Here is a 56,695-nt window from a genome sequence, read left to right as displayed (position 1 = left end):
CGGCGGGCACGGCGGCTCCGAGCGCCGCAACCGCCGCCCGCGCCGCGACTTCGACGGCGAGCGCCGCCCGCGCCGCCACGAGGACGGCGAGCGTCCCTTCGGCGGCGGCGAGCGTCCCTCCTACGGGGGCGGCGAGCGTTCGTTCGGCGGCGGCGAGGACCGGCGTCCGCGCCGGCACGGCGACGAGGCGCGCACCGTCGGCGAGAGCCGCGACCGCGGCTACCGGCCGAGGCGTCCCTTCCGTGAGGGCGAGCGTCCCGTGCGTGAGGGCGGCCGTGACGGTTACCGCGGCGGCGCCCGCGACGACCGTGGCTTCTCGGGCGACCGCGGCTACAACGGCGACCGCGGCCCCTCGGGCGAGCGCGGTTTCTCCGGTGACCGTGGCTACTCGAACGACCGCGGTGGCTCCCGCGACGACCGCGGCTTCTCGGGTGACCGCGCTCCCTCCGGTGACCGCGCTCCCTCCGGGGACCGTGGTTCGTCCGGCGACCGCGGGTTCTCGGGCGAGCGTGGCTTCTCCGGTGACAACCGGCGTGGTGGCTTCCGCGCCGAGCGCGGCTACCGCGGCGACGACCGTGGCGGGCGCGGCGACGACCGTGGGGGGCGCGGCGACTGGCGCGGCTCCGACGACCGCGGCAAGCGCCCCCGCCCGTTCTCCGCGGACCGCCGCCACGCGCGCTGACCGGCCCCGCTGAACGTTCCACCGCCCGCCACACCCCCGAGGTGTGGCGGGCGGCGGCGTCTCCGGGGGCGGGTCAGCCCTTCAGCCCGCTCAGCGCGATGCCGCGGGTGAAGTACTTCTGGAAGACGAGGAAGAACACGATGGTCGGGACCGACGCGATGAGCCCGCGGCGAGCGCCGGCCGCAGCAGCGGCAGCACGATCTGCCACCAGATCCGCCACTCCCCGGCGCCGTCCACGCGGGCCGCCTGGATGAGCTCGTTCGGCACCGACTGCAGGAACTGTACGAGGAAGAACAGCACGAACGCCTTGGCCAGCCCCGGCACGATGTACGCCGTGTAGGTGTCCAGCCAGCCCAGGTTGCGCATGATGACGTAGTTCGGGATGAGCGTCGTCTGCCAGGACACCATCATCGAGGCGATGATCATCAGGAAGATGACCCGGCGGCCCCTGATCCGGTGCTTGGCGATGGTGAAGACGGCCGGGTTGACCCCGTCGAACGAGGTGAAGCTGAGGTAGAGCGAGTTGGCCAGCGGCCAGAGCAGGAACGCCGCGAACAGCGCGAGGAACGGCAGCAGCATCGCGTACGAGGTGCCGTAGCGGCGCAGCCGGCCGCCGATGGGGACGGGACCCGCCATGTGTCGGCCTCCTAACCGGCGTGCGCGCCATGACCTTGGCCGCCTCCGCGAGCGCGGTCCGCGCGTCCGTCTTGCCGAGGATCGCCGACTGGAGCTGCTTGGCGACGTCGGAGGCGCTCTCGTCCCAGCCGGGGCAGCCGGGGGCGGCCTTGCCCGTGCCGATCGCCTGCGCGAAGACCTGCGCCTGCTCGGGCGTGAACGTCGAGCCGCCGACGATCTTGTCGGGGCGCGGCGGGATGTAGGAGAGGTTGCGTTTCCTGGCCTCGTCGGCGACGGCGGCGATGGCCTCGTCGGTGTACATGAACGTCACGAAGTCCGCGCCGGTCTCGGCGTACTTGCTGGAGGAGGTGACGCCGATCGCCCGGCCGCCGATGAACGTGGTCGGCCCGGCCGGCCCTGCGGGCAGCGGCGCCATCGCCCACTTGCCCTTCAGCTTGGGCTTGTTGGCGTCGAGCCCCTTGGCGATCCAGTTGCCGGCCACCACCATCGCGGTGCCGGCGGCGAGGGCGTCGGAGCCCTCGACCGTGGAGGTGGGCGCGCCGTGCTCGCGGTAGAGCTCCACCCAGTACGTCAGCGCCCGCTCGGCCTGCGGGGTGTCGAGCGAGGGCTTGCAGTCGGGGGTGTAGAACGTGCCGCCGGCCTGGTAGAGGTAGTTGAATTGACGCGCTCCCCAGCCTGAAGGACCCCGTTGGGGATCTCTCATTACGACCATTGTGTTCATTGAGCTATCAAATCGACACTGATGGTGAAAGGCGGCGCGTGGGCGAGGGAGATGAGATCGATGCTGGAGAAGCGACGTGGGCGACAGGTGCCCGAGCTGACGGCCCGGGTGGTCGCGGCGGCCTTCCCCAAGGGCACCCTGGCGGTGTGGCTGCGTGATGCGCTGGGCGAGGTGTTCTCCGACGAGTTGTTCGCCGAGGCGTTTCCAGCCGATGGGCGCCCGGCCATCTCGCCGGGCGCGCTGGCGGCGGTGTCGGTGTTGCAGTACGCCGACAACCTCTCCGACAGGCAGGCGGCCGAGGCGGTGCGAGCCCGGATGGACTGGAAATACCTTTTGGGGCTGGAGCTGACAGACCCGGGGTTCGACCACAGCGTGCTCAGCGACTTCCGCGCACGGCTGGCCGAGCACGGCCTGGAGGAGAAGATCTTCGAGGCGGTGCTGGAGGCAGCCGCCGCTCGCGGGCTGCTGCGCCCGCGCGGGCGGCAGCGGACGGATTCCACCAAGGTCTTGGCCGATGTGCGGCTGCTCAACCGGATGGAGTTCGTCGGCGAGGTGCTGCGCACGGCGCTGGAGGCCCTGGCCGCTGCGCACCCGTCCTGGCTTGAGGAGGTGCTGGCAGGGCAGGAGGAGCGGTGGCTGCGCCGCTATGGGGAGCGGATCGACTCCTGGCACGGGGACCTGCCTGGTGCCGATCGCGAGCAATGGCTGCGGCAGGTGGGCGAAGACGGCTTCTTCCTGCTGGAGAAGATCGAGGATGCGAAGGCGCCGGCATGGCTGCCTCTGATCCCCGCCCTGGCGGCGCTGCGCCGCTGCTGGGATGAGCAGTACCTGCGCGACGAGCACGGCGTGCAGGCCCGCGAAGGCGCACAGTTGCCGCCCGGGGCCCAGCGCATGGCCAGCCCGCACGACCCGCAGGCCCGCTACGGGGTCAAGCGCGGGCAGGGCTGGGTCGGCTACACCCTGCACGTGACCGAGACCTGCGAGGCGGACGCGCCCCGCCTGATCACGGACGTGGCCACCGGCACCGCCGCCGACGGTGATGACAGCGCCGCGCTGCCGGGCATCCACCAGCGTCTTGAGCGACGCGGTCTGCTGCCCGCCGAGCACCTGCTCGACAGCGGCTACGTCACCGCGGCGAACCTGGTCGAGGCCGCCGGCACCCGCGGCGTCGTCCTCATCGGCCCGGCCCGCCCCATCACCGCGGCCGCGGCTGACGGCCGCTTCACCCACGAGGACTTCCGCATCGACGACCAGGCGCGCACCGCCGTCTGCCCCGGCGGGCAAACCAGCATCTCCTGGGTCCCGGCCCACTCGGCCAGGGGCGTCCCCGTTATCCAGGTACGTTTCGCCGCCGCCGGCTGCCGCGCCTGCCCGCTGCGGCAGCGTTGCACCACGGCCGACAACCCGCAGTGGGGACGGACGCTGACCCTGCGCCACCCCCGCCAGCGGGCCGCCCTCCAGCAACGCCGCCACGAGCAGGACACCCCCGCCTGGCGGCACCGCTATCGGCCGCGCGCCGGCATCGAGGCCACGATCCACCAGCTGACCTCCCGCACCGGCCTGCGCCGCAGCCGCTACCACGGCCTGCAACGCACCCACCTGGGCCACTGCCTGGCCGCAGCAGCCGTCAACCTGATCCGCATCCACGCCTGGGAACACGGCATTCCACCTGATCCAACACGAAGAACCCATTTATCCCGATTGCTCGGCAAATGCGCGTAATGAGAGATCCCCAACGGGGTCCTGAAGGCCGGAGCACTGGCCCGCATTCTGGTAGCCGATCCAGTCGAGGTTGCCCCAGTCCTGGCTGTAGGGCTTCTTCATCCCGGCCGCCCTGAGCGTGCCGATGTCCTCGACCAGCTCCTCCCACGTCTTGGGCGGGGCGTCGATGCCGGCCTGCTTCAGCAGGTCGGTGCGGTAGTAGAGGGCCAGGGTGGACATGTCGAGCGGCACCCCGTACACCGAGCCGTCGGGGGAGACGGCCGACTCCCACTGGGCGGGCTGGGCCTGCCCCTTGAGCGCGTCGATGCCGTACCCCCGCAGGTCCACCATGGCGCCGCGGGCGCCGAACTGGATGGTCCAGGTCATGCCTCCGGAGAGGATGCCGGGGCCGGTGCGGCTGGTCGCGGCGGCGAGGAGCTTGGCGTAGGCGTCGTCCCAGGACAGGGTCTGCACCTTGATCGTCACGTTGGGGTGCTTCTGGTGGTAGAGGTCGGCGGCCTTCTGGAAGGTCGCCGTCTCGTCGTCGCCGCCGGTAGACCAGAAGGACAGGGCCATGGGGGCGTTCTGGTCGGCCTGCTCGGTCCGGGTCTGGCCGCTCGTGGCGCAGGCCGTGCTCAGGGCGGCCACGAGGATCGTGCTGCACGCTGCCAGGGTTCGTCGCATGGGGCCATCCGATCTCTCCGTCGGATGGGCGCCGGACTTGCGCCGGCGGACGTGCGGATGTGCCTGCGGGTCCCTTGGCCGGCGCCCACTTACGTGTGCGGAGCGGATTTCACCACTTAAGCGGGTAAGCCACAATAGGCGAGCGCCGCCAGGTAGCCGATCACCTCGCCCATCACCGTGGCATCGTCCGACCACACGGCGGGCAGCGGGCCCGCGCCCGGCGGATGCCCGGCCACCACCGCGGGCATGCCCAGCCGCTCCACCTCCGCCACCCGGGGGTCGGCGGCGCGCAGGTCCACCAGGATCGCGCCGTCCACCCGGCCCTCGCCCCACCAGCGCCGGTACACCGCGATCTCCGCCTGATGGTCCGGCGCCACCTGCAGCATCAGCGCGCACGAGCCGGCCGGCACAGCACCAGGCCGATCGCGCCGGCGCGGGCGCCGCTCAGCGAGCGCGCCGCCAGGCTGGGGCGCCAGCCGACCTCCTGGGCGATGGCCAGGATGCGCGCCCGCGTCCCCGCCGAGACGCCGGGGCGGCCGTTCAGCGCGTACGACACCGCCCCTTGGACACGCCGGCCCGCCGCGCGATGTCGGCGATCGTCGGCCTCTTCACCGCCTGCTCCCTCCCGCGCCCCGGAGCGCCCGGACAAACCGCTGAACCGTATCAGCGACATTGACAATCTCCGGTCCCGTACGGGCACAATGCTTTTCCGGTTCATAAACCGGAAACGGGTCCATGTGCGGCCCCGGGAGTCTTTGACGTCCGGGCGCAGTCGAACGGACCTGCCGTCCCCCCGCCCGTCCGCCGCGTGCCCGCTCAGGAGCGCCGATGTTCGTCGACATGCCTCTCTCCCAGCTCCGCGCGTACCTCCCCGAGCGTGCCGAGCCGGCCGACTTCGACGCCTTCTGGGAGCGCACGCTCGCCGAGGCCCGCGCCCACGACCTCGCGCCCGTGTTCACGCCCGTCGCGTCGGAGCTGACCGTCGCCGACGTCCACGACGTGACCTTCGCCGGCTTCGGCGGCGACCCGATCAAGGGCTGGCTGCTGCTGCCCAGGCACGCCGCCGGGCCGGTGCCGTGCGTCGTGGAGTACCAGGGCTACGGGGGCGGGCGCGGGCTGCCGATCGACTGGCTGCTGTGGCCGGGCGTCGGCTACGCGGTCCTCGCCATGGACAGCCGCGGCCAGGGCGCGGGCGGCTGGCGGCGCGGCGACACGCCCGACCCGTACCCCGGCACCGGGCCGCAGACGCCGGGCGTGATGACCAGCGGCGTCCACGACCCCGCCGCCTACTACTACCGGCGGCTCTACACCGACGCGGTGCGCGCCGTGGAGGCCGCGCGGGCCCATCCCGGAGTGAGCGCCGTCGCGGTCGGCGGCGCCAGCCAGGGCGGGGCCATCGCGCTCGCCGTCGCCGCGCTCGCCCGCGACCTGGCGTGCGCGTTCGTCGACGTGCCGTTCCTGTGCCACGTCAGGCACGCCACCGAGATCACCGGCGAGCACCCGTACGCCGAGCTCGCCGCGTACTGCCGGGCCTTCCACGAACGGGTGGAGGACGTCTTCGCCACCCTCGCCTACTTCGACGGGGTCAACTTCGCCGCCCGCGCCGCCACGCCCGCGCTGTTCTCGGTCGGGCTGCGGGACGGCGTCACCCCGCCGTCCACGGTGTTCGCCGCCTACAACCACTACGCGGGGGAGAAGGACATCAAGGTCTATCCGTACAGCGGGCACGAGGGCGGCGAGTCGGCGCAGGCCATGGCGCGGATCGCGCGGGCCAGGAAGGCGTTCGGCTGATCCGGGGCGTCTCGCGTGGCGGACGGCGGGCGGCGTCACCTCGTCCCGCAGACTAGGCTTGTCAGGCACGCCATCGAACGACGAGAGAGACCATGAAGACCTTCGAAGAGCTGTTCGCCGAGCTGTCCGAGAAGGCCCGCACCCGGCCCGCGGGGTCGGGCACCGTGGCCGCGCTCGACGCCGGCGTCCATGCCATCGGCAAGAAGGTCGTCGAGGAGGCCGCCGAGAGCTGGATGGCGGCCGAGCACGAGTCGGACGACAGGGCGGCCGAGGAGATCTCCCAGCTCCTCTACCACGTGCAGGTGCTCATGATCGCCAAGGGCATCGGGCTCGACCAGGTCTACAAGCATCTCTAGGGCGCGCCCGCGCCCGCCTCCGCACCCGACCTGGAGAACCCGAGACACCGAACGAGGACCTGACATGCTGCGTCTGGCAGTACCCAACAAGGGCGTGCTCAGCGAGGCCGCCCAGGCCATGCTCAAGGAAGCCGGCTACCGCTCCCGCAGGGACAGCAAGGAACTGGTCGTGGTCGACGAGGACAACGGCTGCGAGCTGTTCTTCCTGCGTCCCCGCGACATCGCCGTCTACGTCGGGGAGGGCACCCTAGACGTCGGCATCACCGGCCGCGACATGCTCGTCGACTCCGGCGCGCCCGTCGAGGAGATCATGCCGCTCGGCTTCGGCGGCTCCACCTTCCGCCTGGCGGGCGTGGCCGGCGCGATGACCTCCGTGCAGGACCTGGAGGGCCGGCGCATCGCCACCTCCTACGCGGGGCTGCTCGAGAAATACCTCTCAGACCAGGGCGTCGACGCCCGGGTGATCAAGCTGGACGGCGCCGTCGAGACCGCGATCAGGCTCGGCGTCGCCGACGCCATCGCCGACGTCGTCGAGACCGGCACCACGCTGCGCAACGTCGGCCTGGACGTCTTCGGCGAGCCGATCATGCGCTCCGAGGCGGTGCTGATCAAGCGGCAGGGCGCGCCGGAGACGGCCGGCACGGGCCAGTTCGTCCGCCGCTTCCAGGGCGTCGTGCACGCTCGCGACTTCGTGATGATGGACTACGACATCCGCGCCGAGCGCATCGAGGAGGCCATCGCCCTCACGCCCGGCATGGAGGGCCCCACCGTCTCGCCGCTGCACCGCGAGGGCTGGGTGGCGGTGCGCGCGATGGTCCGCCGCAAGGGCCACCAGCAGGTGATGGACCAGCTCTGGGACATCGGCGCGCGGGCGATCCTGGTCACCGACATCTACGCCTGCCGCCTCTGACGCCCGGGGACCGCCCCTGACGCCCGGGGGCGGGGGCCGCGTCTGACAAATGTCACGGCCGAACCCGGAAGGATCACACTGCCCGGGGCCCCGGCCGTGACCCTAACGTTCGGCGCATGAGCGCCATCACGTTCGACCACGTCACCAAGCGCTACGGTGACGTGCTCGCCGTCGACGACCTGTCCCTCGCCGTCGAGCCGGGCTCGACCGTCGCCCTCCTCGGCCCCAACGGCGCCGGCAAGTCCACCTCCATCAACCTGCTGCTCGGGTTGCTGCGCCCGAGCTCCGGCCAGGTCGCCGTGCACGGCCGCCCGCCGGACGCGGCCGTACGCGACGGCGAGATGGGCGCCATGCTCCAGCACGGCACGCTCATCCCCGAGCTGACCGTGAAGGAGCTCGTGGACCTCGTCCGCAGGCTCTACCCGCGCCCGCTGCCCCTCGACGACATCCTGCGCCTGGCCGACCTGACCGAGCTGGCCGGCCGCCGGGCGAACAAGCTGTCCGGCGGCCAGTCCCAGCGCGTGCGCTTCGCCCTGGCCGTCGCCGGCGCCCCCAGGATCCTGCTGCTGGACGAGCCGACCGCGGCGATGGACGTGGAGTCCCGGCTGCGCTTCTGGGCCGCCATGCACGACTACGCCGCAGGCGGGCGCACGGTGCTGTTCGCCACCCACTACCTGGAGGAGGCCGACGCCCACGCCGACCGGGTGGTCGTCATCGCCCGCGGCCGGCTGGCCGCCGACGGCACCGCCGCCGAGATCAAGGCCGGGGCGGGCGGCCAGGTCGTCCGCTTCGCCCTCGGCACGCAGCCCGCCGCCGGGCTCGACCGGCTGCCCGGCGTCACCGCCGTCGAGGTCGCCGACGGCGAGGTCACCCTGCACACCGGCGACCCCGACGCCACCCTGGACGGGCTGTACCGCGGCACCACGCTCGACGTGCGGCACGTACGGCTGTCCGGCGCCGACCTCGAAGCCGCCTTCCTCGCCCTCACCCGGGAGCCCTCCTGATGCTCTACTACGCCAGGACAGAGACCCTGCGCATGCTGCGCAACCGGCGCTACCTCATCTTCGTGGTGATCTTCCCTGTCGTCCTCTACCTGATCAACGCCAACATCTACGGCGAGCAGACCGGCCCGGGCGGCGTCAGCTACGCGGTGGTCCTCATGGTGTCGATGGCGGCCTACGGGGGCCTGGCATCGGCCATGATGAGCTCGGCCGTGCCCTGGGCCACCGAGCGGCAGTCGGGCTGGCTGCGCCAGCTCCAGATCACCCCGCTGCCCGGCTGGGCGATCATCGTCACCAAGCTGGTGACCGCGCTGCTGCTCGTGCTGCCGTCGCTGCTGCTGGTCAGCGTCGTCGCCGTCGTGCAGCAGGACGTGTCGATGCCGCCCGCGCGGTGGGCGGGGCTGCTGCTGGCGCTGTGGCTGGGCACGATCCCGTTCATCGCGCTCGGGCTGGCCATAGGCTCGGCCCTGTCGCCCGACGCCGCCCAGCCGGCCTCCATGATCTGCATGTTCACCCTGGCCATCGCGGGCGGCCTGTGGTTCCCGCCGGAGATCTTCGGGACCACGATGAGGGCCGTCGCCGAGATCACGCCGTCCTACCACTACGCGGCCCTCGGCTGGAGCGTGGCCGGCGGCGACGGGCTCGGGCTCGCCGACGTGCTGGCCGTCGCCGGCTGGGGAGTGGTGCTCGGCCTCGCCGCCGCCTTCCTCTACCGCCGGGCTACAGTGCGGGCATGAGGTTCGCCGAGCGGATCAGCTTCGGCGGGGAGGACGACCGGCCCTCGCTCCGGCGGCGGCTGCTCGGCCTGTCCGTCGGGCTGGTCTACCTGGTCTTCCCCGTGGGGGAGATCGTGACCGGCGCGATCACCGGCGTCCTGGCGGTCTGGGCGGGGGCGGTGCTGGCGGCGTTCGTCGGGCTGTTCCTGGCGACGGTCGTGAGCGCGCGGAGCTTCCTGGAACGGGGGCGGTGGACGTACCCGCTGCTCGCGCTCACGACGACGGTGGGGGTGGCGGGCGCGCTGGTCTTCGGCGGCTCCTTCCTCAGCATGCCGGTCTACAGCGTGGTGCTGTGCGGGTTCACGCTGCCGGCCGCGGCGGCGCTGCTCGCCATGCTCGCCAACCTGGGCCTGCTGGTCGGCGGTGGCCTGCTCCACCACGACTCGCCCGAGACCATCATCATCCTGGGGCTGCAGGTGGTGACGCTCGGCGTGCTGTTCATCAGCGTGCGCAACACCCGGGCGCTGACCGTCAAGCTGCACCGGGCGCAGGGCGAGGTGGCCCGGCTGGCCGCCACCGAGGAACGCCTGCGCATCGCCCGCGACCTGCACGACCTGCTCGGCCACAGCCTGTCGCTGATCGCGCTCAAGAGCGAGCTGGCCGGGCGGCTGGCCGAGGACGCGCCCGAGGTGCGGCGGGAGATCAGGGACATCGAGTCCGTGGCCAGGAAGGCGCTGTCGGAGGTGCGCGAGGCCGTCACCGGCTACCGGCGGCGCGGCCTGGCAGAGGAGCTCGACAACGCCAGGTCCGTGCTGGCGGCGGCCGGCGTGCGGAGCCGCGTGCAGGTGTCGGGCACGCCCTTGCCGGAGCCGGTGGAGGGCCTGCTGGCCTGGGCGGTGCGCGAGGGCACCACGAACGTCGTGCGCCACGCGCGGGCCGGCCGCTGCGAGATCAGGGTGGCCTGCGAGGACGGGCGGGCCGTGCTGGAGGTCGCCGACGACGGGCGCGGCGGTGAGCCCGCCCTGATGGGCAGCGGGCTGCCGGGGCTGAGCGAACGGGTCGCCGCCGCGGGCGGCGTGATGGAGGCGGGGCCGGGCCCGCGCGGGTTCCTGCTGCGGGTGGAGGTGCCGGCGTGATCCGCGTGGTCCTGGCCGAGGACCAGGGCATGGTACGCGGCGCGCTGGCGTCCCTGCTCAACCTGGAGCCCGACATCGAGGTGGTCGGCGAGGCCGCCGACGGCGAGGAGGCGGCCGAGGTCGTCGCCCGCGCCCGGCCCGACATCGTGCTGCTCGACATCGAGATGCCCGGCGCCGGCGGCCTGGCCGCCGCCGCGGCGATCACGCGGCGCACGCCCGGCTGCCGGGTGATGATCCTGACCACGTTCGGGCGTCCCGGCTACCTGCGTACCGCCATGGAGGCGGGCGCGGTCGCCTTCCTCGTCAAGGACAGCCCGGCCAGGGAGCTGGCGGCGGCCATCAGGCGGGTGCACGCGGGGGAGCGGGTCATCGATCCCGCCCTGGCCGCGGCGGCGCTCAGCGCGGGGCCCAACCCGCTGTCGGCGCGCGAGCGCGACGTGCTGTCCGCCGCGGCGGACGGCTCCACCATCGGCGACATCGCCGGGCGGCTGCACCTGTCGGAGGGCACCGTGCGCAACTACCTGTCCTCGGCCATCCAGAAGACCCACGCCCGCAACCGCATCGAGGCCGTACGGCGCGCCCGCACCCAGGGCTGGCTCTAGCGGCCCCGGCCTCAGTGGGCCAGGCTTCAGCGGGCCTGCGCGGTGACCTCCCTGATGAGGTCCGAGACGCGGACGATGCCGAGGCAGCGGTTCATCTCGTCGGTCACCACCAGGTCGTCGTAGACGCGGCCGGCGTCCCTGCTCGCCGCCTGCACCGCGGCGACCGCCGGCGTGGTGCGCGGCACCGTGCGTGGCGGGTCGGCGAGGCGCAGCGCGGGTTTCTGGCTGTGCAGGGCGTGGCCGAAGCGGGCGGCGAACGACAGCAGGAAGCGGCCGCGGTCCAGGCTGCCCTTGGGCCGCTGGTACTCGTCCACCAGGATCACGCTGGTGATCGTCGGCTCGTGGCCGAAGGCCTCGACGGCCTCCTCGGCCCTGGCTCCGGCGGGCAGCGTCACCGCGGGGATCAGCAGCTCCTGCACGCGGGGGCCGAGCAGGGCGGCGTCGGGGTCGAGGCCGGCGACCGGGAGCGGGACGCGCACCTTGCCGTCGGGGCCGGGGGCCAGCAGGGGGCCGTGCGCGAGGCGTACGCCGAGGCCGCGGACCGTCGCCGCCTGGCTCTCGCGTTCCACGCCCGGCGCCATCACGTGCGCGCCGATCCCGCGGGCGAGCGTCACCACCGACCGGGCGACGGCGGCCGCGCGGTGGTCGCCGGGCAGGCGCGCGACCAGCTCCGGGTCCAGGGCCACCAGGTACGGCGAGACCTCCGCGGCCAGCTCCGGCGAGGGCCCGCCGGAGCCCACGCCGGCGAGGCCGAGCAGGTAGCCGATCGTGCGCAGCCCGTTGAGCGCGACCTTGAGCAGCGGCCGGTCCTGCTCGTGGCAGGTCCCGGTGACCAGCAGGATCGCCTCGCGCGGATGCCGTCCCGCCCTGCGCAGGGCCTCGTGCAGCGGGGTGAGCGCGCCCGCGCCCGACAGCACGACGTGGACGGGCAGGTCCAGCATCATCGGCAGCGGGGTCGCCCTGAGCTCGCCCGAGGGGCCCACGCTCGCGCCGTGGGCGATGACCGCCCCGGTGTCGAGGTCCACGAGGGGGCGGGTGAGCAGGGAGGTCGCCACGAGGAAAGGATCCGGCGGAACCCGTACGGCGCATAAGACCCGCGAAACAGATTTAACCGGCATTTCCCCTTGAGTTGTCCGGGGCCGCTTCCCCGGAGCCGCCCAGGGGGAGCGGTCGGCTAGCCTTCGTGGCATGAGCGGGCGTCCGGCCAAAGGTGGGGGCCGGTGGGTGGTGGTGCCGCCGGGGCGGGTGCATCCGTGGATCGACGGGTTCGCCGAGCGGCACGGGCCCTTCACCGCGAGCGGCGACGGGCGCGTGGTGCGGCTGCGGGCCGGTGACGGCGCCCAGGCCGAGCTGCACGTGCCGTTCCCGCCGATGCCCGCCGGGCCGCCGCACGTCGGCAGGCTGGTCGCGCACGTACGGGCCGAGCGCCGGGTGGGGGTGTTCCTCGTCCGGCTCGGCGGGTACGCGGCCGGCGTCTTCCACGGCGACGTGCTGCTGGCCTCGAAGGTCGGCTCGCGGCTGGTGCAGGGGCGTACGGCGGCGGGCGGCTGGTCGCAGCAGCGCTTCGCCCGGCGGCGGCGCAACCAGGCGAGCCAGGCGTACGACGACGCCGTGGAGACGGCGGTGCGGGTGCTGTCGCCGCACCTGGGGGAGCTGGAGGCCGTCGTGCTCGGCGGCGACCGGCGGGCGGTGGACGCGCTGCGCCGGGACCGGCGGCTGGCGCCCCTGCTGGCGCTGGAGGCCGAGCCGTTCCTCGTGGTGCCCGACCCGCGCCTGGCCGTGCTCCGCGACACCCCGTCCACCTTCCGCGCGGTCCGCGTCCGCGTCCTCGACCCCCCGCCCTTCGACCCCCCGCCCGAGCCCGCCCCCTGACCCGCCGGCCCGAGCCCGCCGCCTGAGCCCGCCTGGCTCGTCCTGACCATGCTCCTCTGAGCCGGTTGCCCGCCTGGGCTCGTCCACCCGTGTGCGGCAGGCCGTCTGGGGGGTCAGGGGGTGGCGAAGGTCGTCCGGTGGTCGGTGAGGAAGTCCTCCAGGGTGCGCGGGGGCCGGCCGGTGATGTCCTCGACCTCGGTCGTGGCCGACGCCCAGCGGCCGTCGCCCGTCTCGGCCATCAGCGCGGCCAGGTCGGCGGCGAACGGCGCCGGCATGCCCTGCCGCTCCAGGTGGGCGGCCATCTCGGGCACCGGGAGGTCCACGTACCGGACGGGACGGCCGAGGGCGGCGCCGACGCGCTCGGCGATCCGCTCGTGCGGCAGCGACTCGGGCCCGGTGAGCACGTGGTCGCTCCCGGGCCCCGCCGGGCGGGTGAGCAACGCGGCGGCGACGTCGGCGATGTCCCTGGCGTCGATGTAGTTGACCGGCCCAGGCCCGTACGAGCCGTGCATGAGCCCGCCGCGGATCTCGCCCGGCAGGTTCTGCATGAACCCGGTCGGCTGCAGGATCGCGTACGGCACCCCGGACGCCCTGAGGTGCGCGTCCACCTCTCCGTGCAGGCCGCCGCCGAGCCGCTGCCCGGGACGGGCGCCCCGGACCGACACGGTGACGATCTGGGCGACGCCCGCCCGCGCCGCGAGGTCGATGACGGCCCGGTGCGCCGCGGTGAAGCCGGGGAAGAGCGAGCTGTTGAGGAACAGCCGGTCGCCGGGCGACAGCAGCGCGCCGATCGTCTCGGGCCGTTCGAGGTCGGCGAGCGCGTACGCGCACGGCAGGTCGGCGGGCCGGCGGACGGCGGCGAGCACGTCGTGCCCGCTCAGCCGCCCCGCCAGCGCCCGCCCGATGGTGCCCGTGGCCCCGGTGACGACGATCATGCACGCTCCTGACCGGACGATCGGATTCCGTTTGGCGGCACGGTACACTAAGCGGAATCCGATCGTCCACTTGACTGACGAAGGGAGGCGCCGGTGCGCGCGGACGCGAGGCGGAACCTGCGCAGGATCGTCGAGGCGGCGGCCGCGGTGATGGCCGAGCGCGGCGTCAACGCGCCCATGGAGGTCATCGCCCGGCGCGCGGGGGTCGGCGTCGGCACCCTCTACCGCCGCTTCCCCGACCGCCAGGCGCTGCTCGCCGCCGTCGGCGACCACTACGTGCACTCCATGGCGGAGGCCCTCGACCGGGCCGCCGGGGAGGAGGCCGACGCCTTCGGCGCGATCCGCGCCTTCGTCTCCTGGGCGGCCGAGCCCGGCAGGGCCGCGCTGGCGACCGCGCTCGCCGCGCTGCCCGACGAGGCGTACACCGGCCGGGCCGGATTCGCGCGGGCGCGGGACGGCTGGCTGGAGCGGCTGGGCGGGCTCGTCGCCCGCGCGCAGGAGGACGGCGCGATGCGCGGGGACGTCGGCGTCGAGGACCTCGTCCACCTGCTGAACGTCTTCACCTGTCACCCCGACCGGCTCCCCGCTCCCGTCGCCGCCGACACCGGCCGTTACCTGCGGCTCATGCTCGACGGCATGAGGACGGACGGGGCGACCGTGCCCCTGTGACCGTTTCGAGCTATTGATACGATTCAAAAGAATCTTGTCCCCGGCTATGATGAGCCGACTTCATCGTGGGGCTCCGTATCGTGAGGATCGATGGCGACCAGGAACATCAAGGAGGTCGCGCAGCTCGCGCGCGTCTCCGTGGGGACGGTGAGCAACGTGCTCAACCGCCCGGAGATTGTGTCACCGGCCACCCGCGAACGCGTCTTCGACGCGATCAAGAAGCTCGGCTTCGTCCGCAACGAGGTGGCCCGCCACCTGCGGGTGGGCCGCAGCAGGACGGTCGGCCTCGTCGTGCTCGACGTGGCCAACCCCTTCTTCGTGGACGTGGCCCAGGGCGCCGAGTCGGTCGCCGACGACCACGACACCATGGTGGTGCTGTGCAACAGCGCCGGCGACCCCGGCCGCGAGCGCCGCCACCTCGACCAGCTCGAACAGCAGCGGGTGATGGGCATCCTCATCACCCCGGTCGAGGCGGAGAACCCCTGGCTGGAGGAGCTGGCCGCGCGTGGCACGCCCGTGGTGCTGGTCGACAGCCCGGCCACCGGGCTGCAGTGCTCGGTGGCGGTCGACGACCGGCTCGGCGGGCAGCTCGCCGGCGCCCACCTCGTCGAGCGCGGGCACCGGCGGGTCATGTTCGCGGGCGGGCCGATGTCGGTCAAACAGGTGGCCGACCGGCACGCCGGCGTCGAGGCGGCGGTCGCCGCGACGGACGGCGCCGTCGAGCTGCTGACCCGTACCGCGCCCGCGCTGACCGTCGCCGGCGGGCGGGCCATCGGCGAGCAGGTCGCGGGGCTGCCGCCCGGTGAGCGGCCCACCGCCGTCTTCTGCGCCAACGACATGATGGCGCTCGGCTTCCTCCAGGCGATGGCCGCGCACGGGCTGCGCGTGCCCGAGGACCTCGCCATCATCGGCTACGACGACATCGACTTCGCCGCGGCGGCGGCCGTCCCGCTGTCGTCCGTCAGGCAGCCGCGCGAACTGCTCGGCCGCACCGCCATCGACCTGCTGCTCGAAGAGGTCTCCGAGCCCGAGCAGCACCGGCACAGGCAGGTCATCTTCCAGCCCGACCTGGTGGTCAGGGAGTCGAGCGCCCTGCGCCGCGCCCCCTGACGCCCGCTCCCGGTCACGGCCTCCCGCGCGGGCGGCGGGCCGTGATCCGCCATGCCCGGATTGCCGCCCGCCGCCCGGCGCGTACGGAAATCTCCGGGAATCTCGTCATTGACTTTGAGTCGATTCAACACTAATTTCGCACCAACCGCCGTTCACTCCCGTGTAACCGGGCAGGAACGGCGGCGCAACAGCCCACCCCCGTGTCCGGGCGCATGCCACGAGAAGGTGGTGCCGGGTGACTCGTCCCGCCCTGTCGATCAGGATTCAAGCTGCCTGCTCAGAGGCCATCTGGGCGGTCCGGCTCAACCTGATGTGGCTCGTGTTCACCCTCGCGGGAGGAGTGGTGCTCGGGCTCGGTCCCGCCACCGTGGCCGCCTACACCCTGGCCCGGAGGCACGCTCGTTATGAAACGTTTCAGGCTTGGCGCGAATTCTGGGCCGTCTACCGACGGGAGTTCGTCCGGGCCTCGCTGCTGGTCCTGCCCCTGGCACTGGCCGGCGTCCTGCTCGTCGGAAACTACCTGTACCTGTCCGCGCTCGGCCCCGGCATGGGGGCGATGCGGATCGCGACCCTCGTGGCGCTCGTCGCACTCGCCGGTGCGGGAGCCTACGTGGGCCCGCTCTACGCGCATCACGACCTGCCGCTGTGGGCGTACGTGCCCAAGGCGGTCCACCTGGCGCTCGCGCGCCCGGCCTCGTCCGTGCTGCTGCTGCTCGTGCTCTCCGCCATCGCCTTCGCGACCTCGGCGTTGCCCGTCCTCGCCGTGGTGATCAGCTTCGGCGCGTGGATTCATCTCAACACGTGGCTCTGCCTGCGCTTCTTCGAGGAGAACGAGGCGCGCCTGCATTCGAAAGGGAACTCATGAGCGCATCCCGTCGCCGGCGGCTCCTTGCCGGCGTGTTAACACTAACGGCTGCTCTCACCGCTTCGGCCTGCTCCGGCGGCGGGGAGGCGCCTCAGTCCGACCCGAACACGATCACGTTCATGTCGAAGCTGTTCGGCACCGCGCCCGACCCGAAGGGCGAGCTGCAGCAGGCCGTGGAGAAGTTCCTCGGCAAGAAGCTGCAGATCACCTGGGTGCCCAACGCGGAGTACACCGACAAGCTCAACGTCACCCTGGCCTCGGACAACCTGCCGCAGGTCATGGTGGTCGACCCGCACCTGCCGGCGTTCGTCAAGTCTGCCCAGGCCGGGGCGTTCTGGGACCTGACCGACAAGCTCGACAAGTATCCGAACCTCAAGCCCTCCGACGAGCGGAGCGCGCTCAACTCCTCGATCAACGGCCGGATCTTCGGCCTCTACCGGATGCGGCCCCTGCTGCGCTCGGCCATCGTCATCCGCAAGGACTGGCTGGACAAGCTGGGACTGAAGCTGCCCGAGTCGGTCGACGACCTCTACGACGTCGCCAAGGCGTTCACCGAGAAGGACCCCGACGGCAACGGCAAGAACGACACCTACGGTCTCATCATCCCGAAGTGGCCGGGCAACTACGCCAGCGCCAGCCCGTACGACGTGATCGAGACCTGGTTCGGCGCCCCCAACGGCTGGGGCGAGCGCGACGGCAAGATCGTGCCCGGCTTCGACACCCCCGAGTTCCTCGAGGCCAACCGCTGGCTGAAGAAGATGGTGGACGGGGGCATGATCAACCCCGACTTCGCCACGCTCGACACGGCCAAGTGGAACGAGCCGTTCCACCAGGGCAAGGGCGGCATGATCATCGACGTCAACATCCGCTCCCGCCAAGTCCTCGACCTGTTCTACGAGGACGACAAGGAGAACTACGGCGACAAGGTCGCCATGGTCGGCAACCTCAAGCGCTCCGACGGCCAGAAGTTCTCCTACCCGTTCACCGGCTACGCCGACGTGCTCGCGATCTCCAAGCAGAGCGTGCGCACCGAGCAGGACCTCGACAACGTGCTGAAGACCCTGGACAAGCTGGCCACCAAGGAGGGCCAGAACCTGGTCACCAACGGCATCGAGGGCCGCAACTACAAGGTCGAGAACGGCGACACCGCCGCGCTGATCAACGAGGACGACCCGGCCGTCAAGGTCATCCAGGACAACGCCGACGACGCCTTCATCCAGCTCAGCACCAAGGGCACGGTCGACATCGGCGGCATCGCCTACCAGCGGGTGCCGTCGGGCAAGCCGTACCAGGACATGCTCACGCTGCAGAAGCGGCTCATGGAGGAGGACCTCAAGACGGCGGTGCACAACGCGGCGCTGCCCGTGGTCTCCGACACCGCCGTCGCGCGCGGCCCGCAGATCGACACGATCATCCCCGACGCGCGGATCAAGTTCCTGTCGGGCGCGATCACCGAGGACCAGCTCAAGGGCGAGATCAAGCGCTGGTACGACAGCGGCGGCACCCAGGTGACGACCGAGATCAACGACCTCGTCAAGAAGCTCGGCCAGTAGCGGCCGCCCGACCCCGCCCGAGAGCCCGGGGGACCTGCCTCCCCCGGGCTCTCCCACGAAAGGAGGCCGCTCGTGGCCACCCACCTGGCGGCGCCTCCCGGGAAGGCGGCGCCCGAGGAGAGCGGGAGAGGCGCCGCCAAGGTGCCGCTCCGCACGGCGGTAGGCCGCTACCGCTGGCTCTACCTGATGCTCGTCCCCGGCGTCGCGTACTTCGTGATCTTCAAGTACCTGCCGATGTACGGGCTGACGATCGCCTTCCAGGACTTCCTGCCCTTCCTCGGCTACTCCGGCAGCCCGTGGGTCGGGCTCAAGCACTTCGAGGAGCTGTTCGCCGGACCCGACTTCGGCCGGCTGATGTTCAACACGCTCCTGCTGGCGCTGCTGCACATCGTGTTCGTCTTCCCCGCGCCGATCGTCGTCGCCCTGCTGCTCAACGAGGTGCGGGTCAGCTTCCTCAAGCGCTCGGTGCAGTCGCTCATCTACATCCCGCACTTCCTGTCCTGGACGATCGTCGCGTCGCTGACGTACGTGCTGTTCGCGGCGGACTTCGGCGTGCTCGCCGGCTGGATGCGCGACCTCCTGGGCGACACCTCCAAGATCGACTACATGGCGCAGGAGGAGTGGTTCCGGCCGCTGATCATCCTGCAGCAGCTCTGGAAGCAGACCGGCTGGGGCACGATCATCTACCTGGCCGCGCTGGCCGGTGTGGACCCCAACCTGTACGAGGCCGCCCGCATGGACGGCGCGGGCCGTTTCCGCCAGCTCTGGCACGTCACGCTGCCCGCCATCCGCCCCACGGTCGTGGTCATGGCGATCCTCGCCTCCGGCAACCTGCTCGACTCGGGCTTCGAGCAGATCTGGCTGATGACCACCTCGCTGAACCGCTCGGTGGCCGACGTGTTCGACACCTACGTCTACTACGCCGGCATCACCCAGGGCGCGATCAGCTACTCCACCGCCGTCGGCCTGTTCAAGGGCGTGGCCGGCGTCATCCTGATCTTCGGCTCGAACTGGCTGGCCAAGCGCCTCGGCCAGCGTGGACTGTTCTGAGGAGCCCGGCATGGCCACCATCACCAAGACCAAGAAAGCCGGCCTCCCGGTGGGGAACGAGGCCGGGCTCGGCAGCCGGGTGTTCGACACGCTCAACGTGATCGTGCTCGTCGGCCTGGCGGCGATCACGGTGCTGCCGCTGCTGTACGTGCTGGCCGGCTCGTTCGCCGGCGAGGCGGAGATCTCCTCCCGGCCGTTCTTCCTGTGGCCGGAGAAGTTCGTCACCGAGTCCTACGAGTACATCTTCGCCACCCCCACCTTCCTGCGCGCGCTGCTGACCACCGTCGTCGTGACGGCGGTCGGCGTGGTGGTGCAGGTGCTGCTGACCTTCACCATGGCCTACCCGCTGGCCAAGCGTTATCTGCCGGGCCGGACGCTGGTGCTCAACCTGGTCATCTTCACGATGGTCTTCTCCGGCGGCATGATCCCCACCTACCTGGTGGTGCGCGACCTCGGGCTGCTCGACAGCTACTGGGCGCTGATCCTGCCGCTGGCGATCAACCCGTTCTACCTGATCATCGTCAAGAGCTTCTTCCAGGAGCTGCCGCAGGCGCTGGAGGAGGCGGCGCGCATCGACGGCTGCAACGAGATGGGCGTCTTCTTCAAGATCGTCCTGCCGCTGTCCAAGCCGATCATCGCCACGTTCTCGCTGTTCTACGCGGTGGGGATCTGGAACGACTACATGTCGCCGCTGCTCTACATCAACGATCCGGGCAAGTGGACGCTGCAGATCCTGGTGCGCCAGCTCACCAGCACCGACGCCGCCAACGCGCTCGCCCAGATGGACCGCACGTGGGTGCCGCCGGAGCAGGGGCTGAAGTTCGCCGTCGTGGTGATCGCGACGCTGCCGATCCTGCTGTTCTACCCGTTCCTGCAGAAGCACTTCGCCAAGGGCGTGCTGCTGGGAGGCGTGAAGGAATGACCGTCACCGTGCTGCTGGCGGGGGACTCGACGGTCGCCTCCTGCCCGGCCGCCGAGGCTCCCATGTCGGGCTGGGGCGCCCAGCTCGGCGCCCGTCTCGGCCTGCCGGTGCGCAACTTCGCCAAGGGCGGCGCCACCACGGCGAGCCACCGGGCCGAGGGGCTGTGGGCGGCGCTGCTGCGCGAAGCCGTCCCCGGTGACCTGGTCGTCCTGCAGTTCGGGCACAACGACCAGAAGGAGCCTGAGCTGCCGTACCGGGAGAACCTGCGCGCCTTCGTCGCCGAGGCGCGCGCCGCCGGGGCGCGGCCCGTCCTGTGCACGCCCGTGCAGCGCCGCCGCTGGGCGGGCGGCCGGCTCGTCCCCACGCACGGCGGCCACCCCGGCCAGGTCCGCGAGCTGGCCGCCGCCGAGGGCGTGCCGCTGGTCGACCTGACCGCGGCCACCACCGCCCTGTACGAGCGGCTCGGCCCCGAGGGCTCCAAGGCCCTGTTCACGCACTTCCCGCCCGGCGTCCACCCGCTCTACCCGGACGGCGTCGCCGACGACACCCACTTCTGCTTCCGCGGCGCCGACGAGGTGGCCGCGATCGTCGCCGAGCGACTGAAGGAGATCGTATGACCGCGCTGCGCTGGCTGGACCGACCGGGCGACCAGGGGGTGACCTGGGGCGTGCCCTGGCCGAGGGGAACCGTCGCGGCGGGGACGCCGTTCGCGCTGAGCGACGACGCCGGCCGTGAGGTGCCCGTGCAGAGCTGGGTGAGCGCCACCTGGCCCGACGGCTCGGTCAAGTGGTCCGCGCACGCCGCCGCCGCCGCCGGCCCCGCCGCCCGGGAGTACCGCCTGGAGCCCGGCCGCGAGCCCGCCGCGCCTCCCACCCCCGTCACCGTCACCCGCGGGGCGGGCGTCCTGACCGTCGCGACCGGTGTCGTCACCTGGACGGTCGAGGAGGGCGGGGCCACCCTCGCCCGCTCGATCGCCCGCGGCGGGCGCGAGATCGCGCGTGACGTCCGCCTGGTCAGCCTCCGCCAGGCCGGCCCCACCCCCGACGAGGGCGCCGCCCCGCCCCGCGAGCGGCGCGCCGGCCTGGTCGAACGGGTGACCGTCGAGCAGGACGGCCCGGTGCGGGCGGTGCTCCGCCTGGACGGGCGGCACGGGGACTGGCTGCCGTTCACGGTCCGGCTGTACTTCCACGCCGGGGCCGAGGACGTGCGGATCACGCACACGTTCGTCTGGGACGGCGACCCGGGGCGGGACTTCCTGGCCGGGCTCGGCCTGCGCGCCGACGTGGTCATGCGCGACGAGCCGCACGACCGCCACGTACGCCTGGCCGGCCCCGAGGGCTTCCTCACCGAGGCCGTGCGCGGCCTGACCGGGCTGCGTCTCGACCCCGGCGAGCGGGTGCGCCGCGCCCAGGTCGCCGGGCTGCCCTGCGGCGAGATCGCCCCCGAGGTCGCGAGCCGCCTGCACCTGGTCCCCGCCTGGAACGACTACACCCTCGACCAGTCCTCCGCCGACGGCTTCACGCTGTGCAAGCGCACCGCCGAGGGCCATGCCTGGGTGACGATCCCGGCGGGCACCCGCTCGGCCGGCTACGGCTACCTCGGCGGCGTGAGCGGCGGCCTCGGCTTCGGGCTGCGCGACTTCTGGAGGCTGCACCCCACCCGGCTCGACGTCAGGAACGCGGCCACCGGGCTCGCCACGGCGACCGTCTGGCTGTGGTCGCCCTCCGCCCCCGCCATGGACCTGCGCTTCTACCACGACGGCATGGGCCAGGACACCTTCGAGGAGCAGCTCGAAGGACTGGAGATCACCTACGAGGACTACGAGCCCGGCTTCGGCGACCCGCGCGGGATCGCCCGTACGCACGAGCTGACCCTGCGCGCCCTGGCCGCCACGCCGCCCGCCGCCGACCTGGCCGCCTTCGCCGCCGCCATGAACGAGCCCGCCCTGCTGACCGCCACGCCCGCCCGGCTGCGCGAGGCGGGCGTCTTCGGCGTCTGGGAGCTGCCCGACCGCTCCACGCCGGCCCGCGCCGCGATCGAGGACCGCCTCGACTTCCTCTTCGACCTGTACGTCCGCGAACGCGAGCAGCGCCGCTGGTACGGCTTCTGGGACTACGGCGACGTCATGCACACCTACGACCCCGACCGCCACACCTGGCGCTACGACGTGGGCGGCTACGCCTGGGACAACTCCGAGCTGTCGCCGGACCTGTGGCTGTGGTTGCAGTACCTGCGCACCGGCCGCGCCGACGTCTTCCGCTTCGCCGAGGCCATGACCCGCCACACCGGCGAGGTCGACGTCTACCACCTCGGCCGCTGGAAGGGCCTCGGCAGCCGGCACAACGTGCAGCACTGGGGGTGCAGCTGCAAGCAGGTGCGCATCTCCAACGCCACCTACCGCCGCTTCCACCACTACCTGACGGCCGACGAGCGCTCCGGCGACCTCATGGACGAGCTGAGCGCGCCGGAGGAGACGTTCACGGCCGTCGACCCGCAGCGCAAGGTCCGCGAGGACGTCTACACGCCCGACCCGTCGGCGCTGTCGGTCGGGCTCGGCACCGACTGGGGCGCGCTCGCCGCCGCCTGGCTGACCCGCTGGGAGCGGCACGGCGACGAGCGCGCCAGGGACCGGCTGCTCGGCACGATGGCCGACATCGCGGCGATGCCGCGCCGCTTCCTGACCGGCGAGGCCAGGATGGACCTCGCGACCGGCCGCTTCGACACCTCGGCGGACAAGATCTCGATCTCGCACCTGTCGTCGCTGTTCGGGCTGCCGGAGATCTGCGCCGAGCTCATCGCCCTGGTGGACGTGCCGGGCTTCGAGGCGGCCTGGCTGGAGTACTGCCGGCTCTACCTCGCCCCGCCCGAGGTGCAGGAGGCGGAGGTGGGGCAGCGGCTCGGCGGGATCTCGCTGATCCAGGCGCACAGCCGGCTGACGGCGTACGCGGCGGCGCGCGCCGGCGACGCGGAGCTGGCCGCCTGGGCGTGGCGCAAGTTCGGCCGCGACGAGGGCGACCAGCTCAACAGCAACCCGTTGCAGCGGCAGGAGAGGTGGGAGCTGACGCCGGTGGACGGCCCGGAGGTGCTCGCCCCCGTGCGGGAGGCCCCGTTCGTCAGCACCAACAGCGCGGCGCAGTACGCGCTGGCGGCCATCCACAACCTCGCCCTCATCGGGGAGCACCTGCGGGAAGAGGAGCGGAGGGAAGAGGCGGGCCCGGCCGGGCGTTAGGGAACGGCGGAGCGTCAAACCAGAGGTGGGGCTCCAGCGGGGAGCCCTACACTGATCGTATGCACACTCCCGATTGATCAGGCGTAGCACGCCCAAACCCTCGTTTCCTAGCACGGGAGTGTTCCGCCAACATGATCATCGCCAATGATATCGAGCTGCGCGCGGGCGCGCGCCTGCTCATCGAGAAAGCGTCCTTCCGGGTCAACCCGGGCGACAAGATCGGGCTGGTCGGCCGCAACGGCGCCGGCAAGACCACACTGACCAAGGTGCTGGCCGGAGAGGCGCTGCCGGCCGCCGGCACCGTCACCACCAGCGGCGCGATCGGCTACCTGCCGCAGGACCCGCGCACCGGCGACCTCCAGGTGCTCGCCCGCGACCGCATCCTGTCCGCCCGGGGCCTCGACGCGGTGCTGCGCGAGCTGCGCGAGGCCGAGCTCGGCATGAGCTCGGCCGACGAGCGCACCCGCGAGCGCGCGGTGCGCCGCTACGGCCGCCTGGAGGACCAGATGCACGTGCTCGGCGGCTACGCCGCCGAGTCGGAGGCGGCCTCGATCGCCTCCAGTCTCGGGCTGCCCGACCGGGTGCTCACCCAGCCGCTGAAAACGCTTTCTGGCGGTCAGCGCAGGCGGGTGGAATTGGCCCGAATTCTTTTCAGCGGAGCGGAAACTCTCCTTCTGGACGAGCCGACAAACCACCTAGATGCGGACTCAATCGGCTGGCTTCGCGATTTTTTGCGCAGCCATCAAGGTGGCTTGGTGATCATCAGCCACGACGTCGGGCTTCTTGAAGCGACGGTCAACAAGGTCCTCCACCTGGACGCCAACCGGTCCGTGATCGATCACTACAACGTCGGCTGGACGGCCTACCTCGCCCAGCGCGAGACCGACGAGAAGCGCAGGAAGCGCGAGCGCGCCAACGCCGAGAAGCAGGCGGGCGCGCTGCTGGCGCAGGCCGACAAGATGCGCGCCAAGGCCACCAAGGCCAAGGCCGCCCAGGACATGATGCGCCGCGCGCACCGCCTGCTCGCCGGCACCGAGGAGGAGCGCCAGAGCGACAAGGTGGCGCGCCTGCGCTTCCCCGACCCCAAGCCGTGCGGGCGCACCCCGCTCACGGCCCAGGGCCTGTCGAAGTCCTACGGCTCGCTGGAGGTCTTCACCGACGTCGACGTGGCCATCGACCGAGGTCACCGGGTCGTCATCCTCGGTCTCAACGGCGCCGGCAAGACCACCCTGCTGCGCCTGCTGGGCGGCCTGGAGACGCCCGACACCGGCGAGCTGCGGCCCGGCCACGGCCTCAAGGTCGGCTACTACGCCCAGGAGCACGAGACCCTCGACGCCGACCGCACGCTGCTGGAGAACATGCGCTCGGCCGGCGGCGAGTTCACCGACACCGAGCTGCGCAAGGTGCTCGGCTCGTTCCTGTTCACCGGCGACGACGTCGACAAGCCGGCCGGCGTCCTGTCCGGAGGCGAGAAGACCCGGCTGGCCCTGGCCATGCTGGTGCTTTCCAGCGCCAATGTCCTCCTTCTCGACGAGCCCACGAACAACCTCGATCCCGTCTCCCGCGAGCAGGTTCTCAACGCTCTGAGGTCGTATTCAGGAGCGATCGTCCTGGTGACCCATGACGAGGGTGCCGTTGACGCCCTGTCACCGGATAGGGTGATCTTGCTACCGGACGGAACTGAAGACGCATGGAGCGACGAATTTTCCGATCTTGTGGCACTCGCCTGATCTTAATTTGAGTGGGTACGGATCTTTTCCCGTGGAGTAGGTAGCCGATCCCGCTGAAATGACTGATCATGGCGGAGTAACGCTGCGGAAGTCCGGCACTACAGGAGGTACTCGTGGCCGAGACACTGAAGAAGGGCACCCGGGTCACCGGGGCCGACCGGGAGAAACTGGCCGGCGATCTCAAGAAGCGCTACGCCGCGGGTGAGAGCATCCGCGCCCTGGCCGCTTCGACGGGTCGGTCCTACGGGTTCATCCACCGCATCCTGAGCGAGTCCGGTGTGACTCTGCGTGGGCGCGGCGGGGCGACCCGAGGCAAGTCCAAGCGCTGACGGCCGCCTCGGAACGTGCGACCGCAGCCGCCCGTCCCTAGTCAGCCAGCCGTCGCGCCCGAGCCAGAACCATATTCTGTAGGCTCGGGCGCGACGGACAGCACTTCGGACCGGAGGAGCGGGCGATGGCGGAAGCTCAGGCGCGGCAACGCGGAGGGCACACGGAGGACGTCTCTGCCGAGCGTTTGGCGGAGAGCGGGCTCCGCTTCGAGGTGGACGGTGAGATAGCGACGATCACGCTCGACCGGCCGGACAAGCGCAACGCTCAGACGTTCGCGACCTGGTCGGCGCTGGCCGGCATCGGCGACAGCCTGCCCGAGCAGGTGCGCGTCGTCGTCGTGAAAGGTGAGGGACCGTCCTTCTCGGCAGGCATCGACCTGCGGATGTTCACCCCTGAGGGGGTGCCGGGACAAGGCTCGTTCAGCTCGGTGGCCAGGTCCGGTGACACCGATTTCGAGCACAACATCAGAAAGGCTCAAGCCGGGTTCCTGTGGCTGCGCAGGCCCGAGATCGTTTCCATCGCCGCGGTGCACGGGCACGCGATCGGCGCGGGGTTCCAGCTCGCGCTCTCCTGTGACCTGCGGATCGTCGCCGACGACGTCACGTTCTGCATGAAGGAGCCGGCGCTCGGGCTGGTGCCCGACCTGACGGGGACCAAGCCCCTGGTCGAGCTCGTCGGCCTGGCGAAGGCGGTCGACATCTGCCTGACCGCCAGGATGGTGCACGCGGAGGAGGCCCTGCGCATCGGCCTCGCCGAGCAGGTGGTCGCGCGGGACGACCTCGACCGGGCCGTGCGCGACAAGGCGGCGGAGCTGCTGTCCACCAACCGGGACGCGGCCGCCGCGACCAAGCGACTCCTCCAGGGGGCGCGGGCCCGCACCCTGGAGGAGCAGAGCGTCGCGGAAGGGCTGGAGCAGGCCGTGCGCATCAAGGCGCTCTTCGGGGGCTGACCGTCCCCGCGAAGCCCCCCTTCGTCCCCCGGTGGCAGAATTTCGCGCTGAGCTGAGCCGGGAATCGGCGACGCCACCCGGACGCTGTGTCCGGCGGAGGAGAGGGGATCCCCCGGATATGGCGATGATGGGAGGGGGCTTCGGCCCTCACGTGATGAGCTCGTTGCGCCGCGACGAGTCGGTGGTCAGGCAGCGCCTGCGCCCCGGGATCGCGCGGCGCATCGCCGGCTACGCGCGCCCCTACACCCGGCAGATCGCCGCGTTCCTGGTGCTGGTGGTGGCGGGCGCGGTCATCGTGGTCGCCAACCCGCTGCTCATGAAGGCGATCATCGACGACGGCATCCTGCCGAAGCGCACCGGCGTGGTGATCTGGCTGGCCGTCGCCATCGGCGCGCTCGCGCTGCTGGACGCCGCCCTGACGCTCGTGCAGCGCTGGTTCTCCGCGCGCATCGGCGAGGGCCTGATCTACGACCTGCGCACCGAGGTGTTCGACCACGTGCAGCGCATGCCGGTCGCGTTCTTCATGCGCGCCCAGACCGGCGCCCTGGTCAGCAGGCTCAACACCGACGTGATCGGCGCGCAGCGCGCGCTCACCAGCACCCTGTCGTCGGTCGTGTCCAACGTGGTGAGCCTGGTCCTGGTGCTGGGCGCCATGCTGGCGCTGTCGTGGCAGGTGACGCTGGTCGCGCTGGTCCTGCTGCCGATCTTCGTGGTGCCCGCAAAATACGTCGGACGCCGCATGTCCGCCCTGACCCGCGAGCAGATGCAGCTCGACGCCGAGATGAGCTCGGTCACGACCGAGCGCTTCAACGTCGCCGGCGCCATGGTCGCCAAGCTGTACGGCCGCCCCGAGGACGACGCCGCGGTGTTCGGCGCGCGGGCCGCGAGGGTGCGCGACGTCGGAGTCCGCGTCGGCATGTACGGCACCGTCTTCCGCGTCGCCCTCGGCCTGGTCGCGGCGCTCGCCACGGCCCTGGTCTACGGCATCGGCGGCGTCCTGTCGGTCACCGGCTACTTCGAGCTGGGCACGCTCGTGGCCCTGGCCGCGCTGCTGATGCGCCTCTACGGCCCGCTCACCTCGCTGTCCAACGTGCACGTGGACGTCATGACGGCGCTGGTCAGCTTCGACCGCGTCTTCGAGATCCTCGACCTCAAGCCCATGGTGGCCGAGCGCCGCGACGCCGTGCCGGTGCCGGAGGGGCCGGTGACGATCGAGTTCGACGACGTGCGCTTCCGCTACCCGGCCGCCGAGGAGGTCTCGCTCGCCAGCCTGGAGTCGGTGGCCCGGCAGGACACAGGTCCCTCCCACCCCGTGCTCAAGGGCGTGTCGTTCACCGCCCGCCCCGGGCAGCTCGTCGCCCTGGTCGGCCACTCGGGCGCGGGCAAGACCACGATCACCTCGCTGGTCTCGCGCCTCTACGACGTCGACGAGGGCGCCGTCCGGCTCAACGGACTCGACGTGCGCGAGGCCACCCTCGCCTCGCTCCGCGACACCGTGGGCGTGGTCATGCAGGACCCGCATCTCTACCACGACACGATCGGGGCCAACCTCCGCTACGCCAGGCCGGAGGCCACCGACGAGGAGATCTGGGCGGCGCTGAAGGCCGCGCAGATCGGCGACCTCGTCGAGTCCCTGCCCGAGGGGCTCGACACCGTGGTCGGCGACCGCGGCTACCGGCTGTCCGGCGGCGAGAAGCAGCGCCTCGCGCTGGCCCGGCTGCTGCTCAAGGCGCCCCGCGTGGTCGTGCTGGACGAGGCGACCGCGCATCTCGACTCCGAGTCGGAGGCGGCCGTGCAGGTGGCGCTGAAGACCGCGCTGGAGGGCCGCACCTCGCTGGTCATCGCGCACCGGCTCTCCACGATCAGGGAGGCCGACGAGATCCTCGTCGTGCACGAGGGCCGGATCGCCGAGCGCGGCCGGCACGAGGAGCTGCTGGCGCGCGGCGGGCTCTACGCCGAGCTCTACCGCACCCAGTTCAGCTCGTCAGGTAGCCCAGCCGGGTGAGCTCCTTGCGCGCCACCCGCTCCACCAGCTCGACGTCCGACGGGCGGAGCCGGGAGCGCCAGGCGCCGGCCCCGGCCTCGTGGCCGTACAGCGCGACCTTCGGCACCCGCGTCTCCAGGTGCTCGGCGAGCGTGGCCGCGGCCTGCGCGGGGCCGCGCACCAGGTCCTCGTAGCGCAGGGTCAGGAGCCGGCCGGCGGGCAGGGAGCGGCGCAGCTCGGCGCTCAGCCGCACGGCGCTGCGCCAGCGCAGCGCGCACTTGCCCGCCGCGGGCATGCCCTTCCAGTGTTCGAGGTGCTCGTCCTTGCTGACGCCGAGGAAGGCGTTGGGGAACTCGGTCCCGCCGCCCAGCATCGCCGGGCGGAACCAGGCCAGGCAGGCGGGATCGGCGAGCATGTCGGCGGCGACGTCCCTGCCGTCGCGGACGAGCTGCACGAACCGGGCGTCGGGAAAGGCCTGGAGCAGCACCGGCGCGCTGTAGATGAGGTCGGGGCTGCCGTCGCCGAAACGCACGATGTCGCCGGTGGCCACGCACGGGCCAGCGCCGGTGACGCCGCCCGCCTCCCGGCACGGCGCCGCGCACTCCCCGCACGAGCCGGGCAGCACCTGCCACGACTCGGCGAGCGCGTCACGCAGCACGCGCACGGCCCCGGAGGTGCGGGCGATGGACGGCTTGCGGGCGAAGGCGTGGAGCACGTGCGCCACGCTCGCGCGGCCCATCGTCACGTGGAAGCCGGGGGAGCGCTTGAGGGCGCGGGCCAGCAGCGCGGCGCCGGAGTGCGGAGCGCCCAGCAGGAACACCGGGCGGCGGACCTTGACGCCGTTGACGACGAGGATGTGGGGCGGAAGTCGCATACGCCACCCAAGTGTGACACCGTTTGGCGGGTGAACGAGCCAACGGCGCCGCGGGTCCACGTCCGGCCGCCGGTCCACCTCCAGGAGTTGATCGATGCAGCAAGCTGACCTGCGGCCCGGTGACACGGTCGCGATCGTCGCGCCCTCCGGCCCGCCTCCCGCGACCCTGCTCCGGGAGGGCGTGCGGCGGCTGGAAGGGCTCGGGCTGAAGGTCGTCGTGGGCGCGCACGTGCTCGACCGGCAGGAGCTCGACTACCTCGCGGGCGCGGACGCCGACCGCGCCGCCGACCTGCAGGCCGCCTGGTGCGACCCGGCGGTGCGCGCGGTGTTCTGCTGCCGCGGCGGCTACGGCGCGGGGCGGCTGCTCGGCCTGCTCGACTGGGACGCCATGCGGGCGGCGGGGCCCAAGGTGCTGCTCGGCTCCAGCGACATCACGGCGCTGCACAACGCCTTCGCGATCGAGCTGGGCGTGTCCACCCTGCACGGCCCGATGCCGGCCTGCCAGCTGCTGGCCGGCGAGGGCGGCCCCGAGCCGCTCTCCTGGGCGAGCCTCCAGGCGGCCCTGTCGGGCGTCCAGGAGAGCGTGCGCGGCGATCTGGTGCTGGTGCCCGGCCGGGCCGAGGGCGAGCTGTCAGGGGGCAACCTGTCGCTGCTGGCGTCCATGTGCGGCACCCGGTGGCAGCCGTCCTTCGACGGGCGGCTCGCCTTCCTGGAGGACGTGGGGGAGGAGCCGTACCGGATCGACCGGATGCTCACCCAGTTGCTGCAGGCCGGGGCGTTCGACGGGGTGCGCGGGATCGCGCTCGGGTCGTGGGTGGAGTGCGGCGACCCCTACCCCGTGCTGCGGGACCGGCTGGCGCCGCTCGGCGTGCCCGTCCTGGCCGGGCTTCCGGCGGGTCACGGGTCGCCGCAAATGAGCCTCTGGCTGGGAAGACTTGGGGTTATCGATACCGAATCGTGCTCGCTGTCTGGTCCGAACCGCGATGGGGAGCGGGCACCCTAGGAGGGACGAATCCGGAAGAAAGGGACAGCGCGCGTGAGCTTCTTCAAGCGAGAGCGAGAGCCCGCGCGCCGGCCCGACGCGGACGCCGATCTCGACTCGCTGCTCGCGCTGGTCGCCGAGTCCCGGGGCTTCGCCTGCGAGTTCGCCGCCGACGGCGGCTCGCTCACGCTGCGGGGCGAGCCCACGCTGACCGTCCGGCTCACCGGGCTGCGCCGCGAGGCGGGACGGCGGGCCAGGGAGGACTGGCCGGTGCTGGTCAGCGAGCACCTGGCGCACGCCGTGGCCACCGCGGGAGAGCCGGCGGACCTGTGCGACCTGGATCAGGCCGCCCCGCTGCTGCGCACCCGCGTGGAGTCCGTGGACGAGCTGGCCGACCCGACGAGGATCGTGGGCCGCCACCTCAACGCCGACCTCGTGGAGCTGCTGACCGCCGGCGGCCGCCCCGTGCGGCCCGAGGAGGCCGGGTGCTGGCCCGTGCCCACGGCGCAGGCGCTCGACCTGGCCGTGGCGAACGTGCGCCGCGAGGAGCGGCTGACCGCCGAGCCCGTCGAGCTGTCCGGCACGCCGGTGGTCCGGCTCACCGGGACGGCGCCGTCGGCCGCCACCCACCTGCGGTGGCTGGCCGACCACCTGCCGGTGCCGCCGGACGGCGTACTGGTGGTGCTGCCTGACCCGTACACGCTGATCGTGCACCCGGTGGACGGGATCGGCGTGGTGCGCGCCATCGAGCGGCTGCGCGTGCACGCCGCCCGCACCGGCGGGCTGAGCCCGCAGGTGCACTGGTGGCACGACGGGCGGCTGACCCTCATCAAGGCCGACGTCGTCATGAAGGGCGGCCAGACCCGCCTGGTGGTGGCGCCGCCGCCGGAGTTCGCGCGGGTCCTGGCCCGGCTGGCGGTCTGAGGCTCAGCCGGTCACGTACCGCCGCAGGTGGGTGGCGGTGCGCGTGTCGCCGTTCGCGACCAGCTCGGCCGGGGTGCCCGTGAAGACCACCTGGCCGCCGTCGTGACCCGCGCCGGGACCGAGGTCGATGATCCAGTCGGCGTGCGCCATCACGGCCTGGTGGTGCTCGATGACGATGACCGAGTTGCCGTCCTCGACCAGCCGGTCCAGCAGCGCGAGGAGCTGGTCCACGTCGGCCAGGTGCAGGCCGGTCGTCGGCTCGTCCAGCACGTACGTCGTCCCGCCCCGCGCCATGTGGATGGCCAGCTTGAGCCGCTGCCGCTCGCCGCCGGACAGCGTGGTCAGCGGCTGCCCCAGCCCGAGGTAGCCGAGCCCGACGGCGGCCATCCGCTCCAGGACGCCCTTGGCCTGCCCGGTGGTGAAGAACCCGGCGGCCTCGGCCACGGACATGCCGAGCACGTCGCTGATGTTCTTGCCGCGCAGCGTGTACGTCAGCACCTCCGGCGTGAAGCGCCGCCCCTCGCACTTCTCGCACACCGACGCGACCTCGGCCATCATCTGCAGGTCGGTGTAGATGAGCCCGATGCCCTTGCACGCCGGGCAGGCGCCCTCGGAGTTGGCGCTGAACAGGCCCGGCTTGACCCCGTTGGCCTTGGCGAACGCGGTCCTGATGGGGTCGAGCAGGCCGGTGTAGGTGGCCGGGTTGCTGCGGCGCGAGCCGCGGATCGGCGACTGGTCGGCCACGACCACGCCCTCGCGGCCGGCGACGTAGCCGTGGATGAGCGAGCTCTTGCCCGACCCCGCCACGCCGGTGACCACGGTCAGCACGCCGAGCGGCACGTCCACCGTGACGTCGCGCAGGTTGTGCCGGTCCGCGCCCTCGATCCGCAGGTGCCCGGAGGGCGTGCGGGGCCGCTCGCGCAGCCGTGCCCGGTGGCCCAGGTAGCGGCCGGTGAGCGTGCCGGAGGCGCGCAGCCCGTCGAGGTCGCCCGCGTAGCAGACCTGCCCGCCGCCGGAGCCCGCGGCCGGTCCGAGGTCCACCACGTGGTCGGCGATCGCGATCGTCTCCGGCTTGTGCTCGACGACCAGCACCGTGTTGCCCTTGTCGCGCAGCCGCAGCAGCAGCTCGTTCATCCGCTGGACGTCGTGCGGGTGCAGCCCCGCGGTCGGCTCGTCGAAGACGTAGGTGACGTCGGTGAGGCTGGAGTTGAGATGGCGCACCATCTTGACCCGCTGGGCCTCGCCGCCGGACAGGGTGGCCGACTCGCGGTCCAGGCTGAGGTAGCCGAGGCCGATGCCGGTCAGCGAGTCGAGCGTGGCGAGCAGGCCGTCCAGCACCGGGCCGACGGCCTCGCCGGAGAGGCCGCGAACGAACTCGGCGAGGTCGTCGACCTGCATGGCCGAGCACTCGGCGATGTTGCGCCCGGCGATCCTGGCCGAGCGGGCCGCCTCGTTGAGCCGGGAGCCGCCGCAGTCGGGGCAGGTGGTCAGCTTGAGCGCCCGCTCGGCGAAGGCGCGGGCGGCCGGCTGCATCGACTCGCGGTCCTTGCCCAGGTAGCTGCGCCGGACCCGGACGGCGAGCCCTTCGTAGGTGAAGGTGTTGGAGCCGTACTTGATCTTGGTGGGCGGTTTGTGGAGCAGGTCCTCCCACTGCTGCGGGGTGAAGTCCTTCAGCTTGACGGCGGGGTCGTAGAGGCCGGAGGCGGCCAGGACCTGCCAGAGCCAGCTGTCCACGGCGTGGCCGGGGACCTTGACGGCGCCCTCGTTCAGCGACAGCTCCCTGTCGACCAGCGCGTCCACGTCGATCTCCGACGCCTTGCCGAGGCCCTCACAGGCCGGGCACATGCCCTCGGCGAGGTTGAAGCTGAAGGCGGAGGCGGAGCCGACGTGGGGGACGCCGATGCGGCTGAAGATGATGCGCAGCATGGTGTGCGCGTCGGTGGCGGTGCCCACGGTGGAGCGGGCGTTGGCGCCCATGCGCTCCTGGTCGACGATGATCGCGGCGCTCAGGTTGTGCAGGGCGTCCACGTCGGGGCGGGCCTGGCTCGGCATGAAGCCCTGCACGAACGCGCTGTAGGTCTCGTCGATGAGCCGCCGCGACTCGGCGGCGATGGTGTCGAAGACGAGCGAGGACTTGCCGGAGCCGGACACTCCGGTGAAGACGGTGAGGCGGCGCTTGGGGATGTCGAGGGAGACGTCCTTGAGGTTGTTCTCCCGGGCGCCACGGACCTGGATCAGGTCGTGGCCGTCGGCGGCGGTGTGGTCGTGGCGGTGCGTGGGAACCACGGGACCCCTTTGTCGGCGAGATTGCTTAGGGCGTAAGGAGTTAGCCGGGACAGCGTACATCGTCCCGGGTGCTCCGTGTTAGGCGTACAGCGTACCGTACGCCTTACGCCCCAGTGCTCAGGCCGACAGGGGGTTGGCGGGCGGTACCCCGTCGTGCCCCGGCGGCAGCTTGACCAGCAGGAAGTTGCCCTGCGTGCAGCCCCAGCGTGGCGCACAGCTCGGCGGTGATCGTGCCGGCGTCGCTCGGGCAGAACTTGAGTATCGTCTCCAGATTCCTCCCGAGGTGCTCGAAGATCTCGGGCGTCGGGAAGTACGGGTTGCACGGTATGCAGAAGTCCACCGGTGCGCGCTCGCCGGACGAGCCGCGCAACAGTGAGAAGTACGACGGGCTGTGCGCCTGTGTACGCAGCAGGCTGAGCTCCACGACACCTCCACGGAACACCACGTGTCCGATGTGTGGAGATACGCACCGCTTGCCGCAGTGGTTCACGACGATCCGCGGGTCCTCGTCACGGTCAGGATCGCGACGTCGTCACGCAGGGGCGCGCCGGTGAAGCTCCGCACGTCCGCGCCGACCGTCTCGGCCAGGCGGCGGGGCGGATGCCGGGCCCAGGCGCGCAGCCGCGCCGCCAGCGGGTAGAACGTCCCCGCGCTGTCGCGGGCCTCGGTCACGCCGTCGGTGCACAGCAACATGGTCGCCCCGGCGGGGAAGGCGAACCAGGCGACGGCGCGCGGCCCCGGAGCCAGCGCGGCCACGCCGAGCGGCACCGCGGGCTCGCCGAGCGAGGACTGGTAGGCCCGCCCGTTGTGGATGATGTACGGGGGGATGTGCCCGCAGTTGACCGCCTCCACCACCGGGCCCCGGCGGATGTCGAGCACCAGGGCGGTCACCAGGCGCTCGGGCTCGCCGCTGCGCCCCGCGCCGAGATTGTGCCGGGTCACCGCCGACTCCATCGCCTCCACCACCCCGACCAGGGTGGGCTCGCGGTGCGCGGCCTCGCGGAAGGCCCCGAGCACGGCGAGGGCGGTGCCGATCGCGGGCAGGCCCTTGCCCTGGACGTCGGCGATGAGCAGGCGGGTGCCATGAGGGGAGGCGGCCACCTCGTACATGTCGCCGCCCACCATCGCGTCCTCCTCGACCGGCTGGTAGAGGCCGTCCACCACGACGTCGCCGCTGCGCAGGGGGAGCGGGCGGACGATCTGCCGCTGGAGCGCCGCCGCCGCCGAGCGCAGCCGGTAGACCTCCTCCTCGCGGTGCACCCGGTAGCGGCAGCTGATCACGGCCGCCACGCCGAACAGCCCCGTGAAGCCCGCGGCGAGCAGGCTGTCCTCGAAGTCGGCCCTCAGGTAGCCGAGCGTGCCGGCCATCACCAGCACCACCCACACGGACGCGAACGCGGTCTGCCGCACGTTGCCGAGCCCCGCCGCGATCGAGGGCAGGAAGACCAGCAGCGGCAGCAGGCGCACCGCCGTGCTGGTGAAGGAGTCGAGGGCGATCAGCGCCACGGTGACGGCGATGAGCGCCCCCAGGAACACCGGCGTCGGGAGCGAGGGGCCCACGCGCCGCCGTTCACCGCCATTCGCCACGGGCGTCCCTCATTCCGTGCCGTCGTTCCCCCGTCCCGATGGTCGTGCCCGGCGCGGCGGGCGCGGAAAACAACGGGCCGGGCCGCGCGCGAACAACCGCCGGACAATTAACCGCCATTCTCCGGAGAAATTCCCGCCGTTCGTTCCGCCCCGAAGGGCAGTCTGTGCAGCCCTGATATGCCCGCGACTACGGAAAGTAAACGCCCGTGACTCGCATGAGGTGATTTTCCGGACTTGGTCGGGATATGTCCGGTGCAGAGGGTTAGCCGAGTGTGACGATTTCTCATCAGGGAACGCATTGACAGAAGTAAATGATCTTGTAAATATCTGTGTTACCACATTCCGAAAAATGGCCTCGAGAAAGGGGAACGTGTACATGGGCGAACCCGGCACGTTGCCAGACCGCGAGTGGATCCTGTTGCCGTCCGTGGTCGTCAGGACCGCCGGGTTCCCCTTGGAGCTCGTCCAATCCCTGGCCTGCCCCAGGGCGGCGGAGACCGCGGCCGCCGTCGCGCTGCTGGAGACGCGGGCCCTCGGCCTGCTCGCCGGCGCGCCGGCCCGCCGCGAGGCCCGTCCGGCCGGCCCGCACGCCGGCCGGACGGGCGCCTCACGGCTGCCGCGCGGGCTCCGCGGACGCCTGCGCCGCCTGCGCCCCCTGCCGCCCGGCACCCCAGGCCCCGAGGACTGGCTCGCCGACTGGAACCACGTCACCGGCCTGCTGGAGGAGGCCAGGCTCGCCCTCGCCGAGGTCGTCGCCGCCGACGCCGCGCTGGCCAGGGCGGCCGTCACCGGCGTCACCTCCGACGAGCGCTTCCTCGACGCCCTCGTCTGCTCCGCCCCCGCCGCCTACCGCGACCTGCGGCGCGCCCCCGCCGACCCCGCGAGGCTCGCCACCCACGTGCAGCGGCTCGCCACCAGGGCCGCCCCGACCGGCTTCCACGCCCCCACCGGCGTCGCCCGCGTCGAGCCCGCCCTCCCCAGCGGCTACGCCTGGGCCGGGTACCGCGAGATCAACCGCCGCGTCGCCTACCCCGCCGCCCGCGTCGGCGAGGCGCTCCAGCAGCTCCTCCTCGCCGACCCCGCCGTCGTCGCCGGGCTCGTGCCCCGCCTGCGCGCCGGCGCGGCGCCCCCGCGCGACGCCGCCGCCTTCGCCGCCCGCTGCGACGGCCGCCGCACCGTCGCCGAGATCGCCGCCGGCTGCGGCATCAGCATGGAACGCGCCTCGGCCGCGCTCGCCGTCGCCGTGCGCCGCGGACTGCTCACCCACGACCTGTGCCCGCCCGCCACCGTCCCCGACCCGGTCGGCTGGCTGCTGGCCCGGCTGCCCGGCGACGACGGGCCCGCCGTGCCCGAACGCGGCCTCGTGGCCGCGCGCGGCGTGCCCGCCCAGCGCCGGCGCGCCGTCGCCGGCCCCCGCGCCGCCGGGGGCGCGGACCTGCCCGTCGCGCGGCGCGTCCGCGAACTCGCCGGCCTGCTGGAGCGCTACCCCGCCGCCGCGCCCGAGGTGAAACTGGCCGTGCAGAGCCGCATCGAGGCCCTCGCCGGCGGCGGGCAGCGGGCCGGGCGCGACGAACGCCTCATCGTGCACGAGGCCGCCGCCGGCACCCTCCGCCTCACCGCCGGCGGACCGCTCGCCGCCGACCTGCGCGACCAGGTGCCCGCCGCGCTCGCCCTGCTCGCCGAGGAGGCCGAGCAGACCCGGCTGCGCACCAACCGGCTGCTCGCCGCGCGGCTCGGCGCCGGCACCTTCACGCTGGCCGAGGCGCTGGGCGCGGCCCGCGACCTCGAGGTGTGCCGCGGCGACAGGATCGCCGGGCTCGTCCGCGCCGCGCCACCCGGCGCCGCCGTCCTCGACCTGGCCGCGGTGGCGGGGGAGCCCGTCCCGCCGGCCGCGCCCGTGCTCTGCGCGGCCGACGTCATGGTGGCGGCGGCGTCGCTGGAGGCGTACGAGAGGGGCGTCACCCCGCTCGTCCTCGACAAGCTCCACGACGCGCCCCGGCTCGGCCCCTGGGAGCCGCCGCCCGTCCGCGACGGCGCCCTGCTCGTCGCCGAGCGGGACGCCGCCGCCGCCCGCGTGCTCGACGGCTTCACCGCCCTCAACGTCGTCGCGCCCCGCGCCGACGGCCTGCCCCCGCTGGAGCTGCCCGGCCCCGTCCTGGAGCGGGGCGGCGCGACGGCCGGCCCCCGGCGGCGCCGCCTCGGCCTCGACGGGCTCCACGTCCACAGCGACGGCCGCATAGCCGTGCTGCGCGCCAAGGGCACCGGCGAGCCGCTGATGTTCCACAACGGCGGGCCGGGCAGCGCCCTGCGCACCGCGCTCGCGCTGCCGGGGATCCGGCCGCCCGCCCTTCCCCTCCTGCCCTCCCTGCCCCGCCTCACCTGGGGGAACGTCGTGCTCGCGCGGCGGTGCTGGCGGCCCGGGCGGGCCGTGTCCGACCCGCTGCGGCACGCCTCAGGATCGGGCGAGCGCGACCTGCTGCTCGCCATGGCCCGGCTGCGCGAGGCACACGATCTGCCCCGCACGTTCTTCGCCGCCGGCCCCTCCGGACGGCGCCCCCTCTACGTCGACACCCGCGCCCCCTCCCTCATCGCCGAGCTGGCCGCGCTGGCCGGGGCCGTCGGCGACGGGCTCACGCTCACCGAGGCCCTGCCTGGACCCGACGACTGCTGGCTGCGCGAGGGCGGGCTGCGCTTCGCCGCCGTGCTCCGCTGCGTCTACCTGCGGCCCGCCGCAGGCCCATGCCCCTCTCCGCGGACGGAGGAACGCGGGTGATGGACGCGCCCGACGTGCTCGTGGTGCCGCCGCTGGCGGACTTCACCACCGAGGTGGCGCCGCCCGCCGGGATGACGCTCCTCGACCTCAACGAGCACCTCGTCCGGCGGCTCGCCGACCCCGCCCGGCTGCGGGCCGCCGCCGACCGGCGTCCCGGCGGGCCGCTCACCGCGCTGATCGGGCGGGCCGCGGCGGCCATCCTGGCGCGAGGGGTGTACGACGACGCCCACGTACGGGCCGTCGGCACCGCGCTGGGCCTGGCCGCCGACCCCGCCGTCCGGCTCGCCGTGGACGGGCTGGAGCTCACCGAGGGCAGCCCGGAGAGCAGCCGCGACCTGCTCGGGGCCGCCCGCAGGTGCGAGCTGTTCGCGCCCGAGGTCGAGCTGGCCAGGGAGGTGACGCGCGGGCGGCGGGCCCACATCGTGATCGACCGCGCCGGTCAGCTCCCGGCCGCGTTCGCGCTGGTCGCGGCCCTGGGGGAGGGCGTGACTCTGTGCGGGCGGCACGTCGCCGAGCACCGGCGGGCGCTGCGGCGGGTCCCGGAGCTGGCCGGGGTGAGATGGGGCGGCTGGTCACCCGAGCAGGTGATCAGACCTCCCTGGCACGGACGTGACGGAGCCGCCGGCTCGGGACGCGGGGGCGTCGAGCCGGTGCGGTGGATCACGGGGACCCGGCCGCTGCCCGGAGGCGACGCGCCGTGGGCGGGGCGGCTCGACGTGGCGCGGGCCGCGGCGCTCCCGGGGGAGGCGCTGGCCCGGTGCCGGGGGCTGACCCTGAAGCTCACCCGGGTCGACTTCCTGGGCGTGGCCACCGGCCTCACCGGCGTGACCGCCGACCTGCGCCGCCTGCGGGCCGCGCTCCCGCCGGGCGTGCCGGTGACGGGCGAGCTGGCGGTGGGCGCGCCCGGCATCACCGCCGAGGTGGTGGAGGAGTCGGCGGAACTGCTGGCGGGCGGGCTCGCGGGGGTGCGGCCGGCGGGGGTGCGGCCGTACCGGATGGGGGTGCGCGCGCTCTGGACGGCGGGCGACGCGGCACGGCGCCCGCCACCGGCCGGTCACGACCTGGCCCGCTGGACGGAGTTCGACGCGCCGGGGAGCCTGTCGCCCGGGGAGGTCGCGATCCTCGTACGGCGGTGGCTGGAGCGGCTGCCGGGGCTGCCGGCGGGGCGGCTGGCGGCCTGCTCCGTCGCCGGGCCCGCGGGGCCCGCCGCCCCCGGCCCGCCGGGCGGCGCCTGGGATCCCTGCGCGGAGGTCGTCGCGGGGGCCGGCCCCGACGGGCGGGGGCCGGGGACGTTCGCCGTCAACCTGCGTTCCGGCCGCTCGATCCGCCTGCACCATCTCCTGGTCGCGCCGGTCATCCGGCTGGCCGCCGACCCGCACGCCCTCGACCTCCTGGCCGAGCCCGCCCGCCGCCGCCTCACCGCCGAGCTCGCCGCGGCCGGGGTCCTGCGCTAGCGGGGGGAGGGGGTGACCCGGGCACGGGGCCGCGTCGGGCACCATGGAAGACGTGACACGAGGCAGCACCAGGGAGGCGCTCCCCGGCGGCCCGCACGAGCCGGCCGCGTTGGATGGGCCGGCCGCGTTGGACGCGCTGGTCGGGCGGGGTGGGGTGGCGGTGTTGAGCGGGGCCGGGTTGTCCACCGAGTCGGGCATTCCCGACTACCGGGGGCCGACCGGGCGGGCGCGGCGGGCCGAGCCGATGACCTACCAGCGGTTCGTCGCCAGCCACGAGGCGCGGCGGCGTTACTGGGCGCGCAGCCACGTCGGCTGGCGGCAGATCGGCCTGGCCAGGCCCAACGCCGGGCATCGCGCCGTGGCGGCGCTGGAGCGGCACGGCCTGGTCAGCGGCATCGTCACCCAGAACGTCGACGGCCTGCACCAGGCGGCCGGCGCGGACCGGGTCATCGAGCTGCACGGCGGCCTCGACCGGGTGGCGTGCCTGAGCTGCCGCGCGCGCACCTCGCGCGCCGAGCTGGACCGCCGCCTGCGCGAGGCCAATCCCGGCTGGGAGGCCACCAGCGACATGATCAACCCCGACGGCGACGCGGTGCTCACCGACGAGCAGGTCGCCGGGTTCCGCGTGGTCGACTGCACGGCCTGCGGCGGCCTGCTCAAGCCGGACGTGGTGTTCTTCGGCGAGAACGTCCCCCGCCCGCGCGTCGAGGAGTGCTTCGCCGTCGTGGAGAGCGCGCGGGCGCTGCTCGTGCTGGGCTCCTCGCTGGCGATCAGGTCGGGGCTGCGGTTCGTGGAGCGGGCGGCGGCGCGCGGCGTGCCGATCGCGATCGTCAACCAGGGCCCGACCGGCGGCGACGCCGACGCCGCGCTGCTCGTGGACGCCCCGCTCGGCGCCACCCTGACCGCCCTGGCCCGCCGGCTGGGTGCACAATAGGGCGCATGCCCGCCCGACCGTGCCCCTGCGGCCTGCCCGCCCCCTACGACGACTGCTGCGGCCGGTTCCACCGCGGCGAGGCGGCGGCGGCCACCGCCGAGCAGCTCATGCGCTCGCGCTTCAGCGCCTTCGCCGTGGGCGACGCGGCCTACCTGCTGCGCACCTGGCAGCCGGCCGGCCGCCCCGCCCGGCTCGACCTCGACCGGCGGCTGCGCTGGACCAGGCTGGAGGTCCTGGGCGCCACGGGCGGCAGCGTCGTGCACACCGAGGGCACGGTCCGCTTCCGCGCCCACTACGTGGAGCGCGGACGGCCGGGCGAGATGGAGGAGCACAGCCGGTTCGTCCGGCTGGACGGCAGATGGGTCTACGCCGGGGCGATCTGAGCCGTCAGAGCTCGGGCTTGCGGGCCACCCCGCCCACGAACGTGTGGTACGTGATCCCGGGCATGGCGTGGTCGCCCTCGTCCGGCCGCCACTCGGGCAGCGGCACCAGGCCGGGCTCCAGCAGCTCCAGCCCGTCGAAGTAGGCGAGGATCTCCTCGCGGGTGCGCCAGCGCCCGGTGCCCATCGTCTCGTTGAAGATCTTCTCCGCCGCGTACGCCTGCCGCGACACCTCGGGCAGCTCGGGCCCGGGGTTGTGGAAGTGGGAGACGGCGAGGTAGCTACCGGGCACCAGGCGGTCCATCAGCCGCCGGGTGATGCCGCCGGGGTTCTCGTGGTCGGCCAGGTGGTGCAGGATGCCCAGCAGCAGCAGCGCGACCGGCCGCTCGAAGTCGATCAGCCGCCTGACCTCGGGGTTGTGCAGGATCGCCTCGGGGTCGAGCAGGTCGGCCTCGACCACGGTGGTGGTGTCGTCCACGGCGAGCAGGGCCCGGCCGTGGACGAGCACGATCGGGTCGTGGTCGACGTAGACGACGTGCGAGCCGGGCGCGACCGCCTGGGCGATCTCGTGCACGTTGCCCTGAGTGGGCAGGCCCGAGCCGATGTCGAGGAACTGCCGGATCCCGGCTTCGCCGGCGAGGAAGCGCACCACCCGGCCCAGGAACTCGCGGTTGGCCCGCGCGGCCTGGGGCGCGTCCGGCGCGACCTCCAGCGCCCGCCGCGCCGCCATCCGGTCGGCCTCGTAGTTGTCCTTGCCGCCGAGCATGAAGTCGTAGACCCGCGAGACGCTGGGTCTCGTCGTGTCGATCCCGCGCGGTGCGCGCTCCTGCTCGCTGTCGGCCACCGTCGGCTCCTCCTGACTGCGCCGTCCCGGGGGGACGTTGCCGATGATCGTACGATGCCGCGCCCCGAAAGATCTCCTCTTTTCGTCATTTGTCCCGATCAGGCGGACTCCCGTACCACCAGCTCGGTCGGCAGCACCACGGGCTCGACGGGACCGGCCCCGTCCAGCAGCGCGAACAGCAGCCGCATCGTCTCCTGCGCCATCTCGGCGAGCGGCTGGCGGATCGTGGTCAGCGGCGGATGGGTCGAGACCGCCACCGCCGAGTCGTCGAACCCGCCCACCGCCACGTCGTCCGGCACCCGCCGGCCGGCCGCCCGCAGCGCCGCGAGGGCGCCCGCCGCCATCAGGTCGGAAGCGACGAAGACGGCGTCGAGGTCGGGGGAGCGCTCCAGCAGCTCGTGCATCGCCCGCTCGCCGCTCGCCTGCGTCCAGTCGCCGTGCGCGATGAGCCGCTGGGTCGCCTTGCGTCCCAGCACCTCGGCGAAGCCCTCCAGGCGCTGGATGCCGCCCGGCGTGTCCATCGGTCCGGTGATCATCGCGATCCTGCGGCGGCCCTGGCGGACGAAGTACTCGGTCATCTGGCGGGCGCCGAGGCGCTCGTCGGCCGCCGCGTACGGGATGACGTTCTCGTGCCCGATCACCGCGCCGACCGACACCGCGGGCGGCCCGCCGGAGCCCAGGGCCTCCACCAGGGGGTCGCCCGCGTGCGTGGAGACCAGCAGCACCCCGTCGGCGTGGCCGCCGCGCACGTAGCGGACCACCCGCTCGCGGTCGCCCTCGTCGCCGGCCATCATCATCACCAGCGACAGGTCCCGCTCGGCCAGCATCCTGATCGCGACCCTGATCAGCGTGCTGTAGTTGGGGTCCTCGAACAGTTTCTCGTGCGGCTCGGACAGCACCATCACCACCGAGCCAGTGCGCTGGGTGACCAGGCTCCTGGCGGCCCGGTTGACGACGTAGCCGGTCTCCGAGATGGCCCGCTCGATGGCCACGCGCGCCGCGGGGCTGACATATTTGTCCCCGTTGAGCAGGCGGGAGACCGTGCCGCGGGACACGCCCGCGGCCGCGGCCACATCGTGGATCGTAGGGCGTTTCATTTCACGGCTCCGGAGGACAGATCGGTCCTCCAGTATCGCTGCATCGTGAGGAACAACGCGATCAACGGCACGATCGACAGGAACGCCCCGGTGAGGATCAGGTTGTAGAGCGCGGGCTGGTTGGCCCCGGCCATGAGCAGCGTGTAGAGGCCGACCGTGAGCGGGAACTTGCCGTCGTCGCCCAGCATGATGAACGGCAGCAGGAAGTTGTTCCAGATCGCCACGAACTGGAACAGGAAGATCGTCACCATGCCGGGCACCATGAGCGGCATCGCCACCCGCGCCATCAGCCGGCCCTCGCCCGCCCCGTCGATCCTGCCCGCCTCCAGCAGCGAGTCGGGGATGGCCGCCGAAGCGTAGATGCGGGCCAGATAGATGCTGTACGGGTGCAGGATCTGCGGCAGCAGCACCGCCCAGTACGTGTCCGCCAGTCCGAACTTGCTGAACAGCAGGTACTGCGGGATGGCCAGCACCACGGCGGGCACCAGGATGCCGCCGATGAGGATGTTGAAGATCACGTTCCGGCCGGGGAAGCGGTACTTCGCCAGCGCGTACCCGGAGATCGCCGAGACCGCGGTGGACAGCAGCGCCCCGCCGCCCGCGTAGAGCAGCGTGTTGCCCGCCCACAGCCAGAACACGCCGTCGCGGTAGGCGAAGAGCTGCTCGACGTTGTCGAGGAAGCCCGTGCCGAACGCCAGCGTCGAGGTGCTGAACAGCTCGCCCGGCGACTTGGTGGCCGCGATGAACACCCAGAACACCGGGAACAGGCAGTAGATCGCCCCGAGGAGCAGCAGCGCGGTCGGCGCGATGCCCCACGAGCCGTGGACGGCCCCGCCACGCGAGCGGCGGCGGTGCGAGGTGGCGGCGGTGACCCCGGCCATCAGCCCTCCCCGAAGGCGTGGTTGCGGACCACGCGCAGGAACCCGAACGACAGGACGAGCGAGACCGCCGCGATGACGATCGAGGTGGCGGCGGCCGAGTACAGGTCGCCGGTGATGAAGGCGTCCCGGTAGACCTTCATGAGCGGGCTCCAGGTGGAGCTGATCGTGTTGGTCAGCGGGCGCAGCGTGGTGGGCTCGGTGAACACCTGGACGGTGGCGATGATCGAGAACACCGTGGTGAGGATGATCGCCGGGGTCAGGATCGGGATCTTGACCCGGACGGCGATCTGGAGCTCCGAGGCGCCGTCGAGCCGCGCGGCCTCGTACAGGTCGCGCGGGATGGCCCGGAGCGTGGTGTAGAGCACGAGCATGTTGAAGCCGGTGCCGCCCCACACCGCCACGTTCGCCATGGAGTACGTGACGGTGGTGGCCCCGAGCAGGTCGGCGTCGAGCACGGAGCGGATCGGGCTGAGCGAGGGCAGGTAGAGGAAGCCCCACAGCAGGGTGGCGGCCACCCCCGGCACCGCGTACGGCAGGAAGATCGCGATCCGGGAGAAGCGCGCCAGCCGCACCCGCGCCGAGTCCAGCAGCAGCGCGAACAGCAGCGCGAGGCCGAGCATGACGACCAGCACCAGCGCCCCGTACCCGAGCACCCGCAGCCAGCCCTGCCACAGCTCGGCGTCGGCGAGCGCGGCGGAGAAGTTGTCGAAGCCGACGAACACCTCCCGCCGTGCCCCCTTCCCGAGCCCGAGCCCCGACACCTTGGTCCTGCGCATCGCCAGGTGGAACGTGTAGCCGATGGGCACGGCGAGGAAGAGCGTGAACAGCACGACCGCCGGGGTCAGGAAGAGGTACGGCCAGGCGCTCCTTCGTCCCTGGTTCATCGGGAACCTCCGAGGAGATCCCCGCCCTCAGGCGGGGGAGGAATCGGACTCCTGCGGAGCAGGGCAGGAGCAAGTGGACCGCCGTCTTTCGGCATCGGCCGGTGCGCGGGTGATCTCGTACATATGATCGAGGGGTGGCGCAGCTGGTGAAGCGGGCTTACAAGTACCGCTTCCATCCGACCCCCGAGCAGGCCGAGGAGCTTGTTCGGACGTTCGGCTGCGTGCGCCTGGTCTACAACAAGGCTCTGGAGGAGCGGACCCGTGCCTACACCGAGGAGGGGCGGGGTGTCTCCTATACGGAGTCGTCGGCCGCGCTGACCCTGGCGAAGATGGGCGCGCCGCTGGACATCGTGTGGTCGCGTCCACTCCCCGAGGGGGCAGAGCCGTCCACGGTCACCGTGTCCAGGGACGCGGCCGGGCGCTGGTTCGTGTCCCTTCTGGTCGAGGAGAAGATCGCGCCTTTGCCGCCGGTCGAGCGGTCGACGGGCGTGGACACCGGCCTCACCGCGCTGCTCACGCTGTCGTGCGGCGAGCAGATCGCCAACCCCCGTCACGAGCGTCGCGAACGACGCAGGCTGGCCAAGGCGCAGCGGGCGCTGGCCCGCAAACAGAAGGGGTCTAACAACCGGGCCAAGGCCCGGCTGAAGGTGGCACGGGTGCATGCCCGGATCGCCGACCGGCGCCGGGACTACCTGCACAAGGTCACCACACGGCTTGTTCGCGAGAATCAAGTGATCGCCCAAGTGATCGCCGTGGAGGACCTGGCCGTCCGCAACCTGCTCAAGAACCATGCCCTGGCCCGCGCCATCTCCGACGCCGGCTGGCGGGAGCTGCGGCGCATGCTGGAGTACAAGACGGACTGGTACGGACGCACGCTGGCGGTGGCAGACCGCTTCTTTCCCTCCTCCAAGTTGTGCTCGGTCTGCGGGACGCTGCAGGAGACGTTGCCGTTGAGTGTCCGGGTGTGGGTTTGTGCGTGTGGCGCGGTGCATGACCGGGAGGTGAACGCGGCCCGGAACATGTTGCTCGCCGCCGGGCTGGCGGAGAGCTGAAACGCCTGTGGAGCTGGTGTAGGACCTCAAGCGGGAGTCCTCCTCTCGGGCGGGCGGCCGGCGGTGAAGCAGGAAGGCCGACCGGCGACGGTCGGAATCCCCTCGTTCACGAGGGGGGATGTCAATGCGCGATCTGGAAGCCGGCCTTGCGCATGTCGGCGACCGTGGCGTCCTGCATGGACCGCACGGCCTCGGCGAAGGACGACTTGTTCTGGACGGCCTTGTCGAAGGAGTCCTTGAAGGCGTTGTACGTCACGCCGACGTTCGGGCCGAAGGTGAAGCCGCGGGCGCCGGCGGAGACGGCGGCGGCCTGCTGCCAGAAGTCGGGCTGGTTGGAGAAGTAATCGGGGGCCTCGCCGAGCGCCGACTGGGCCTTGGTGGCCGCCGGGTAGATCGCGGCCTCCTTGACCAGCAGCTCGATCGCGGCGGGGTCGGTGTTGAGCCAGGTGGCGAACTGCGCGGCGGCGGCCTTGTTCGGCGTCTTGGCCGACACGGCGGTGGAGGAGCCGCCCCAGAAGCCGCTGACGTTCTCGCCGGCGTTCCACTGGGGGAGCGGGGCGACGGCCCACTTGCCCTTGGCCTTGGGCGCGTTGCTGGACAGCACGCCGGGCGCCCAGACCGCGGACGGCCAGGTGAGCAGCTTGCCGTCGTTGAGCGCCTTGTTCCACTCGGGGGTGAAGTACGGCATGTCGTCGATGGCGCCCTCCTTCACCAGACCGCCCCAGTAGTCGGCGACCTTGGTGGTGGCCTCGTCGGAGATGTTCACCTTCCAGGACTCGCCCTCGATCGACCACCATTGGGCGCCGGCCTGCTGGGCGTAGCCTGTGAACGCTCCCGGGTCCTTGCTGGAGAACGTGCCGAGGTGGACCTTGGGGTCCTTCTTGCGGAGGGCGCGGGCCGCGTCGGCGTACTCCTGCCAGGTCTTCGGCAGCTCGATGCCGTACTTGTCGAACAGGTCCTGGCGGTAGAAGAGCATCATGGGGCCGCTGTCCTGCGGGATGCCGTAGACGCCTTCGGTGCCGAGCGTGACCAGGCGCCACAGGCCCTCACTGAACTCGCCCTGGACGGCGGCGGTCTCGGCCTTGAGGTCGGCCACCGCGTCGGCGGCGATGAACGACGGAAGGTGCTGGTACTCGGCCTGCACCAGGTCGGGCGGGTTGCCGGCCTTGGCGGCGGTGAGGTACTTGGCCGCCGCGTCGTCGCCGCCGGCCTGCTTGCTGACGGTGACCTGGATGTCCGGGTGCGCCTTGTTCCAGACCTCCACGATCTTGTCCATGTTGGGGGCCCAGGTCCAGTAGGTGAGCTTGACCGGCCCCTGGGCCGCGGGGGCGGAGCTTTGCGGCGCCGCGGAGCTCTGGGGGGCGGGCTCGCCGGACCCGCAGGCGGCGAGGGTGGCCGTGAGGGCGACGGCCAGTGCTGCTCCAAGACGGTTGGCGCGCATGCGTACCTCCGTAAGGTTCTGTGAACGTGCACAGAGTGGAACAGCGCTGAAATGCCCGTCAAGAGGCGTTACGTTCTCGTTAACCCGCGGAAAACCCGCTGATCCGCCCCGACCTGTTCCCATCGGCGGACGGATGGGATTACTGTGCACGTTCACAGAAGCTTTCCAAGGGGGATGGATGTATCCGGAGCGTCCTGCCGGCCTCGCCTTCGGCGGGGACTACAACCCAGAGCAGTGGCCGCGCGAGATCCTGGAGGAGGACGCGGCCCTCATGCGGGAGGCCGGGGTCAACCTGGTCAGCCTGGGCATGTTCTCGTGGGCGCTGATGGAGCCGGCCGAGGGACGCTACGAGTTCGGCTGGCTGGACGAGATCCTCGACCGGCTGCACGCGGCCGGCGTCGCCGTGGACCTCGCCACCCCGACGGCCGCGCCGCCCGCCTGGTTCGTCGCCGCGCACCCCGACGTGCTGCCGGTGACCAGGGAGGGCGTGCGGATCGGGTTCGGCGGGCGGCAGAGCGCCTGCTCCAGTGCGCCGGCCTTCCGCGAGGCGACCGCCCGGCTGGTGCGGGCGCTGGGCGAGCACTACCGCGACCATCCCGCCGTGGCCATGTGGCACGTGCACAACGAGTACGGGGCGCCGCTCGGGGAGTGCTACTGCGAGCACAGCGTCACCGCGTGGCGGGGGTGGCTGCGCGCCACGTACCAGGACATCTCCGCGCTGAACGAGGCATGGGGGACCACCTTCTGGGGCCAGACCTACACCGACTGGTCGCAGATCGACGCCCCGCGCCACAACCACACGGTCGTCAACCCCGCCCAGCGCCTGGACTACGCCCGCTTCAGCGACGGCCAGCACCGCGAGCACTACGCGCTCCAGCGCGACATCCTGCGCGAGCTCACCCCGCACCTGCCCGTCACCACGAACTTCGCCGGCACCGTCAACTGCAAGTCCACCGACCTCTGGCAGTGGGCCCGCGAGCTCGACGTCGTCGCCAACGACCACTACCTGCGCGCCGAGCAGCCCGACAACCACATCGACCTGGCGATGTCCGCCGACCTCGCCCGCTCGGTGGCGGGCGGCGCGCCCTGGATGCTCATGGAGCACTCCGCGGGGGCGGTCAACTGGCAGCCGCGCAACGTCGCCAAGCGGCCCGGCGAGATGCGCCGCAACAGCCTCGCCCACGTGGCGCGCGGCTCCGACAGCGTGCTGTTCTTCCAGTGGCGGGCCTCCAGGTTCGGGGCCGAGAAGTTCCACTCGGGGCTGGTGCCGCACGCGGGGACCGACTCCGAGCAGTGGCGCGAGGTGGTCCGCCTGGGGGCCGACCTGCGGCGGCTGGCCGGGGTGCGGGGGAGCAGGGTGCGGGCCGAGGTGGCGCTGGTCTGGGACTGGGAGTCGTACTGGGCGCTGGAGCTGGACTGGCGGCCGTCGGTGGACCTGTCCTTCCGCGAGCGGATGGACGCCTTCTACGAGGCGTTGTGGCGGGAGCACGTGACCGTGGACTTCGTCCATCCTTCTGCTGATATTTCGGGGTATCGGGTGGTGGTGGCGCCCAGCTCCTACCTGCTGACCGAGGGCGGCGCCAAGAACCTCCACCGGTACGTCGAGGCGGGCGGGCACCTGCTGGTGTCGTACTTCTCCGGCATCGTGGACGAGTACGACACCATCCACCCCGGCCCCCACCCGGGCGCGCTGCGTGAGCTGCTCGGCCTCTCGGTCGAGGAGTTCCACCCGCTGCGGCAGGGCGAGAGCGTCCCCCTGACCGCCGAACCCGGCGCGGGGGCGGTACGGGGGCGGATCTGGTCGGAGCGGGTGCGGCCGGCGGGGGCCGTCGCCGTGCGCGCCTTCGCCGCCGGCCCCGACGCCGGCCACCCCGCCTTCACCCGGCACGACCTCGGTGCCGGCACCGCCTGGTACCTCGCCACCGCCCCCGTCGGCGACCCCGACACTGCGCCCGACACTGCGCCCGCCACTGCGCCCGCCGCCGGGGCCGCCGGTGGCCGGGCGTTGCGGGAGCTGCTCGGGCAGGTGCTCGACCACGCGGGCGTGTCGCGGCCGCGCGGCCTGCCCGAGGAGCTGGAGCTCGTCCGCCGGGGCCGCCACCTGTTCCTCGTCAACCACGGCGACGAGCCGGTGACGGTCGAGGGGGTGACCGGCGTCAGCGTGTTCGACGGCGTGCGCTGCGACGGCCGGGTCACCGTCGCGGCCGGCGCCGTCACGGTCGTCGAGGAAACCCCCCGACCCGAAGGAGAACGCGCATGAGGCGCATCCTGACCGTCCTGTCCCTGCTGTTACTCACCGCCGCCCCGCTGGCGGCCCAGCCCGCCCAGGCGGCCCAGGCCCACGGCCCCGGGGCGCCCCTGGCGATCCGCGGCGCCGACGTCTCCAGCCTGGCCAAGTCCGAGGCGCTCGGCGGCGTCTACCGCGACGCCCTCGGCCGCCGCGCCGACGCCCTGCGCGTCCTCTCCCAGGCGGGGCTCACCTTCATCCGGCTCAAGGTCTGGGTGAACCCGGCCGACGGCTACAACACCAAGGCCAGGGTGCTCGCCGTGGCCAAGCGCGCCAAGGCCCAGGGGCTGAAGCTGTTCATCGACTTCCACTACTCCGACACCTGGGCCGACCCGGGCAAGCAGTACAAGCCGGCGGCGTGGGAGGGGCTGAGCCTCGACGGGCTCCGGCAGGCCGTCCACGACCACACCTACGACGTGCTCGACGCGCTGCGCCGCCAGGGCACCCCCGCCGACCTCGTCCAGGTCGGCAACGAGATCAACGGCGGCCTGCTCTGGCCCGACGGCTCCAACGCGAACTGGGCGAACACCGCCGCGCTGCTGAACGCCGGCTACGACGCCGTCAAGCGGGTCTCGCCCGCGACCAAGGTCGTGCTGCACCTGGCCAACGGCGGCGACAACGGGTTGTACCGGTGGTGGTTCGACAACGCCGCCGCGCACGGCATCCGGCACGACGTCATCGGGGTGTCGTACTACCCGTACTGGCACGGGACGCTGGAGAGCTTCCAGGCGAACGTGAACGACGTCGCCACCCGCTACGGCAAGCCGATCGTCGTCGTGGAGACCGGCTACCCCTTCACCACGGCCGACGACGACGGCTGGGAGAACCTCATCCTCTCGCCCGAGCCGTACCCCGGCTACCGGGCGACGCCGCAGGGCCAGGCGGCCATGCTGGCGAAGGTCGCCGACATCGTCAGGCGGATCCCGAACGGTCTCGGCCTCGGCCTGTTCACGTGGGAGGCGACCTGGACCGGGGTGCCGGGCAACGGCTGGGACCCGGCCGACCCGTCCTCCGGCAACGCCTGGGAGAACCAGGCGCTCTTCGACTTCGCCGACCGCCCGCTGCCCGCCATGGCGGTGCTCGGCCGGGTCTGACGCGGCGGCCAGGGAAGGCGGCCAGGGAAGGCGGCCAGGGAAGGCGGCCGGGCGGCATACCGTGGAACCATGCGCCTGACCGCCTTCACCGACATCTCCCTGCGCATCGTGATGCGGCTGGCCGTGGCCGGGGCTGACGAGCTGCTGACCACGCGGGCCGTGGCCGACGCGCTCGCCGTCCCTTACACCCACGCGGCCAAGGCCGTCGCCAGGCTCAGCGAGCTGGGGCTGGTCGAGGCCAGGCGGGGGCGGGGCGGCGGGATGCAGCTCGCGGCGCGCGGGCGCGCCGCGACGGTCGGGGGCATCGTCCGCGCGCTGGAGGGCGGCGACGACGTGGTGGGGTGCGAGGACGCGGTGCCCTGCCCGCTGCGGGCCGCCTGCCGGCTGCGCGGCGCGCTGCGCCAGGCCCAGGAGGCGTTCTACGCCACGCTCGACGGCGTCACCGTCGCCTCGCTGGTCGAGGCGCCGACCGGGCCGGTGCTGCTGTCCCTCACGACCCCCGGGGAACGGGCCGCGCCGCTCGCCCAATAATATGAATCCCAGATACCAATTTTAAGGATCTGGGGGTTTCTTCCATGCTGTCCGAGGAGAGCGCGGCCGTCGTCCGCGCGACGCTGCCCGTCGTCGCGGCCCAGCTCGACACCATCACCGCGCGGTTCTACGACACGATGTTCGCCGACCGCCCGGAGCTGCTCGACGGCCTGTTCAACCGCGGCAACCAGCGGAGCGGCGAGCAGCGGCGCGCCCTGGCCGGCTCCATCGCGGCCTTCGCGACCATGCTGCTCGACCACCCGGACGAGCGCCCCGACGTGATGCTGTCGCGCATCGCCCACAAGCACGCCGCCGTCGGCGTCACCGAGGACCAGTACGTCATCGTCCACAAGTACCTGTTCGGCGCCATCGCGGAGGTCCTCGGCGACGCCGTGACCCCCGACGTGGCCGCCGCCTGGGACGAGGTCTACTGGCTGATGGCCGGCGCGCTCATCGCGATCGAGGCCCGCGTGTACGCCGCCGCCGGCGCCGAGAACGGCCGCACCTGGCGGACCTGGCAGGTCGTGGAGCGGCGCGAGGAGACGCCGGACGCCATGTCCCTGCTGCTGCGCCCGCTCGGCGACGAGCCCGTCCCGCCCGCCCTGCCCGGCCAGTACGTGAGCGTCCGCGTCCGCATGCCCGACGGCGTCCACCAGCTCCGCCAGTACACCCTCTCCGGGGAGGGGGACGGCGGCCTGCGCAGGATCACGGTCAAGCGCGTGGACGACGGCGAGGTCTCCGCCCTGCTGCACGCCACCGCCGCCGAGGGCGACGAGCTGACCCTGTCCGCGCCGTTCGGCGACGTCGCGCTGCGTGCGGGCGACGCCCCGCTCGTGCTCGTGTCGGCCGGCATCGGCTGCACCCCGATCACCGCCATGCTCGGCCACCTGGCCCGCGCCGGCGACCCCCGCCAGGTGCTGGTCCTGCACGCCGACCGGGACGTGGCCGCCCACGCGCTGCGCGCCGACATGGCCCGCCTCGCCGCCGAGGCCGGCGCCGAGCAGATCCTCTGGTACGAGCGGGACGCGCCCGAGGGCGCCCGCACCGGCCTCATGGACCTGGACGGGGTGGCGATCCCCGAGGGCGCGGAGGTGTACATGTGCGGGCCGGTGCCGTTCATGCGGGCGGTCCGCGGCCGGCTCATCGGGGCGGGCGTCGCCCCGAAGGACATCCACTACGAGGTCTTCGGCCCCGACCTCTGGCTCGGCGCCGCCTGAGCCTCCCCGGCGCGGGGGTGGCGGGTTGGCATGATGGGCCCATGACACCCGACGAGCTGCTCACCACCACCCGCAGCGTCCGCAAGCGCCTCGACCTGACCCGGCCCGTGCCCATGGAACTCGTCCGCGAGTGCCTGGAGATCGCGTTGCAGGCCCCGAGCGGCGGCAACGCCCAGGGCTGGCACTGGGTCGTGGTCACCGACCCCGAGCGGCGCAAGGCGATCGGCGACTACTACGGCCGGGCCACCCGCGCCTACCTCGCGTCGGGCTCCTCGGCGGGCGCCCTGTTCCAGGACGACCCCGACCGGGCCGCGGTCCAGCGGCGGGTCTCCGACAGCGCCGCCTACCTGGGCGAGCACATGGGCGAGGCGCCGGTCCTCGTGATCCCCTGCATCGAGGCGGCCAGGCTGCCCGAGGGCAACCAGGCCGGGCTCTGGGGGTCGCTGCTGCCGGCCGCGTGGAGCTACATGCTGGCCGCCCGCGCCCGCGGCCTCGGCACCGCCTGGACGAGCCTGCACCTGGTGTACGAGACCGAGATCGCCGAGCTGCTCGGCATCCCGTCCGGCGTGCGGCAGGGCGCGCTCATCCCCACGGCCTACTACACGGGGGAGACGTTCAAGCCGGCCCACCGGCAGCCGCTTGACGACGTTCTCCACCTCGACGGCTGGTGACCGGTTAAGATCGCCGGCGTAGTCCCCCCGTACCCCAAGGAGCCGGCGATGCCCGACCACGAGCAGGAAAGCGCACCACAGGGGATCGACACCAGCAGGCCGAGCGTGTCGCGCGTCTACGACTTCATGCTCGGCGGCAAGGACAACTACGCCGTCGACCGGCACGTCGCCGAGATGGCGCTGAAGATCGCGCCGGACGCGCCGGAGGCCGCCAGGGCCAACCGCGAGTTCCTGCGGCGCACGGTCCGCCACCTCGCGGGCGAGGCCGGGATCCGGCAGTTCCTCGACGTCGGCTCGGGCCTGCCCACGCAGGGCAACGTGCACGAGATCGCCCAGGCGGTCGCGCCGGGCGCGCACGTCGTCTACGTCGACCACGACCCGATCGTGCAGCTCCACGGCGGGGCGCTGCTCGCCGGCGACGACACGACGGCCGTGGTGCACGCCGACGCCCGCGAGCCGGAGAGCATCCTCGCCGACCCGCGCACGCGCGCCCTCATCGACCTCGACCGGCCGGTGGGGCTGCTGATGTTCGGGCTGCTGCACCACCTGGCCGACGAGGACGACCCGGCCGGAATCGTGGCCCGCCTGGTGGCCCCGCTCGCCTCCGGCAGCCACGTGGTCATCTCGCACTTCCACAACCCGGGCGCGGCCCACCCCGAGGTCGCCGCGCAGGCGGCCGAGGCCGAGAGGCTGTTCAACGAGCATCTCGGCACCGGCCGCTGGCGCACCCGCGAGGAGGTGCTGGCCTACTTCGACGGCCTGGAGCTGCTGGAGCCCGGCCTCGTGCCGCTGCCGGAGTGGCGGCCGGGCGAGGGCGACCGCGCCACTCCCGGCATCACGTACCAAACCTTCGTCGGCGGGGTGGGGCGCAAGCCGTAGGGCCTCACTCGGGGAGCTTGCCGGTGGCGACCACGTCGCGGTACCAGTGGGCGCTGTCCTTCCAGGTGCGCTCCATCGTCTCCCGGTCCACCCGGACGATGCCGAACCGCTTGGCGTACCCGTGCGCCCACTCGAAATTGTCCATCAGCGACCACACGAAGTATCCCCGCACGTCCGCGCCGGCCGTGATCGCCTCCGCCACGGCGGTCAGGTGCCGGCGCAGGTAGTCGACCCGGTCGGCGTCGTGGACCAGCCCGTCCGGCGCGACCGGGTCCGGGAACGCGGCGCCGTTCTCGGTGATCATGAGGGGCAGCGACGGGTGGTCGCGGCTCAGGCGCAGCAGCAGCTCGGTCAGGCCGGTCTCGTCGATGTTCCAGCCCATCTCGGTGTACGGGCCGGGCTGGCGCACGAACTCGACATCCTCGCAGGCGATCCACGGGGAGGCGGCCCCGTCCTGGTGGCCGTCGGCCGTCTCCTTCGCGCCGGAGCCGTCCCAGTGCCGCACCAGCGTCGGGTTGTAGTAGTTGACGCCGAGCACGTCCAGCGGCTGGCGGGCGGTGGCCTCGTCGCCGTCGCGCACGAACGACCAGTCGGTCACCGACGAGGTGGCCTCGATGAGGTCGCGCGGGTAGGCGCCCTCCAGCATCGGCCCGAGGAAGGCCCGGTTGGACAGGGCGTCCGCCTTGCGCACCGCCGCCGCGTCCGCCTCGGACACGCCGCGCACGTGGTGCAGGTTGAGCGTGACCGACATCCTCGCGTCCCCGGCCGCGGTCGAGCGCAACGCCTGCACCGCCAGGCCGTGCCCGAGGTTGAGGTGGTGGACGGCGGCCAGCGCCGCGGCCGGGTCGGTGCGGGCGGGCGCGTGCACGCCCGAGCCGTAACCCAGGTACGCCGAGCACCACGGCTCGTTCAGCGTGATCCAGGTGTGCACGCGGTCGCCGTACCGCTCGCCCATCAGGCGGGCGTACTCGGCGAAGCGCAGCGCGGTGTCGCGGGCCGGCCAGCCGCCCGCGTCCTCCAGCTCCTGCGGCAGGTCCCAGTGGTAGAGGGTGGCGACGGGGGCGATGCCGCGGGCCAGCAGGCCGTCGATCAGCCGGTCGTAGAAGGCCGCGCCCGGCTCGTTGAGGCCGCCGGAGCCGCCCGGCTGGACGCGCGGCCAGGAGATCGAGAAGCGGTAGGCGCCGACGCCGAGCTCGGCCAGCAGGTCGAGGTCGCCGTCCAGCCGGTGGTAGTGGTCGCAGGCGAGGTCACCGGTGTCGCCGTTCGCGACGAGCCCGGGGGTGTGCGAGAAGGTGTCCCAGATGGACGGGCCGCGGCCGTCCTTGTTCCAGGCGCCCTCGACCTGGTACGCGGCGGTGGCGGTGCCCCACAGGAAGCTCTCGGGGAAGGTCGTCATGTCGCTCCTTCAAGGATGATCTCGATCTCGTCCGTGTCCGGCCCGGCGGCTGCCCGTACGCCGCCGGCCAGCAGGTTCCAGGGGCCGGCCGCGCCCTCGACGCGCCGGGCCCGCACCCGCCCGCCGGCCCGCGACACCTCGAAGACCGCCCCGGCGCCCCCGTCCACGGTGGGAACGGTAACAGTGCGGTGATCGCCGTCCGCGAGCCGGTACGCCTGAAGGGTCACGCCGTCGGCGTAGTCGTAGTCGGGCCGGTCCTCGCGGGCCCCGACCGGCAGCACCGCGCCCGGCCGCACCAGCAGCGGCAGGCTGTCGAAGCCGTGCCGCTCGGCGTGCCAGCCTGGGCCCGTCACCGTCCCGCCGTCCAGCAGGCGGGTCCACTCGCCCGCGGGCACGTAGTAGGAGACCTCGCCCCCGGCCGACAGCACCGGCGCGACCAGCAGGTCAGGGCCCAGCATGTACTGGGCGTCGAGGTGGTCGCAGGCCCGGTCGCCGGGGAACTCGAGCTGCATCGCCCGCATCACCGGCAGCCCGTCCGTGGTGGCGCGCACCGCGGCCCCGTACAGGTAGGGCATGAGCCGCGCCTTCAGTCTGGTGAACGCGCGCAGCACGGTCACCGACTCCTCGTCGAACAGCCACGGCACCCGGTACGACGAGCTGCCGTGCAGCCGGCTGTGCGACGACAGCAGCCCGAAGGCCACCCACCGCTTGAACACCGCCGGGTCGGGCCGGCCCTCGAACCCGCCGATGTCGTGGCTCCAGAACCCGAACCCGGCCAGGCCGAGGGAGAGCCCGCCGCGCAGCGACTCGGCCATCGCCTCGAACGTGGACTCGCAGTCGCCGCCCCAGTGCACCGGCAGCCGCTGCCCGCCGACGGTCGCCGACCGGGCGAACAGCACGGCGGGGCCGCGCTCGGCCAGCACGTCGTGGACGGTCCGGTTGTAGAGCAGCGCGTAGTAGTTGTGCATCCGCTCGGGATCGGACCCGTCGGCGTAGGCCACGTCCGTCGGGACGCGCTCGCCGAAGTCGGTCTTGAACGCGTCCACGCCCATGTCACGTAACGCGCGCAGCTTGCCCGCGTACCACTCCCGCGCGGCCGGCGAGGTGAAGTCGACCAGCGCCCGCCCCGCCTGCCAGTGGTCGTCCTGCCACACCGTGCCGTCCGGGCGGCGCAGCAGGTGGCCGAGCCGCCGGCCCTCGTCGAACAGCGCCGACGCCTGCCCGATGTACGGGTTGATCCAGACGCACACGCGCAGCCCCCGCTCCTTGAGCCGGCGCAGCATGCCCTCCGGGTCGGGGAACGTCTCCGGATCCCACTCGAAGTCGCACCAGCGGTAGCGCCGCATCCAGAAGCAGTCGAAGTGCAGCACGCTGAGCGGGATGTCCCGCTCGGCCATGCCGGCCGCGAACGACGTGACCGTGGCCTCGTCGTAGTCGGTGGTGAACGACGTGGACAGCCACAGCCCGAACGACCAGGCGGGCGGCAGCGCCGGGCGGCCGGTCAGCGCGGTGTAGCGGCGCAGGATGTCGGCCGGCGTCGGGCCGTGGATCACGAGGTACTCCAGCTCGTGCCCCTCGACGCTGAACTGCACCCGCGACACCGTCTCCGACCCCACCTCGAACGACACCCGCCCCGGATGGTTGACGAACACGCCGTAGCCGCGGTTGGTCAGGTAGAACGGGATGTTCTTGTAGGCCAGCTCGCTGGCCGTGCCGCCGTCGTCGTTCCAGATGTCGACCGTCTGCCCGTTGCGCACCAGCGGGCCGAAGCGCTCGCCGAGCCCGTACACCAGCTCCCCGGCGCTCAGCCGGAGCTGCTCGGCCAGGAAGTGCCGGCCGCCGGCGTCCTCCATGACGGCGAGGCTCCTGCCGTCGCCGCGGGTCAGTTCCCTGCCGCCGGCGCTGAAGACCAGCTCCCACGGCGCGTCCCTGCGCAGCCGGGCGGTGAGCGAGCCGCTGGTCAGGCTCGCGTGGCCGGCGTCCACGGAGATCCCGGCCGCAGCCGGCTCCCCGCGCAGCTCGAAGGCGGGGGAGTCCGGCACCGACCCGGCCAGGTGCACCGTGCGGACGCTGATGACGTCCGGCATCGGTGA

The 56,695-nt window shown here is 72.7% G+C and carries 50 protein-coding genes and 3 pseudogenes (2 of these 53 only partly in view); 36 read left to right on the top strand and 17 right to left on the bottom strand.

Going from position 1 to position 56,695, the window contains the following annotated elements:
- Positions 1–682, top strand: partial view of a DEAD/DEAH box helicase gene (locus tag Nocox_RS26850; protein WP_157383202.1) — the end only. The gene continues 1,298 nt to the left of window position 1, outside the view; the window shows 682 of its 1,980 coding nt (coding positions 1,299–1,980); the start codon falls outside the window, past its left edge; it ends in the stop codon at positions 680–682.
- A 90-nt stretch (positions 683–772) separates the two neighbouring features.
- On the opposite strand, the gene Nocox_RS26845 is transcribed toward Nocox_RS26850, so the two are convergent.
- Positions 773–1,318: a carbohydrate ABC transporter permease gene (locus tag Nocox_RS26845; protein WP_051112640.1), complete on the bottom strand. Its 546-nt coding sequence runs from the start codon at positions 1,316–1,318 to the stop codon at positions 773–775.
- 20 nt (positions 1,319–1,338) lie between these two features.
- Between Nocox_RS26845 and Nocox_RS26840 the strand changes: the two genes are divergently transcribed.
- On the top strand, positions 1,339–1,560 hold the full coding sequence (locus Nocox_RS26840; protein ID WP_020544809.1) for a hypothetical protein: 222 nt from the start codon (positions 1,339–1,341) through the stop codon (positions 1,558–1,560).
- A gap of 41 nt (positions 1,561–1,601) precedes the next feature.
- On the opposite strand, the pseudogene Nocox_RS44235 reads toward Nocox_RS26840, so the two are convergent.
- Positions 1,602–2,021, bottom strand: a pseudogene (locus tag Nocox_RS44235) (extracellular solute-binding protein); the annotation flags it as partial.
- Between the two features lie 78 nt (positions 2,022–2,099).
- On the opposite strand from Nocox_RS44235, the gene Nocox_RS26830 reads away from it, so the two are divergent.
- Positions 2,100–3,761: an IS1182 family transposase gene (locus tag Nocox_RS26830; RefSeq protein ID WP_219495508.1), complete on the top strand. Its 1,662-nt coding sequence runs from the start codon at positions 2,100–2,102 to the stop codon at positions 3,759–3,761.
- On the opposite strand, the gene Nocox_RS26825 is transcribed toward Nocox_RS26830, so the two are convergent.
- Both Nocox_RS26825 and Nocox_RS26820 read right to left on the bottom strand, forming a co-directional pair.
- Complete coding sequence (locus tag Nocox_RS26825; protein WP_084685964.1) at positions 3,732–4,424, bottom strand: ABC transporter substrate-binding protein; 693 nt, start codon at positions 4,422–4,424, stop codon at positions 3,732–3,734. The genes Nocox_RS26830 and Nocox_RS26825 overlap by 30 nt on opposite strands.
- 134 nt (positions 4,425–4,558) lie before the next feature.
- A pseudogene (locus tag Nocox_RS26820) lies at positions 4,559–5,036 on the bottom strand (LacI family DNA-binding transcriptional regulator); the annotation flags it as partial.
- A 216-nt stretch (positions 5,037–5,252) separates the two neighbouring features.
- On the opposite strand from Nocox_RS26820, the gene Nocox_RS26815 reads away from it, so the two are divergent.
- From Nocox_RS26815 to Nocox_RS26785, 7 genes are all read left to right on the top strand, one after another.
- On the top strand, positions 5,253–6,215 hold the full coding sequence (locus tag Nocox_RS26815; protein WP_020547469.1) for an acetylxylan esterase: 963 nt from the start codon (positions 5,253–5,255) through the stop codon (positions 6,213–6,215).
- Between the two features lie 92 nt (positions 6,216–6,307).
- Positions 6,308–6,571 carry a phosphoribosyl-ATP diphosphatase gene (locus Nocox_RS26810; RefSeq protein WP_020547470.1) on the top strand — a complete coding sequence of 88 codons (264 nt, stop codon included), beginning with the start codon at positions 6,308–6,310 and terminating at the stop codon, positions 6,569–6,571.
- A 64-nt stretch (positions 6,572–6,635) separates the two neighbouring features.
- Entirely contained in the window at positions 6,636–7,481 is an 846-nt protein-coding gene (gene hisG / locus Nocox_RS26805) for an ATP phosphoribosyltransferase (RefSeq protein ID WP_020547471.1), read from the top strand.
- A gap of 116 nt (positions 7,482–7,597) precedes the next feature.
- Positions 7,598–8,485 (top strand): ABC transporter ATP-binding protein, encoded by an 888-nt coding sequence (locus tag Nocox_RS26800; protein WP_020547472.1) that lies wholly within the window; start codon positions 7,598–7,600, stop codon positions 8,483–8,485.
- Positions 8,485–9,219, top strand: a complete 735-nt coding sequence (locus tag Nocox_RS26795) for an ABC transporter permease (RefSeq protein ID WP_020547473.1) — start codon at positions 8,485–8,487, stop codon at positions 9,217–9,219. The genes Nocox_RS26800 and Nocox_RS26795 overlap by 1 nt, the downstream gene beginning before the upstream one ends.
- Positions 9,216–10,334, top strand: coding sequence for a sensor histidine kinase (locus tag Nocox_RS26790; RefSeq protein WP_020547474.1), 1,119 nt, complete (start codon positions 9,216–9,218; stop codon positions 10,332–10,334). Before Nocox_RS26795 ends, Nocox_RS26790 begins: the two co-directional genes overlap by 4 nt.
- The gene (locus Nocox_RS26785) at positions 10,331–10,936 is read left to right on the top strand and encodes a response regulator transcription factor (RefSeq protein ID WP_020547475.1); all 606 of its coding nucleotides are present in this window, start codon (positions 10,331–10,333) and stop codon (positions 10,934–10,936) included. Before Nocox_RS26790 ends, Nocox_RS26785 begins: the two co-directional genes overlap by 4 nt.
- Before the next feature lie 26 nt (positions 10,937–10,962).
- Here the strand turns inward: Nocox_RS26785 and Nocox_RS26780 are convergent, their stop codons facing one another.
- Positions 10,963–11,991 (bottom strand): EAL domain-containing protein, encoded by a 1,029-nt coding sequence (locus tag Nocox_RS26780; RefSeq protein ID WP_020547476.1) that lies wholly within the window; start codon positions 11,989–11,991, stop codon positions 10,963–10,965.
- 133 nt (positions 11,992–12,124) lie between these two features.
- Here Nocox_RS26780 and Nocox_RS26775 point away from each other — a divergent pair, with 133 nt between their 5' ends.
- Positions 12,125–12,808: an acVLRF1 family peptidyl-tRNA hydrolase gene (locus tag Nocox_RS26775; RefSeq protein WP_063711724.1), complete on the top strand. Its 684-nt coding sequence runs from the start codon at positions 12,125–12,127 to the stop codon at positions 12,806–12,808.
- A 113-nt stretch (positions 12,809–12,921) separates the two neighbouring features.
- Here the strand turns inward: Nocox_RS26775 and Nocox_RS26770 are convergent, their stop codons facing one another.
- Positions 12,922–13,743, bottom strand: a complete 822-nt coding sequence (locus Nocox_RS26770) for an NAD(P)H-binding protein (RefSeq protein WP_020547478.1) — start codon at positions 13,741–13,743, stop codon at positions 12,922–12,924.
- 93 nt (positions 13,744–13,836) lie between these two features.
- On the opposite strand from Nocox_RS26770, the gene Nocox_RS26765 reads away from it, so the two are divergent.
- From Nocox_RS26765 to Nocox_RS26710, 12 genes are all read left to right on the top strand, one after another.
- On the top strand, positions 13,837–14,412 hold the full coding sequence (locus Nocox_RS26765; RefSeq protein WP_020547479.1) for a TetR/AcrR family transcriptional regulator: 576 nt from the start codon (positions 13,837–13,839) through the stop codon (positions 14,410–14,412).
- A gap of 90 nt (positions 14,413–14,502) precedes the next feature.
- Positions 14,503–15,522: a LacI family DNA-binding transcriptional regulator gene (locus tag Nocox_RS26760; protein WP_020547480.1), complete on the top strand. Its 1,020-nt coding sequence runs from the start codon at positions 14,503–14,505 to the stop codon at positions 15,520–15,522.
- 235 nt (positions 15,523–15,757) lie between these two features.
- Positions 15,758–16,387, top strand: a complete 630-nt coding sequence (locus tag Nocox_RS26755) for a YesL family protein (protein WP_026215220.1) — start codon at positions 15,758–15,760, stop codon at positions 16,385–16,387.
- Positions 16,388–16,506: 119 nt separating this feature from the next.
- The gene (locus Nocox_RS26750; protein WP_020547482.1) at positions 16,507–17,940 is read left to right on the top strand and encodes an extracellular solute-binding protein; all 1,434 of its coding nucleotides are present in this window, start codon (positions 16,507–16,509) and stop codon (positions 17,938–17,940) included.
- 72 nt (positions 17,941–18,012) lie between these two features.
- Positions 18,013–18,990: an ABC transporter permease gene (locus Nocox_RS26745; RefSeq protein WP_020547483.1), complete on the top strand. Its 978-nt coding sequence runs from the start codon at positions 18,013–18,015 to the stop codon at positions 18,988–18,990.
- A gap of 10 nt (positions 18,991–19,000) precedes the next feature.
- Entirely contained in the window at positions 19,001–19,912 is a 912-nt protein-coding gene (locus tag Nocox_RS26740) for a carbohydrate ABC transporter permease (RefSeq protein ID WP_020547484.1), read from the top strand.
- Positions 19,909–20,529, top strand: a complete 621-nt coding sequence (locus Nocox_RS26735) for a rhamnogalacturonan acetylesterase (protein ID WP_020547485.1) — start codon at positions 19,909–19,911, stop codon at positions 20,527–20,529. The genes Nocox_RS26740 and Nocox_RS26735 overlap by 4 nt, the downstream gene beginning before the upstream one ends.
- Positions 20,526–23,141, top strand: a complete 2,616-nt coding sequence (locus Nocox_RS26730) for an exo-rhamnogalacturonan lyase family protein (RefSeq protein WP_020547486.1) — start codon at positions 20,526–20,528, stop codon at positions 23,139–23,141. The genes Nocox_RS26735 and Nocox_RS26730 overlap by 4 nt, the downstream gene beginning before the upstream one ends.
- Positions 23,142–23,272: 131 nt before the next feature.
- A complete protein-coding gene (locus tag Nocox_RS26725) occupies positions 23,273–24,871 on the top strand; it encodes an ABC-F family ATP-binding cassette domain-containing protein (RefSeq protein WP_020547487.1) in 1,599 nt (532 codons plus the stop codon).
- A gap of 113 nt (positions 24,872–24,984) precedes the next feature.
- Positions 24,985–25,200 (top strand): helix-turn-helix domain-containing protein, encoded by a 216-nt coding sequence (locus tag Nocox_RS26720; protein WP_020547488.1) that lies wholly within the window; start codon positions 24,985–24,987, stop codon positions 25,198–25,200.
- A gap of 125 nt (positions 25,201–25,325) precedes the next feature.
- Positions 25,326–26,150 carry an enoyl-CoA hydratase/isomerase family protein gene (locus tag Nocox_RS26715; protein ID WP_051112787.1) on the top strand — a complete coding sequence of 275 codons (825 nt, stop codon included), beginning with the start codon at positions 25,326–25,328 and terminating at the stop codon, positions 26,148–26,150.
- A gap of 118 nt (positions 26,151–26,268) precedes the next feature.
- Complete coding sequence (locus Nocox_RS26710) at positions 26,269–28,155, top strand: ABC transporter ATP-binding protein (RefSeq protein WP_020547490.1); 1,887 nt, start codon at positions 26,269–26,271, stop codon at positions 28,153–28,155.
- Here Nocox_RS26710 and Nocox_RS26705 read toward each other — a convergent pair.
- Complete coding sequence (locus Nocox_RS26705; protein ID WP_020547491.1) at positions 28,127–29,008, bottom strand: sulfotransferase family protein; 882 nt, start codon at positions 29,006–29,008, stop codon at positions 28,127–28,129. The genes Nocox_RS26710 and Nocox_RS26705 overlap by 29 nt on opposite strands.
- 94 nt (positions 29,009–29,102) lie before the next feature.
- Between Nocox_RS26705 and Nocox_RS26700 the strand changes: the two genes are divergently transcribed.
- Entirely contained in the window at positions 29,103–30,011 is a 909-nt protein-coding gene (locus Nocox_RS26700; protein WP_020547492.1) for a S66 peptidase family protein, read from the top strand.
- A gap of 33 nt (positions 30,012–30,044) precedes the next feature.
- Positions 30,045–30,914, top strand: coding sequence for a hypothetical protein (locus Nocox_RS26695; protein ID WP_020547493.1), 870 nt, complete (start codon positions 30,045–30,047; stop codon positions 30,912–30,914).
- Positions 30,915–30,917: 3 nt separating this feature from the next.
- Here Nocox_RS26695 and Nocox_RS26690 read toward each other — a convergent pair whose 3' ends face one another.
- From Nocox_RS26690 to Nocox_RS26680, 3 genes are all read right to left on the bottom strand, one after another.
- A complete protein-coding gene (locus Nocox_RS26690) occupies positions 30,918–33,200 on the bottom strand; it encodes an ATP-binding cassette domain-containing protein (protein WP_020547494.1) in 2,283 nt (760 codons plus the stop codon).
- A gap of 103 nt (positions 33,201–33,303) precedes the next feature.
- Entirely contained in the window at positions 33,304–33,624 is a 321-nt protein-coding gene (locus Nocox_RS26685; protein ID WP_020547495.1) for a hypothetical protein, read from the bottom strand.
- Between the two features lie 62 nt (positions 33,625–33,686).
- Entirely contained in the window at positions 33,687–34,787 is a 1,101-nt protein-coding gene (locus tag Nocox_RS26680) for a PP2C family protein-serine/threonine phosphatase (protein ID WP_026215224.1), read from the bottom strand.
- Between the two features lie 349 nt (positions 34,788–35,136).
- On the opposite strand from Nocox_RS26680, the gene Nocox_RS26675 reads away from it, so the two are divergent.
- The 4 genes from Nocox_RS26675 to Nocox_RS26660 are packed head-to-tail and all read left to right on the top strand — an operon-like array spanning position 35,137 to position 40,331.
- Complete coding sequence (locus Nocox_RS26675; RefSeq protein ID WP_051112788.1) at positions 35,137–37,560, top strand: lantibiotic dehydratase family protein; 2,424 nt, start codon at positions 35,137–35,139, stop codon at positions 37,558–37,560.
- Entirely contained in the window at positions 37,560–39,014 is a 1,455-nt protein-coding gene (locus Nocox_RS26670; RefSeq protein ID WP_020547498.1) for a hypothetical protein, read from the top strand. Before Nocox_RS26675 ends, Nocox_RS26670 begins: the two co-directional genes overlap by 1 nt.
- A 52-nt stretch (positions 39,015–39,066) precedes the next feature.
- Positions 39,067–39,948 (top strand): NAD-dependent protein deacetylase, encoded by an 882-nt coding sequence (locus Nocox_RS26665; protein ID WP_246649554.1) that lies wholly within the window; start codon positions 39,067–39,069, stop codon positions 39,946–39,948.
- A 5-nt stretch (positions 39,949–39,953) separates the two neighbouring features.
- A complete protein-coding gene (locus tag Nocox_RS26660) occupies positions 39,954–40,331 on the top strand; it encodes a YchJ family protein (RefSeq protein WP_020547500.1) in 378 nt (125 codons plus the stop codon).
- 4 nt (positions 40,332–40,335) lie between these two features.
- Here the strand turns inward: Nocox_RS26660 and Nocox_RS26655 are convergent, their stop codons facing one another.
- The 4 genes from Nocox_RS26655 to Nocox_RS26640 form a co-directional block, all read right to left on the bottom strand.
- On the bottom strand, positions 40,336–41,172 hold the full coding sequence (locus Nocox_RS26655) for an SAM-dependent methyltransferase (RefSeq protein WP_020547501.1): 837 nt from the start codon (positions 41,170–41,172) through the stop codon (positions 40,336–40,338).
- A 98-nt stretch (positions 41,173–41,270) separates the two neighbouring features.
- Positions 41,271–42,245 (bottom strand): LacI family DNA-binding transcriptional regulator, encoded by a 975-nt coding sequence (locus Nocox_RS26650; protein WP_020547502.1) that lies wholly within the window; start codon positions 42,243–42,245, stop codon positions 41,271–41,273.
- A 20-nt stretch (positions 42,246–42,265) separates the two neighbouring features.
- Positions 42,266–43,150: a carbohydrate ABC transporter permease gene (locus Nocox_RS26645; protein ID WP_020547503.1), complete on the bottom strand. Its 885-nt coding sequence runs from the start codon at positions 43,148–43,150 to the stop codon at positions 42,266–42,268.
- Complete coding sequence (locus Nocox_RS26640) at positions 43,150–44,034, bottom strand: carbohydrate ABC transporter permease (RefSeq protein ID WP_020547504.1); 885 nt, start codon at positions 44,032–44,034, stop codon at positions 43,150–43,152. Before Nocox_RS26640 ends, Nocox_RS26645 begins: the two co-directional genes overlap by 1 nt.
- A 134-nt stretch (positions 44,035–44,168) precedes the next feature.
- Here Nocox_RS26640 and Nocox_RS26635 point away from each other — a divergent pair.
- A pseudogene (locus tag Nocox_RS26635) lies at positions 44,169–45,176 on the top strand (RNA-guided endonuclease InsQ/TnpB family protein); the annotation flags it as partial.
- A 31-nt stretch (positions 45,177–45,207) separates the two neighbouring features.
- Here Nocox_RS26635 and Nocox_RS26630 read toward each other — a convergent pair.
- Positions 45,208–46,527 carry an ABC transporter substrate-binding protein gene (locus Nocox_RS26630; RefSeq protein ID WP_020547505.1) on the bottom strand — a complete coding sequence of 440 codons (1,320 nt, stop codon included), beginning with the start codon at positions 46,525–46,527 and terminating at the stop codon, positions 45,208–45,210.
- 178 nt (positions 46,528–46,705) lie between these two features.
- On the opposite strand from Nocox_RS26630, the gene Nocox_RS26625 reads away from it, so the two are divergent.
- The 6 genes from Nocox_RS26625 to Nocox_RS26600 all read left to right on the top strand — a co-directional run bounded on the left by Nocox_RS26625 (position 46,706) and on the right by Nocox_RS26600 (position 53,206).
- The gene (locus Nocox_RS26625) at positions 46,706–48,787 is read left to right on the top strand and encodes a beta-galactosidase (RefSeq protein WP_020547506.1); all 2,082 of its coding nucleotides are present in this window, start codon (positions 46,706–46,708) and stop codon (positions 48,785–48,787) included.
- On the top strand, positions 48,784–49,908 hold the full coding sequence (locus tag Nocox_RS26620; RefSeq protein ID WP_020547507.1) for a glycoside hydrolase family 53 protein: 1,125 nt from the start codon (positions 48,784–48,786) through the stop codon (positions 49,906–49,908). Before Nocox_RS26625 ends, Nocox_RS26620 begins: the two co-directional genes overlap by 4 nt.
- A 69-nt stretch (positions 49,909–49,977) precedes the next feature.
- A complete protein-coding gene (locus tag Nocox_RS26615; RefSeq protein ID WP_020547508.1) occupies positions 49,978–50,439 on the top strand; it encodes an RrF2 family transcriptional regulator in 462 nt (153 codons plus the stop codon).
- Positions 50,440–50,483: 44 nt separating this feature from the next.
- Positions 50,484–51,656, top strand: a complete 1,173-nt coding sequence (locus Nocox_RS26610; RefSeq protein ID WP_020547509.1) for a globin domain-containing protein — start codon at positions 50,484–50,486, stop codon at positions 51,654–51,656.
- A gap of 41 nt (positions 51,657–51,697) precedes the next feature.
- Positions 51,698–52,327 carry a nitroreductase family protein gene (locus Nocox_RS26605; protein ID WP_020547510.1) on the top strand — a complete coding sequence of 210 codons (630 nt, stop codon included), beginning with the start codon at positions 51,698–51,700 and terminating at the stop codon, positions 52,325–52,327.
- Between the two features lie 48 nt (positions 52,328–52,375).
- Positions 52,376–53,206, top strand: coding sequence for an SAM-dependent methyltransferase (locus Nocox_RS26600; protein WP_020547511.1), 831 nt, complete (start codon positions 52,376–52,378; stop codon positions 53,204–53,206).
- Between the two features lie 4 nt (positions 53,207–53,210).
- Here Nocox_RS26600 and Nocox_RS26595 read toward each other — a convergent pair whose 3' ends face one another.
- Both Nocox_RS26595 and yicI read right to left on the bottom strand, forming a co-directional pair.
- Complete coding sequence (locus Nocox_RS26595) at positions 53,211–54,602, bottom strand: GH1 family beta-glucosidase (RefSeq protein ID WP_020547512.1); 1,392 nt, start codon at positions 54,600–54,602, stop codon at positions 53,211–53,213.
- Positions 54,599–56,695: the 3' portion of an alpha-xylosidase gene (gene yicI, locus Nocox_RS26590; protein ID WP_020547513.1), read on the bottom strand. 180 nt of this gene lie beyond the right edge of the window; 2,097 of the gene's 2,277 nt are visible here — the last part of the coding sequence; its start codon lies off the right edge, out of view — the gene reads right to left on this strand; the stop codon is at positions 54,599–54,601. The genes Nocox_RS26595 and yicI overlap by 4 nt, the downstream gene beginning before the upstream one ends.

This window comes from Nonomuraea coxensis DSM 45129 (genome assembly GCF_019397265.1).
GTDB classification, from domain to species: Bacteria; Actinomycetota; Actinomycetes; order Streptosporangiales; family Streptosporangiaceae; genus Nonomuraea; species Nonomuraea coxensis.
Note: the sequence above shows the minus strand (reverse complement) of the source record. Positions and strands in the feature narration are given on the sequence as shown.

Bases quoted from the DNA above. Each gene is read 5' to 3' on its own strand.
- Nocox_RS26700 (WP_020547492.1), top strand. From the start codon at position 29,103: ATGCAGCAAGCTGACCTGCGGCCCGGTGACACGGTCGCGATCGTCGCG.
- Nocox_RS26630 (WP_020547505.1), bottom strand. From the start codon at position 46,527: ATGCGCGCCAACCGTCTTGGAGCAGCACTGGCCGTCGCCCTCACGGCC.
- Nocox_RS26845 (WP_051112640.1), bottom strand. From the start codon at position 1,318: ATGGCGGGTCCCGTCCCCATCGGCGGCCGGCTGCGCCGCTACGGCACC.
- Nocox_RS26640 (WP_020547504.1), bottom strand. From the start codon at position 44,034: ATGAACCAGGGACGAAGGAGCGCCTGGCCGTACCTCTTCCTGACCCCG.
- Nocox_RS26725 (WP_020547487.1), top strand. From the start codon at position 23,273: ATGATCATCGCCAATGATATCGAGCTGCGCGCGGGCGCGCGCCTGCTC.
- Nocox_RS26710 (WP_020547490.1), top strand. From the start codon at position 26,269: ATGGCGATGATGGGAGGGGGCTTCGGCCCTCACGTGATGAGCTCGTTG.
- Nocox_RS26595 (WP_020547512.1), bottom strand. From the start codon at position 54,602: ATGACGACCTTCCCCGAGAGCTTCCTGTGGGGCACCGCCACCGCCGCG.
- Nocox_RS26770 (WP_020547478.1), bottom strand. From the start codon at position 13,743: ATGATCGTCGTCACCGGGGCCACGGGCACCATCGGGCGGGCGCTGGCG.
- Nocox_RS26815 (WP_020547469.1), top strand. From the start codon at position 5,253: ATGTTCGTCGACATGCCTCTCTCCCAGCTCCGCGCGTACCTCCCCGAG.
- Nocox_RS26795 (WP_020547473.1), top strand. From the start codon at position 8,485: ATGCTCTACTACGCCAGGACAGAGACCCTGCGCATGCTGCGCAACCGG.
- Nocox_RS26620 (WP_020547507.1), top strand. From the start codon at position 48,784: ATGAGGCGCATCCTGACCGTCCTGTCCCTGCTGTTACTCACCGCCGCC.
- Nocox_RS26715 (WP_051112787.1), top strand. From the start codon at position 25,326: ATGGCGGAAGCTCAGGCGCGGCAACGCGGAGGGCACACGGAGGACGTC.
- Nocox_RS26790 (WP_020547474.1), top strand. From the start codon at position 9,216: ATGAGGTTCGCCGAGCGGATCAGCTTCGGCGGGGAGGACGACCGGCCC.
- Nocox_RS26605 (WP_020547510.1), top strand. From the start codon at position 51,698: ATGACACCCGACGAGCTGCTCACCACCACCCGCAGCGTCCGCAAGCGC.
- Nocox_RS26830 (WP_219495508.1), top strand. From the start codon at position 2,100: ATGCTGGAGAAGCGACGTGGGCGACAGGTGCCCGAGCTGACGGCCCGG.
- Nocox_RS26730 (WP_020547486.1), top strand. From the start codon at position 20,526: ATGACCGCGCTGCGCTGGCTGGACCGACCGGGCGACCAGGGGGTGACC.
- Nocox_RS26775 (WP_063711724.1), top strand. From the start codon at position 12,125: ATGAGCGGGCGTCCGGCCAAAGGTGGGGGCCGGTGGGTGGTGGTGCCG.
- Nocox_RS26735 (WP_020547485.1), top strand. From the start codon at position 19,909: ATGACCGTCACCGTGCTGCTGGCGGGGGACTCGACGGTCGCCTCCTGC.
- Nocox_RS26645 (WP_020547503.1), bottom strand. From the start codon at position 43,150: ATGGCCGGGGTCACCGCCGCCACCTCGCACCGCCGCCGCTCGCGTGGC.
- Nocox_RS26615 (WP_020547508.1), top strand. From the start codon at position 49,978: ATGCGCCTGACCGCCTTCACCGACATCTCCCTGCGCATCGTGATGCGG.
- Nocox_RS26660 (WP_020547500.1), top strand. From the start codon at position 39,954: ATGCCCGCCCGACCGTGCCCCTGCGGCCTGCCCGCCCCCTACGACGAC.
- Nocox_RS26625 (WP_020547506.1), top strand. From the start codon at position 46,706: ATGTATCCGGAGCGTCCTGCCGGCCTCGCCTTCGGCGGGGACTACAAC.
- Nocox_RS26740 (WP_020547484.1), top strand. From the start codon at position 19,001: ATGGCCACCATCACCAAGACCAAGAAAGCCGGCCTCCCGGTGGGGAAC.
- Nocox_RS26610 (WP_020547509.1), top strand. From the start codon at position 50,484: ATGCTGTCCGAGGAGAGCGCGGCCGTCGTCCGCGCGACGCTGCCCGTC.
- hisG (WP_020547471.1), top strand. From the start codon at position 6,636: ATGCTGCGTCTGGCAGTACCCAACAAGGGCGTGCTCAGCGAGGCCGCC.
- Nocox_RS26750 (WP_020547482.1), top strand. From the start codon at position 16,507: ATGTCGAAGCTGTTCGGCACCGCGCCCGACCCGAAGGGCGAGCTGCAG.
- Nocox_RS26705 (WP_020547491.1), bottom strand. From the start codon at position 29,008: ATGCGACTTCCGCCCCACATCCTCGTCGTCAACGGCGTCAAGGTCCGC.
- Nocox_RS26800 (WP_020547472.1), top strand. From the start codon at position 7,598: ATGAGCGCCATCACGTTCGACCACGTCACCAAGCGCTACGGTGACGTG.
- Nocox_RS26600 (WP_020547511.1), top strand. From the start codon at position 52,376: ATGCCCGACCACGAGCAGGAAAGCGCACCACAGGGGATCGACACCAGC.
- Nocox_RS26825 (WP_084685964.1), bottom strand. From the start codon at position 4,424: ATGCGACGAACCCTGGCAGCGTGCAGCACGATCCTCGTGGCCGCCCTG.
- Nocox_RS26760 (WP_020547480.1), top strand. From the start codon at position 14,503: ATGGCGACCAGGAACATCAAGGAGGTCGCGCAGCTCGCGCGCGTCTCC.
- Nocox_RS26810 (WP_020547470.1), top strand. From the start codon at position 6,308: ATGAAGACCTTCGAAGAGCTGTTCGCCGAGCTGTCCGAGAAGGCCCGC.
- Nocox_RS26670 (WP_020547498.1), top strand. From the start codon at position 37,560: ATGGACGCGCCCGACGTGCTCGTGGTGCCGCCGCTGGCGGACTTCACC.
- Nocox_RS26675 (WP_051112788.1), top strand. From the start codon at position 35,137: ATGGCCTCGAGAAAGGGGAACGTGTACATGGGCGAACCCGGCACGTTG.